We start from the raw sequence: 57,169 nt of genomic DNA on the forward strand, positions 1-57,169 counted from the left end.
GTCACCACGTACACGGACAGCCGCCCGGCCAACCAGACGGTGACCTACCACGTCCGGGCCAAGGACGCGGCCGGCAACCAGTCCGCGAACAGCAACACCGTCACCCGGCAGGGCGACACCGGGGACACGCAGGCGCCGACGGTGCCGGCGAACCTGGCGTTCACCGAGCAGACCTCCGGCCAGGTGAGGCTGGTCTGGGGCGCGTCCTCGGACAACACGGGCGTCACCGGGTACGACCTCTACGCCAACAACACGCTCCTGACCAGCGTGGCGGGCAACGTCACCACGTACACGGACAGCCGCCCGGCCCACCAGACGGTGACCTACCACGTCCGGGCCAAGGACGCGGCCGGCAACCAGTCCGCGAACAGCAACGCCGTCACCCGCAACGGCAGCGGCTCCACGGGCTCCAACCTGGCCGTCGGCAAGCCGATCAGCGCCTCGTCCACGGTCCACAGCTTCGTCGCGGCGAACGCCAACGACAACAACACCAGCACCTACTGGGAGGGCGCGGGCGGCAGCTACCCGAACACCCTCACCGTCAAGCTCGGCTCCAACGCCGACCTCGACCGGCTCGTCCTGAAGCTCGACCCCTCCACCGCCTGGGCCGCGCGCAACCAGACCGTCGAGGTCCTCGGACGCGAGCAGAGCGCCTCCGGCTTCACCAGCCTGGTCGCCGCGAAGAGCTACACCTTCGACCCGGCCGGCGGGAACACCGTGACCGTCCCGGTCACCGCCCGCGTCGCCGACGTCCAGCTCAGGTTCACCGCCAACACCGGCTCCTCGGCGGGCCAGTTGGCCGAGTTCCAGGTGATCGGCGTGCCCGCGCCCAACCCGGATCTGGAGGTGACCGGACTGACCACCACGCCGGCCGCCCCCGTCGAGTCGGACCAGATCACGGTGAGCGCCACCGTCCGCAACAGCGGCCCGGCGGCCGCTCCGGCCAGTGCCGTCGCGCTGCGCCTGGGCGGCACCAAGGTCGCCACCGCCCAGGTCGGCACCCTCGCCCCCGGGGCCCAGGCCACCGTCAGCGCCTCCATCGGCGCGCGTGAGGCGGGCTCGTACGAGCTGAGCGCGGTCGCCGACGAGGCGAACGCGGTCATCGAGCAGAACGAGTCCAACAACACCCACACCAGCCCGACCCCGCTCGTGGTCACGCCGGTCACCAGCCCCGACGTGGTCACCGCCTCGGTCGCGACCACCCCGTCCAGCCCGTCCGCCGGCGACACCGTCTCCTTCCGGGCGACCGTGCGGAACCAGGGCAACCAGGCCACCTCGGCGGGCAGCCACGGCGTCACCCTGAACCTGCTCGACAAGCAGGGCGCCACGGTCAAGACCCTGACCGGCTCCTACAGCGGCAGCCTCGCCGCCGGTGCCTCGACCGTGGTGACCCTCGGCCCGTGGACCGCCGCCAACGGTTCTTACACCGTCCGCACGGTCCTGGCCGACGACTCCGGCGAACTGCCGGTCAAGCGGGCCAACAACACCGCCTCCCAGCCGCTCTTCGTCGGGCGCGGGGCGAACATGCCGTACACCACGTACGAGGCGGAGGACGGCACCGTCGGCGGCGGCGCCACGGTCGTCGGCCCCAACCGCACCGTCGGCGACCTCGCGGGCGAGGCATCCGGCCGCAAGGCCGTCACCCTGGACGCGACCGGCGAGTACGTCGAGTTCACGGCCCGCGCCGCCACCAACACCCTGGTCACCCGCTTCTCCATCCCGGACGCCCCGGGCGGCGGCGGCATCGACTCCACGATCAACGTCTACGTCGACGGCGTCTTCAAGAAGGCGCTCCCGCTGACCTCGAAGTACGCCTGGCTGTACGGCTCCGAGATCGCGCCCGGCAACTCCCCGGGCTCCGGCGCCCCGCGTCACATCTACGACGAGGCGCACCTGCTCCTGGGCGAGACGGTCCAGGCGGGCAGCAGGATCCGGCTTCAGAAGGACGCGGCCAACAGCGCGGCGAACTACGCGATCGACTTCGTCGACCTGGAGCAGGTCGCCCCGGTCGCGAACCCGGACCCGGCCGCGTACACCGTCCCGGCCGGCTTCACCCACCAGGACGTCCAGAACGCCCTCGACCGGGTCCGCATGGACACCACCGGCAAGCTCACCGGCGTCTACCTGCCGCCCGGCGACTACCAGACGTCGAGCAAGTTCCAGGTGTACGGCAAGGCCGTCAAGGTGGTCGGCGCCGGTCCCTGGTACACGAAGTTCCACGCGCCCTCGACCCAGGACAACACCGACGTCGGCTTCCGCGCCGAGGCGGCGGCGAAGGGCTCGCTGTTCAAGGGCTTCGCCTACTTCGGCAACTACACCTCGCGGATCGACGGTCCCGGCAAGGTCTTCGACTTCGCCAACGTCACCGACATCGTGATCGACGACATCTGGAACGAGCACATGGTGTGCCTCTACTGGGGCGCCAACGCGGACCGGATCACGATCAAGAACTCCCGGATCCGCAACATGTTCGCCGACGGCGTCAACATGACCAACGGCTCCACGGACAACCACGTCGTCAACAACGACGCCCGGGCCACCGGCGACGACAGCTTCGCGCTGTTCTCCGCGATCGACGCCGGCGGCGCCGACATGAAGAACAACGTCTACGAGAACCTGACCAGCACGCTCACCTGGCGGGCGGCGGGCCTCGCCGTCTACGGCGGCTACAGCAACACCTTCCGCAACATCCACATCGCCGACACCCTGGTCTACTCCGGCGTCACCGTCTCCTCGCTCGACTTCGGCTACGCCATGAACGGCTTCGGCACCGAGCCGACGACCCTGGAGAACATCTCGATCGTCCGGGCCGGCGGCCACTTCTGGGGCAACCAGACCTTCCCCGGCATCTGGCTGTTCTCCGCCTCCAAGGTGTTCCAGGGCATCCGCGTGAACAGCGTCGACATCGTCGACCCCACCTACAGCGGCATCATGTTCCAGACGAACTACGTCGGTGGACAGCCCCAGTTCCCCATCAAGGACACCATCCTCACCGACATCTCCATCACCGGCGCCCGCAAGAGCGGCGACGCCTGGGACGCCAAGTCCGGCTTCGGTCTCTGGGCCAACGAGATGCCGGAGGCCGGCCAGGGGCCGGCCGTCGGTGAGGTCACCTTCAACGGGCTGACGATGAACGGCAACGCCGTCGACGTCCGCAACAACACCTCCACCTTCAAGATCAACATCAACCCGTAGGCAACACCTCCTCCGGCGCGCCCGGAGGCACCCACCGGCGCAGGACTTCTCCCGAGAAGCCCTGCGCCGGCTTCGTGACAAACGAGACAGGGGCCGTTTCAGATTGCTCTGAAACGGCCCCTGATCTGCGACTTCGAAAAGTCGGGACGACAGGATTTGAACCTGCGACCCCTTGACCCCCAGTCAAGTGCGCTACCAAGCTGCGCCACGTCCCGGTGCGCGTCGGCGGCGGGGATTCCCCGCGTCGGCGTGCAGGAGAACATTACCTCACTCCGGGGGTGGCGATCACATGCCGGGGGGCGGGGGCGGAGAATGGCGGGGTGAGCGATGCATCCGGAGGGACCACGGGCGGCCGGGACCGGGACGCGGAGGGGCGGGCGCGGAACGCGCGGCCGCGGGACGGGCTCGGGCGGCCGTTGCCGTACGGGGTCGCGGGGGTGGAGCGGCAGCCCGAGGGGGTGGTGCGGGCGCCCGGGGAGAGCGTGCGGGAGGCGCAGCGGCTGCTGGACGCGGGGATGCCGTTCCACGCGCACGAGGTCTTCGAGGACGCGTGGAAGTCGGGGCCCGGGGGCGAGCGGGAGCTGTGGCAGGGGCTGGCGCAGCTGGCCGTGGGCCTGACGCATGCCGCCCGGGGGAACGCCACGGGCGGGGCGCGGCTGCTGCGCCGGGGCGCCGGGCGGATCGAGGGGTACGCGGACGGGGGCGGCCCGACGTACGGGGTGGACGTCGCCGGGCTCGTGGCGTGGGCCGGGGAGCTGGCCGCCCGGGTGGAGTCCGGGGCCGAGGGCGGGGCCGCTCCCCCGGACGCCGCGTCGGAGGCACCCCGGCTGACGACCGGCCGCTAGGTCGCCGGGGCCCTCAGTTCCGCCTCCAGGACGGTGGTGTGGCTGGTCTCGGGGTGTTTGGTGGCGGTGAGGAGGGTGATCGTGTCCGTCTTCGCGAGGGTACGGAGGCGGTCCAGGGCGGCCGAGGCGTCGGGGGCCGCGAGTTCGGCCTCGTAGCGGCGGCGGAACTCCTCGTAGTCGCCTTCTCCGGGGCCGTGGTACCAGCGGCGGAGTTCCGTGGACGGGGTGAGGGTCTTCGGCCATTCGTCGATGTGGGCGTCGGCCTTGGCGAGGCCGCGGGGCCAGAGGCGGTCGACGAGGACGCGGACGCCGTCGTCGGGGGCCGGCGGGTCGTAGACGCGGCGGACGCGGACGTCGGGGGTGGTGGCGGGCATGGTTCCAGGGTGCGTGACCCCGGCGCGGGTCACCCGTCGACGCGCAGGACGGGCAGGAGGACGGCGTCGACGAACGCGCGGGCGGCGGAGTCGTCGGGGAAGCGGTCCTCCAGGAGCCGCTCGATGCGGAGCAGGCCCATGAAGCTGGGGGCGACGAAGGCGATGGCCGGGTTGTCGGCGGCGACCTCGCCCCGGTCGACGGCGCGCTGCACGACGGCGTCGATGGCGGCGACCTCGGGGGCGATGACGGTCTCGCGCAGGGCGCTGCGCAGGTCGGGGTGCTGGAGGTACGCCTGGGCGACGGCCTCCATGAGCTCGGTGTCGCGCTCGTGGCGGGCCGAGGCGATGCGGGCGGCCTCGTGCAGGTCGCCGGCGAGGGTGCCGGTGTCGATGCCGGTGAAGATCGCGCAGCGGCGGGAGGCGAGGGCGGCGGTGACGAGCTGCGGCTTGGTGCCCCACTGCCGGTAGAGGGTGGCCTTGCCGCACTTGGTGCGGGCGGCGACACCCTCCATGGTCACCGCGTCGTAGCCGCCTTCGCGCAGGAGGCAGAGCACGGCCTCGTACAGCTCCGCCTCGCGTTCCGGCGTGATCTTGCTGCGGCGGGCGGCGGCGGTGGCGGCCTGCGTGGACATCGGGCCCTCCTACGAGAGTTCTGCACATACGAGAGTAGGGGGTGCACAATCGAGACGCAAACGTATCGAGACGCTTGCGTCTCGATGAAATCGGATCTAGAGTTCCTCCGTTTGTTAGGGATGTTGCGGGTTTGACCGATTGATCGATGGGAAGTGCCGCCATGGCTACCCGGATACGCGGGATACGCGGGCTCCGTCCCGCCTCCCGGGCGGAGGGCGGGCGGCCGCCGCTCCCGCGCGAGCTGCTGCTCGTCACCGGGCTCTTCCTCGTCTACAAGTTCGGCCGGCTCCTCGCGAACGGGCACGAGGCCGACGCCTTCCACAACGCCGACCGGGTGTGGGACGCGGAGCGCGCCCTCCACCTCCCCGGCGAGGGCGTGGTCCAGCAGCTCCTGCTGCACGGAGAGCCGCTGATCCGGGTCGCGAACACCTACTACGCGGCCGTGCACTTCCCGGCCACGATCGCCTTCCTCGCCTGGCTGTACTGGCGCCGCCCCGCGCACTACGTGTGGTCGCGGCGGGTCCTGGCGCTGGTCACCGGCGCGGCGCTGGCGCTGCACATCCTGGTGCCGCTCGCGCCGCCCCGGTTGCTCGCCGCGAGCGGTCTGGTGGACACCGCGCGGGTCTACGGCCCGTCCGTGTACGGCGCCGTCCCCGAGACGGACTCGATGGCGAACCAGTTCGCCGCGATGCCGTCGCTGCACTTCGGCTGGGCGCTGATGGTCGCGATCGGCCTGATCGCCGCGACCCGCTCGCCGCTGCGCATGTGGTGGCTGCTGCACCCGGCGCTGACGCTGCTGGTGATCGTCGGGACGGCCAACCACTACTGGCTGGAAGCGGTCGCCGCCGCGGTCCTGCTGGGCCTCGCGCTGCTCGTCGTACCGGCGCCCGCGCGCCCGGCCCCCTCGTCCGAGACTCCGCCCGCCGTGCCGCGGCAGCGGTCGAGCGCCGGAGCCGTACCCGCCGGGGTGCTGCGATGAGCGGCGCGGCGGGCACCGTGCTCGCGGTGCTCCTCTCCCTCGTCTCCTCCGCCGGGTACGCGCTCGCCGCCGTCGCCCAGGCGCGGCTCGCCGCCTCCCCGTCCGCCCCCTCGGGGCGCGGCGCGCTGCGGGCGCTCCTCGCGCGCGGCCAGTGGTGGTGGGCCGTCGGCCTCAACGCCGCCGGTGCCCTCGCCCATGTCGCCGCCCTCCACTACGGCCCCCTGACGCTGGTGCAGCCGCTCGGCGCGCTGACGCTCGTCGCGGCGCTGCCGCTGGCCGCGTACACGGCCCGGCGGCGGGTGACCCGCACCGAGTGGCGGGGCGCGCTGTGGACCCTGGCGGGGCTGGTCGGCCTGGTCGCGGTGACCGGGCCGGCCGCGCCCGGCGAGTCGCTGAGCCTGAACGAGTCCCTGGTCGTCGCCGCGGCCACGGCGCTGCTGATCGCGGTGCTCGCGGGCGGTCGGCGGGCCGGTGCTTCGGAGGGAGGCGTACGGGCGAACGGGCTCGGGCGCGCCACCGCCTCCGGCATCGCGTCGGGCGTGGCGTCGGCGCTCACCCAGACCCTCACCGCCGCGCTCGCGGTCGGCCTCCCGGGCCGGCAGCCCACCTGGTGGCAGACCGCCCTGCTCGCGGTCCTCATCTCCGCCTTCGCCATGGGCGGCCTGCTCCTCTCCCAGACCGCCTACCGGGGCGGCCTCGCCGCCCCTCTGGCCGTCGTGAACCTCTCGAACCCGGCCTCCGCCGCCGTCATCGGCGTGGCCCTCCTGGGCGAGACGTTCCGAGCGGGCGCCTGGGGCTGGGCGGCGGCAGCGGCGGCGGCCCTGGTGGCGGCCCGAGGCGTCATCCTCCTCACGACGGGCACCCCGATGCCCCCGGAGACCTCCCGCAACCCGGTCACCGCGTCCGCACGGATCACGACGGAGCCCGCCGGGAACCCCACCCCACAACCGCCCGCCGACCCGACACCCGTCACCCTGGCCGAGGCCCTGACCGGAGCCCTCACCCCCACCCCGGAGGCGGAACCCGCCCGCTGACCCGGGGGCCGCTCCCCTCGGGCCCCACCAGCCCCACTCACCCCACCACCCCCTTTATGTCACCTTGACGACAACCGGAACCCGGTTCTATCGTCATGGTGACGACAAGGGGGTTCTCTCATGGCTGACATCACGCGGCGGGTCGGGTGGCGGCATCTGCGGTCCGCGCCCACCGCGCACATCCGGTACCAGCGGGGCGGGCGGGTCGTGCAGGACGGGGTGGGGGTCAGTTTCTGGTTCCGGGCGTTGAGCGCGGCGCTGTCCGAGGTGCCGGTGGACGACCGGGAGCTCGCGGTGGCGTTTCACGCGCGTACCGCGGACTTCCAGGACGTGAGCGTGCAGGCCACGGTCACGTACCGGATCGGGGACCCGGCCACCGCCGCCGCGCGGCTCGACTTCTCCATCGACCCCGACACGGGCGTGTGGCGCGGGAGTCCGCTGGAGCAGATCGCGACCCTGCTGACCGAGACCGCCCAGCAGCACGCGCTCGACGTGCTCGCCCGCACCCCGCTCGCGCGGGCGCTGGTCGACGGTGTGGCGGCGGTACGGGAGCGGATCACGGACGGGCTCGCCGCGGAACCGCGGCTGCCGGCCACCGGGATCGAGGTGGTCGCCGTCCGCGTGGTCGCGCTGCGCCCCGAGCCCGAGGTCGAGCGGGCGCTGCGCACCCCGGCGCGGGAGCAGATCCAGCAGGAGGCCGACCGGGCCACGTACGAGCGGCGCGCGGTCGCGGTCGAGCGCGAGCGGACGATCGCGGAGAACGAGCTGGCCAGCAAGATCGAGCTGGCCCGGCAGGAGGAGCGGCTCGTCGAGCAGCGCGGTACGAACGCGCGGCGCGAGGCGGAGGAGTCCGCCGCCGCCGACGCGGTACGGGCGGAGGCCGAGGCCGTACGCAAGGTGCGCCTGTCGCGGGCCGAGGCGGAGGCGGCGCGCGAGGTCGGCGAGGCCCGGGCCGCCGCGCAGACGGCCTGGCTCCAGGCGCACACCGTCGCCGAACCGGGCGTCCTGCACGCCCTCGCGCTCGCCCGGGCCGCCGAGCAGCTGCCCCGGATCCAGCACCTCACCCTCTCCCCCGACGTCCTCACCGGCCTCCTCGCGAAGCTGGGCGGCAGCGGCAGCGCCGGGGGCGGGGCGGGGGCGTGAGCCTCGCGCCGCGGGCGGTCCTCGTGCACCGCAGGACGGAGTACGAGGAGCTGCTCGCCCGGCACGGGACGCACGGGCAGGCCGCGTTCTTCCTGGCGGCGCGCGGGCGTTCGGCCGACGAGGTCCGCGAGCGGCACGACCGTACGCGGCGGGCGCTCGCCGCCGTCGCCGGGGCCGTACCGCTGGCCTGGCGGCAGACCCGGGTGGAGCGCGCCGATCTGGACAGGTTCCTGTTCGGGCCGGAGGACGTGGTCGTGGTGGTCGGCCAGGACGGTCTTGTCGCCAACACCGCCAAGTACCTCGCCGGTCAGCCCGTCGTCGGCATCGACGCCGATCCGGGCCGCAATCCGGGCGTCCTCGTGCGGCACCGGCCGGCCGACGCGCGCCGGCTGCTGCCGTACGCGGCGGGGCCGGGGGTCGCGGCCGACGAGCTGACCATGGTCGCGGCGGCCACGGACGACGGCCAGCGGCTGCTCGCGCTCAACGAGATCTACGTCGGCCCGCCGGGGCACCAGACCGCCCGCTACACCCTCGACACGGAGGGCGCGGCGCCCGAACCGCAGGCGTCCTCGGGGGTGCTGGCCGGTACGGGCACCGGCGCCACCGGCTGGCTCCGCTCGCTCTGGCAGCAGCGCTCCAGCGCGCTCGCCCTGCCCGGGCCCGCGGAGCCGCGCCTCGCCTGGTTCGTGCGCGAGGCGTGGCCGTCCCCGACGACGGGCACGCGCCGGGTCGAGGGGCTCGTCGGGCCCGGCGAGGGGCTCCGCCTCACCGTCGAGTCCGACCGCCTGGTCGCCTTCGGCGACGGCGTGGAGTCCGACGCCCTCGACCTGACCTGGGGCCAGACCGTCCGCCTCACCGTCGCCGAGACCCGGCTCCGGCTGGTGACCTGAATCGATCGGCGGCGGGCCGGGAGGGGTGCCAGGGGGCGCTAGGGTGGGGCGCTTTGACCGATTTGGTGTGCGGTGACGCACCCCTCGGGCGGGCGCGTCCGTGACGCACGCCGACGCGGCACGGCCACCGCCCACTCCGCCTCGCCCCCACCTTCGCCCCCGTACCGGAAGGCCCCCATGACCGCCTCCTCCTCCCCCGGTCCGCTCGTCGTCGCCCGCGCCACCCGCGCCGAGTGGGAGCTCGTCCGGTCCTGGGCGGCCGAGGAGGGCTGGAACCCCGGCCGGACGGACGGCGACGCGTTCTTCGCGCAGGATCCGCGCGGGTTCTTCCTGGGTCGGCTCGACGGGGAGCCGGTCTCCGCCGTCTCCGTCGTCACGTACGGGGAGGAGTACGCCTTCCTCGGCTTCTACCTCGTCCGTCCCGAACTGCGCGGGCAGGGCCTCGGGCTGGCCACGTGGCGGGCCGGCCTCGCGCACGCGGGCGGGCGGGCGGTGGGGCTCGACGGGGTCCCGGCCCAGCAGGACAACTACCGGCGCTCCGGCTTCGCGCCGGCCTACCGGACCGCCCGATATGTCGGTGAAGTGCCGTCCCCGGAGCGCCCGGTGACCGGAGTCGTACCGGCCGAACGGGTCGATCCGGCGCTCCTCGCCGCGTACGACTCCGCCTGCCACCACGCCGAACGGCCCCGGTTCCTCTCCGCCTGGCTGGCGACCCCGGGGCATCGCGCCCTCGCGAGGGTCGTGGACGGCAGGGTGACCGGCTACGGCGTCGTACGCCCCTGCCAGGACGAGGCGCGGGTGGGGCCGCTGTTCGCGGACGGCCCGGCGGACGCGGCGGCGCTGCTCGACGCGCTGGCGGAGGCGGCCCGGGAGTTCGGCGCGCGCGCGATCGCGGTGGACATGCCGGAGACGAACCCGGCGGCGGCCCGCCTCGCCGAAGCCCGCGGCCTCACCCCCACCTTCGAGACGGCCCGCATGTACACGGCCCCGGTACGCCCGGTGCCTCAGGACCGCGTCTTCGGCGTCACCACCCTCGAACTCGGCTGACCACCCCCCGGATCCAGCCCCCTGACACGCCCGCCCCTCCCTCACCGCGCCCCAAAACCCTCGCCTCCCCTCGGCGCCCCCCTCGCCCACCCCCCGGCGCACTCACGTGCCCGTGAGCGGGTCGGATTCGGCCACTTCGGGTTCGGGGGCGGGGCCGCGGGGGGCTCTCGGACCACCCCTGGGCCGCTCCGTGAGGGGCCGGGCTCGTCGGCTCGGGGGCGCCCCTCCCCCGGGGGTGAGGGGTGACAAGGGTTTTCCCCGTATCGCGTTCACCTTTCCGTTCCCTACTGTCCTCCGCACCGGCGGATATCATCCCCCGCAGCGCATCTGACAGGTGCATGCGGGGAGATCGCCGCCGGTGACGGCCTTGACCCGGGCCGTCGGCGCCGGTGGCGGCGCACGGGCCCCCCAGCCCAGGGACCACGGACGCGACCCCACTTCGCCCCGCGACTCCCGCGCCGCCGCCACTGCTCCGCACCTACGTCGTACTCGAAAGGGCCAATCACTTTGAACGGTTCCAGGCGGAGAGTCATATCCGTGGTCGCCACCGCCGCGATCATCGGTGCCGCTGTCACCACCACCGGGGCATACGCCGCCGCCCCGGCCGCTCCCTCCCCGAAGCCGGCCCCCGCGCCGGCTTCCCAGTCGATGCGGGCGCTGCCCAGCGCACCGGTCGACAAGGTCATCGTCACCTACAAGAGCCGTACCGCCGAGGCCGGTTCCAACTCGGCCGCGAAGACCGACACCGCCGAGAAGGCCGCGAAGACGGGCGAGCAGCTCGCCTTCGAGCGGCGCCTCTCCGGCGGCGGCGCCCTCGTCGACCTGGGCGACTCCGCCACCCCGCAGGACGTGAACGAGGTCATGGCCGCCTTCCGCGCCGACCCGTCCGTCGCCACCGTCGAGCCGGACGTCCGCGCCTACGCCATGGCCGTGACCCCGAACGACACCGACTACGCCAAGCAGTGGGACCTCTTCGAGGCCACCGGTGGCATGAACGTTCCCGCGGCCTGGGACAAGACGACCGGCTCGGGCGTCACCGTCGCCGTCATCGACACCGGCTACGCCGCCCACAGCGACCTCGCCGCCAACACGGTCGCCGGGTACGACTTCATCTCCACCTCCACCGACGCCCGCGACGGCAACGGCCGTGACGCGGACGCCAAGGACGAGGGCGACTGGAACGCCACCGACAACGAGTGCGGCTTCGGCTCGAAGGCGTCGAACTCCTCCTGGCACGGCACCCACGTGGCCGGCACCATCGGCGCCGTCACGAACAACACCAAGGGCATCGCGGGCATCGCGTACGGCTCGAAGGTCCAGCACGTCCGGGTCCTCGGCAAGTGCGGCGGCTCGTCCTCCGACATCGCCGACGCCATCACCTGGGCCTCCGGCGGCACCGTGTCGGGCGTCCCGGCCAACGCCACCCCCGCCAAGGTCATCAACCTGAGCCTGGGCGGCGCCAGCACCACCTGCCCGAGCGTCTACCAGACCGCGATCAACGGCGCCGTCTCGCGCGGTACCACCGTCGTCGTCGCCGCGGGCAACAGCAACGCCAACACCTCCGGCTTCACGCCCGCGAACTGCTCGAACGTCATCACCGTGGCGTCGACCAGCCGCGAGGGCAACCGGTCGTACTACTCCAACTACGGCAACCTGGTGGACGTGTCCGCCCCGGGCGGCGAGACCCGCCGCGCCACCGACACGCCCGGCACCGTGACCACCCCCGAGAACGGCATCTACTCCACGCTGAACTCGGGCGCGACGACCCAGTCGGCCGAGAACTACAAGCCCTACCAGGGCACCTCCATGGCCGCGCCGCACATCGCGGGCCTCGCCGCCCTCCTGGAGTCGGCCAAGAGCACCCTCACCCCGGCCGACATCGAGTCGGCGATCAAGAGCAACGCCCGCCCGCTCCCCGGCACCTGCTCCGGTGGCTGCGGCGCCGGCATCGCCGACGCGGCCAAGACGGTGAACGCGGTCACGGGCACCACCCAGCCCGGCACCCCCTTCACCAACGCCAACAACGTGACGATCTCCGACAACACCACCGTGTCGTCCTCGATCGCCGTCAGCGGCCGCACCGGCAACGCCCCCGCCGCCCTCAAGGTCGGCGTGGACATCAAGCACACCTGGCGCGGGGACCTGGTCGTCGACCTGGTCGCCCCCGACGGCACGGTGCGCAACCTGAAGGCGTCCTCCTCCTCGGACAGCGCCGACAACGTCCTCGCGACGTACACGGTCGACGCCTCCAGCGAGGTCGCCAACGGCACCTGGAAGCTCCAGGTCCGCGATGTGGCCTCGGGTGACACCGGCTACATCGACTCCTGGAGCCTCACCTTCTGACCCACCGCTCCACCGACGCTCCACCACCCCCCACACCAGCATCACCGCTGGTCAGCGACACCCTCGTGGTCTACACCACGAGGGTGTCGCCGGGCTGTTGAAGGGACCCCGCGCGGTGCCGGGTGTCCGTATGCCGGACACGGGCCCTGGACGGACGCGGCGGGCTCCGTATCCTCTGCGCAGGGCTCATGGGCGGGGCCCACGGGCGGAGGTGGCGACCAGGTGACGACGGTTCCGAACGGCCCCCTGCCCGCGCGCACCCCCGGCACGGCCGGGCCTCCGGCCCCGGTGGGCCGCGAGGAGCTGCTCGCCCGCCTCGAATCCGTCCTCCACGCCCGCGGCCGCGCCCTGCTCACGGGACCCGCCGGCGTCGGCAAGACCGAGGTCGCGCTGGCCGCCGCCGCCCGGGCCGAGGCCCGCGGCGAGACCGTGCTGTGGCTCGCCGCCCTCCCCGCCGACCGCGCGATACCCGGCGCCGCCGCGGCCGCCCTGGTCGCCTCGGTGGCCGCCACCGTCAGCCGGCCCGGCCCGCGCGCCGAGCCCGTCCCCACCGGCGAGGACGGCCCGCCCGGCCTCCCCGGCGCCCCCGTCCTCGGCACCCCTGGCGCCCTCCCCTCCGGGGTCTTCGCCTCCGGCGTCTTCGACGACCTGCCCGGCCCGCAGCGCACCGCCGTCGCCATGCTCTGCCGCGAGGCGCCCATCCAGCAGGGCGGCTGGGACCCGATCGCCCTGCGCCTGGGCATCGCCCGCATCCTGCGCGTCCTGACCTCCCGGGGGCCGGTGCTGCTCGTCGTCGACGGCGCCGAGTTCCTCGACCCGGACAGCACCGACCTGCTCCGCTTCGCCCTCCACCTCGCCCCGCCGTCGCTGCGCGTCATCGCGGTCGAGACCCCGGAGCCGTACGGGGACGCCCACCGCACCGACGAGACCGAGCCCGGCACCGGAGCCCCCGGCCACCCGGGCCGGCCGGGCGCCGGGCACTCCGCCCACCTGTGGGTCCCCTCCGAGGCCGACCTGCTGCTTGTGCCGCCGCTGCACGCCGACGAGATCGCCGAACTCCTCATCCACCACCGGCTGCCGTCCCGGATGGCGGGCCGCATCCACCGCGCCAGCGGCGGCAACCCCCGGCTCGCGCTCGCCGTCGGCCGCTCCCTCGCCGACGCCCGCACGCCCGTGCACCACGCCGAGGCGCTCACGCTCTCCGGCCGCGCCCGGGACCTCGCCCGCCAGCTCCTGGGCGCCGCACCCCCGCCGGTCCGGGCCACCCTGCTGCTCGCGGCGCTCGCCCTGCGCCCCTCGGCGACCCTGGTACGCCGGGCCGGGCGGCCCAACGCGGAGGCGGACCTCGCGGCGGCCGAGCGGGCCGGACTGGTGTCGCTCGCCGAGGACGGCTCGCTCGCCTTCACCGCAGGACTCCTGCCGTCCACGCTGGTCCACGACGCCTGCTGGGCCGAGCGCAGCGCCGGGCACGCGGCGCTGGCCGAGGTCGTGGACGACCCGGTGGAGGCGGTACGGCACCGGGCGCTCGCCTCCGACCGGCCGGACGAGGAGCTGGCCGCCGAGGTGGCGGCCGCGGCGGAGACCGCCCGGCGGCGCGGGAACAGCGCGCTCGCCGCCGAACTCGCCCTGCTGGCGGCCGAGTCGACGCCCGGGAGGGACGGGGAGCGGCGGATCGCGCGCCTCGTGGACGCGGCCGAGGAGGCGGCGCGGGCCGCCCGCGCCGACCTGGCGATGCGGGCCACCACGGACCTGCTGGCCCGGGACGCCTCGCCCACCGACCGGGTACGGGCCCGCCTCGCGGTCCTCGACACGGCGGGCCAGGGCCTGACCGACCTCGACGACATGTACGTACACGCCATGGAGGACTCGGAGGGCGAGACCGCGCTCCGGGCCGCCGTGCAGCTGCGCCTGGCGGTCAAGTACGTGCTGGCGGACGGCGATCCGGAGCGCTCCCGGACGGCGTCGATGGAGTCCGCCGCGCTCGCCGCCTCGGTGGGCGACCCGCGCACGGCCGCGCAGGCACTCACCGTGCAGGCCCGGATGGAACGGGCGCTGGGCTCCGCCCAGTCCGAGCCTGTCCTGGCGCGCGCCCGCGAACTGGAGCTGACGGAGCGGCCGTTGGGCATCCACAACGCCGCGCAGATCCTGACGATCCGTCATGCCCTGTTCGACGACCGGCTGACGGACGCCCGCGACGAGCTGAACGCGCTGCTGCCGCTGGTGCAGCGGCGCGGCTCGGTCGAGGACGCCATCGAGCTCTTCCGCACGCTCGCCGAGATCGAGTCGAGGATCGGCGCGTGCGCGGCGGCGCTCGCGCACGCCGGCCAGTCGCTGGCGCTGACCCTGGAGGCGGGCCTGTCCCCGGGACCCGCCTGGTACGCGCTGGCGCTCGCCGAGACCGCCGGCGGCAGCCTGGGCCGGGCGGCGAGCTACGCGCGGCGCAGCGTGCAGGCGTCGGAGGAGGAGGGCGACCGGGTCTTCCTCTCGCGCAGCCGGTACGCCCTCGGGCGCGTCCAGCTCGTCAACGGCGACGTGGCGGCGGCCCTGGAGACGCTGCGCCGGGTGCAGACCGACGAGCGGGCGCAGTCGACGGTCGACCCGTCGATGCTGCGCTGGCACGAGGAGCTGGCGGAGGCGCTGCTCGGGCACGACGCGGTGGAGGACGCGCTGGCGCTGCTCGCGGAGGTCCGGCCGGTGGCCGAACGGCTTGGCCGGTCCACGGTGTTGCTGGGCTGCGACCGGGCGCAGGCGCTGTGTCTGGCGGCGGAGGGGCGGACGGACGAGGCGGCGGAGCTGCTGACCAGGACGGCGGGGCTGTTCGCGGAGGCGGGGCTGCCGCTGGAGCAGGGGCGGGCGCTGATGGCGCTGGCCCGGGTGGAGCGCAAGCGGCGGCGCCGGTCGGCGGCGCAGGCGGCGCTGCACGCGGCGGCCACGGTCTTCGAGCGGGCGGGGGCGGTGCCGTGGCTGGCGCTGGCCACGGAGGCGCCGGCCGGTGAGCTGCCGGGTGCGGCGGCGGGCGGCGACGAGGCCCCGTCGGCGCTGGCGTCGCTGACCGAGGCGGAGCTGCGGCTGGCCCGGCTGGTGGGGCAGGGCGCCTCGAACCAGGAGGCGGCGGCGAAGCTGTTCCTGAGCGTGAAGACGGTGGAGGCGCGGCTGACCCGCATCTACCAGAAGCTGGACGTGCGCTCCCGCGCGCAGTTGGCGACGGCGCTCCGCCCCTGAGGGACGGAGCGCCGTCGTGCGTGTCAGGCGCCGTGGACGGTCACGTACGTCCCGCGTGCCCGGGCGCCGTCGGGGCCCTCGGGGGTCCACTCGGCGGTGACCCGGCCGAGGACGGCGCCGTCGTCGTCCTGCCCGGGTGCGGCGGCGGGCCGCAGGACGCGCCGGACGCGGAGGGTGAGCGGCCCGGCCGCGCCGGACACCCGCACACGGACGTCGGTGCTGTCGCCGCCCTCGGCGGCCTCCAGCGTCTCGGCGTCCCCGGCGAAGACGGCCGCCGTGTCGAGGACGGCGGCGACGGTCGGGTCGGCGGCGTCGCTGACGGACTGCTGCTGCGGCTCGGTGCGGCCGGCGAGCAGGGCGTACAACTGGCCGACGAGCACGGGGTCGTGGGCGCCGTCGTAGATCCAGCGGGTGCCGAGCACCCCGTGCTCGGCGGTGCCGATGAGGGCGTGCTCGGCGCCGTCGAGGGGCGTGCCCCGGTACGTCATCGGCACGAGGTACGTGACGGCGTCCGGGCCCTCTCCGTCGGTGACGGCCATGAACTCGATGCCCACCTCACCCGCGGGGTCGTCGAGCCGGAACCCGCCGGCCCGCGCGGGTCGCGGCGCGTCCGCCCCGCCCGCGTACCACGTGCGGGTCGGCAGCCAGTCGGCGATGAGTTCCAGCTTCGTCGGCCGCAGCGTGGTGCGGTGGATCTGGGCCATGGGCGGGCTCGTTTCCTCTCCTCGGGACCGGAGCCGCCAACGTAACAGAGCCGCAGGTGGGGCGGGTCGGGGCGGGACGGTCAGGCGGAGAGGACGGCGCGGGTGGGGCCTTCGGGGCGGACGGTGAGGCCGTACGCGGTCCGGTCGGGGACGGTGACGAAGCGGGGGACGGGTCCCGGCAGAAGACGTTCGAGGAGGGCGACGGACTCGCGGAGGGCGAACTGGAGGCCCAGGCAGGCGCGGGGGCCGATGCCGAAGGGGAGGTAGGCGCCGGGGTGGGCGGGGCGGCGGCCGGGGGTGAGGAAGCGGTCGGGGTCGAAGTGGCCAGGATCGGGCCAGAGTTCGGGGTCGCGGTGGGTGAGGTACGGGCAGACGAGCAGGTCGGTCCCGGCGGGCAGCGCGTGACCCGCGAGGGTGTCGGGCCCGGCGGCGTGGCGGGGCAGGATCCAGGCCGAGGGGTAGAGGCGGAGCGTCTCGTGGACGAGCGCCTGGACGGCCTGCTGCCGCTCGGGCGAGCCCTCGGGGCCGGCGGCGAGGGTGCGCTCCCGGGCCTCCGGGTGCCGGTCGAGGAGGAGGTAGAGCCAGGTCAGGGTGGTGGCGGTGGTCTCGTGCCCGGCCATGAGCAGGGTGACGAGTTCGTCGCGGATCAGCCGGTCGGTGTACTCGGGGCGGGTCGCGGACGCCTCGACGAGGACGTGCAGGATGCCGGGCCCCTCGGGTCCGGCGCCGCCGTCCCGGGCGGTGCGGACGGCCCGTTCGGCGACGGCGTCGATCCGGGCGACGTCGGCGGCGACGGCCGCCTGGGCGGCGACCTGGTCGGCGGGCAGGCTCGGAAGGGCGGCCACCACCCCGGCGACGGCGGCGAGTTCGCTGGCGGTGCCGGGGTCGAGCGGGTGCCCGGTCAGGGCACGCCAGACGGTGTCGAGGGCGAAGCCGCGCATCTCCTCGCCGAGGTCGAAGACCTCCCCGGTGCGGGCGTACGCCTTCCAGCGCGCGGCGGTCACCTGTGCGGCGGCGGCGATCCGCGCCTCGTACCGGCGCATGCCCCGGCCGGTGAACTGGGACTGGAGGAGGCGCCGTTGGCTCTGCCATGCGTCGCCGGTGGCGGAGAGGACGCCGTCGCCGACGAGGACGCGGGCGCGGTGGGAGCGCTTGACGTACCGCTCGGGGTGGTGGGCGAGGACGTGCCGGACGGCGTCGGGGTCGGTGACGAGCACGGTGGGCGCGGCGCCGGGCGCGGGGCGGAACGCGCCGACGCCGCCGAGCCGTTCGCGGACGAGGGTGAGGAGGTCGACCAGTTCGCCGCCCTCGGCGTGCCACCGGGCCACGAGCTCGGCGTCGAGTTCGGGGACCGGCCGGCCGCCGGAGGGGCCGGTGGTCTCGCGGGCGCCGGGCGGTGCGGGGATGGCCACGGTACGGCTCCTGTTCGGCGTCCGCACGCCCTCGCGTGCGGGGTGGCGCGGTCACCTCGCACTGTAGGGGCGCGGGCGCGTGGGACGACAGCGCGTCACCGGCCGCGCCGCCGGTCGGTGGCCTGAAGCAGGCGCTGTTCGGGGCGCGTTCGAAGCGAGGGCGGAGTGAGGCGGGGCGCGTACGGGTGAGGGCTGGGCGTACGGAGGGAGATGGGGGCGCCACGGGATCCGCCTGTTCCATTGACGTGCCCTCAACAGTAAGGAAAGTTTCCTCTCTACTGACCGCCGCCCGCCAGAAGGAGACGACCCACCATGCGCAGAGCGATTCCGGCCACGGTCGCGACGGCCGTCGCCGGCCTGATCGCCGCGGGGCTCCTGACCCCGTCGGCCCGTGCCGCCGCCGCCCCCGCCCTCACCGCCTCGGTCGTCCAGGCCAGTGTCTGGAGCACCGGCTACGGCGCCGACGTGACCGTCACCAACGGCGGGGACGCCCCGGCGGCCGGCTGGACGGTCGAGTTCGACCTGCCGGAGGGCACCTCGGTCAGCAGCCACTGGTCGGCGACGAAGACGCAGACGGGCCGGCACTACACCTTCACCAACGTCTCCTGGAACGGCTCGGTCGCCCCGGGCGCGACCCAGGGCTTCGGCTTCAACGCGAGCGGACTCGGCCTCCCCCTCAACTGCACGGTCAACGGCACCCCGTGCGACGGCACGACCCCCACACCCACGCCGACCCCCACCCCGACGCCCACCCCCACTCCCTCCCCCACGCCGACCCCGACGCCCACCCCCACTCCCACGTCCACCCCGCCCACCGGCCCCATCGTCGACGTCGCCACGGCGGCGGAGCTCCGTACCGCGCTGGCCTCGGCGGCGCCCGGGCAGACGATCCGGATGGCGCCGGGCGAGTACCGGGGCTCCTTCGTGGCGCAGCGGGCCGGCACGGCGGACCGGCCGATCACGCTGACCGGCCCCCGGACGGCGGTGCTCGTCAACGACGGGCCGTCCGGCAGCGGGCCCTCCTGCCCCGTCCCCACGGCGGGCTGGGACCCGGGTTACGGCCTGTGGCTGTACCAGGCGCCGCACTGGAACCTGGAGGGCTTCACCGTCCGGGACTCCAAGAAGGGCGTGGTCGTCGACGCCTCCCCGCACGTGACGGCGGACGGGCTGTACGTGCACCGCGTCGACGAGGAGGGCGTACACTTCCGCCGCTCCTCGGCGGACGGCGTGCTCCGCGACTCCACGGTCGAGGAGACGGGCCTGGTCCAGCCCGGGTACGGCGAGGGCGTGTACATCGGCTCGGCCGGATCCAACTGGGGCTGCCACGGCAACGAGGGCGGCGCCGACCGCTCGGACCGGGTCCTGGTGGAGAACAACCGGATCGGCCCGAACGTCGCGGCGGAGGCGATCGACGTCAAGGAGGGCACCTTCGGCGGGATCATCCGCGGCAACACCTTCGACGGGCGCGGGATCACCGGGCAGAACTCGGCGGACTCGTGGATCGACGTGAAGGGCGTCGACTACCTGATCGAGGGCAACACCGGCACCTTCACGACGCCCGGCACCTTCGCGAACGGCTACGAGACCCACAACCCGGCCACCACCCCGGCGTTCCCGAACGGCTGCGGCAACGTGTGGCGCGGCAACTCCTCCGACCTGGGCGGGGTGGGCGCGTACGCCATCCGGATCACCTCGACGTCGAAGTGCCCCGGGCGGCTCAACGTGGTGCACGCCTCCAACACGGTACGGGGCGCCACCAGCGGCCTCACCAACATCGCGGTCACTCCGTGAGGCCCGGCTCCCCGTAGGTCCCGGCCGGCCGGTCCCGGACTTCGGTGGACCGGCGGCCGGGCCCCCCGCTCACGCCCCGGTCAGTTCCGCCCGCAGGACGTGCTTGGTGACCTTGCCGGAGGGCGTACGGGGGAGGTGGTCGCGGAGCACGACCTCGCGGGGGATCTTGTAGCGGGCCATCAGGGGCTCCATCCAGGCGCGGACCCCGTCGGTGTCCGGGCGGGCGTCCGCGCGGGGGACCACGAAGGCGACGACGGTCTCGCCCCATTGGGGGTGCGGGCGGCCGACGACGGCGACGTCGGCGATGTCCGGGTGGCCGCGGAGGACGCCTTCGACCTCCTGCGAGGCCACGTTCTCGCCGCCGGTGATGATGACGTCCTTCATCCGGTCGACGACGGTGACGAAGCCGTCCTCGTCGACGCGGCCGAGGTCGCCGCTGCGGTACCAGTCGCCGGCGAAGACCTCGGCGGTGGCCTCCTCGTCGCCGAGGTAGCCGACCATGCGGGTGTCCGAGCGCAGCCAGATCTCGCCCTCCTCGCCGGCCCGGGCGTCGGTGCCGTCCGGGCGCACCACCCTGAGGTCCACGCCGGCCATCCCGCCGCGGCCGATGGCGCCGGCCTTCTCCACCTGCTCGGCGGGTGAGAGCGAGGCGCCGACGGGGCCCATCTCGCTCATGCCGTAGACCTGGTGGAAGGAGTCGGAGCCGTACGCCTTCATCAGGCGCCGGGCGGTGTCGGCGTCGAGGGGGCCCGCGCCGTAGATCCAGGCGCGCACGGAGGACAGGTCGTACGAGGCGAAGTCGTCGACGGCCTGCACGGGTGCGATCAGCGCGATCGGCGCGCCGAAGACGGCGGTGACGCCGTGCCGCTGGACGGCCTCCAGCATGCCGCGCGGGTCGTACTCGCGCTGGAGGACGACGGTGCCGCCCAGCAGGAGGGTGCCGAGGGTCCAGTTGTTGAGCGGGGAGGCGTGCCAGATCGGCATGCAGATCAGGAAGCGCTCGTCCCGGTGGAGGGGGACGGTGGCGGCGGTGTAGGTGGCGGTGAGGGCGATGCCGCGGTGGGTGTGGACGCAGCCCTTGGGGGTGCCGGAGGTGCCCGAGGTGTACAGGACCTGCGCGATCTCGTCGTCGCTCCCGGGCTCGCCGGTCCAGGGCTCGGCGGCGGCGAGGAGGGACTCGAAGGAGTCGGCGGGGCGGCTGCCCGCGTCCGCGTCCGGGTGGCTGACCAGCCAGGCGGCGTCCGTCTCCGCCGAGGTGGCCCGGGAGCCTATCTCGGCGTCGACGACCGCGAGGCGGGCGCCGCAGTGCTCCAGCTGGCGGGCGACCTCGGCGGTCTGGAGCTTGTGGTTGACGGGGACGAGGGTGGCGCCCGCGTACCAGGCGCCGAAGGCGGCGTGGAGGAAGGCCGGGGTGTTGTACGTCATCACCGCCACGCGGTCGCCGGGCCGGACCCCGGCCTCGCGCAGCACGGTCGCGGCACGCCGGGCCGCGGTGGCGAACTCGCCGTAGGTCCAGCGCTGTTCGCCGTAGACGACGGCTTCCTTGGTGCCGGCCGAGCGAACGACGCTGTCCAGCAGGGCGCAGAGGTGCATCACGTTCTCCTGACGTGCCGGGCCGGAAGGGAGCCGACCGTGGCGGGAAACTCTGAATGATGGTTCACTTCTTCCATGGCCTACCGCAAGACCCCAGCCGAAATCCGCCGGCTCGAAGCGGCCCGGGAGCACCTGGTCGCCTGCGCCACCTCGGTCGTCGCCGAGGTGGGCTGGTCCCAGGCGTCCGTGACCGCGGTCGCCGACGCCGCCGGGATCGCGGCCGGCTCCGTCTACCAGCACTTTCCCTCCAAGGCGGCGCTCGCCGTGGAGGTCTTCCGGCGCGCCGCCGGGCGCGAGGTGCAGGTGCTCGGCGAAGTGCTGGCCGAGCCCGGCGACCCGGTCGAGCGGCTCAGCCGCGGCATCCAGGTCTTCGCCCGGCGCGCCCTGGAGAACCGCGGGCTCGCCTACGCGCTGCTCGCCGCCCCGGCCGAGCCCGCCGTGGGCGCCGAGCGGCTGGACTTCCGGCGCCGCTACCGCGCGCTCTTCGCCGAGGTGGTGCGCGAGGGGATCGCGGAGGGGGTGCTGCCGGAGCAGAACGGCGAGATCACCGCCGCCGCGCTCACCGGCGCGATCGGCGAGGTCCTGGTCGACCCGCTCGGCGCGCCCGCCGCGACCACCACCGACGCCCTCCTCGCCGAGCTCACCGCGATGGCGCTGCGCTGCGCGGGCGCGCCGTCGCCGTAACCCGCCGCCCCCGACCCCGGGCCCCGGCCCCGACCCCGGCCTCGGTCCCTGCACCTGGCCCGGCCCGCACCCCGCTCCCTCCGCCCCGCCTCCACCGTCGCCCCGTCCTCACGTCCGACCTCGTCTCCCGGAGCAGCCACCGTGACTCTCACCGACGCCACACCCCAGAGCCGTCCCACCGCCGTGACGCACGCCGTCACCAACCAGACCCCGCCGCTGACCGGCCACGACGCCGCGGACGACCCGGTGCTGCTCGAAGGCGTCGAGCGCGAGGGCGCCGGGTGGCACCTGGCGGACCTGCACCGCTTCGGCCGCGTCGTCACCGGCGAGGAGGCCCAGCACTGGGCGGACCAGGCCAACCGCCACGAGCCCGAGCTGCGCACCCACGACCGGTACGGCAACCGGATCGACGAGGTCGAGTTCCACCCGGCCTACCACCGGCTCATGGACCTGTCCGTGAGCGAGGGCCTCGCCGGCTCCGCCTGGGCCGACGAGCGGCCGGGCGCCCACGTCGCGCGGGCCGGCGGCTTCATGCTCGCCACGATGCTGGAGCAGGGCCACCTGTGCCCGATATCGATGACGTACGCCGTCGTCCCGGCGCTGCGCCACTCCCCCGAGCTGGCGAAGACGTACGTGCCGCTGCTCACCAGCCGCTCGTACGACCCCGGGCTGCGCACCCCGACGGGCAAGCGCGGGCTGCTCGCCGGGATGGGCATGACCGAGAAGCAGGGCGGCAGCGACGTACGCGCCAACACCACCACGGCCACCGAACTCCCGGACGGCACTTGGCGGTTGCGCGGGCACAAGTGGTTCACCAGCGCGCCGATGAACGACGTCTTCCTCGTCCTCGCGCAGGCGCCCGGCGGGCTCTCCTGCTTCCTCGTCCCGCGCGTCCTGCCCGACGGCGGCCGCAACACCTTCCGCATCCAGCGGCTCAAGGACAAGCTCGGCAACCGCTCCAACGCGAGCAGCGAGCCGGAGTTCGACGACACCGTCGCGTGGCTGGTCGGCGCCGAGGGCAAGGGTGTGCGGACCATCATCGACATGGTGACGATGACCCGCCTGGACTGTGTGCTCGGCTCCGCCGCCGGCATCCGCGGCGCCCTCGCCCAGGCCGCCCACCACGCCCGCCACCGCTCGGTCTTCGGTGCCACGCTGATCGACCAGCCGCTGATGCGGAACGTCCTCGCCGACCTGGCCCTGGAGTCGGAGGCGGCCACCACCCTCGGCCTGCGGCTGGCGGGCGCGGCCGACCGCGCCCAGCGCGGCGACGAGGGCGAGCGCGCCTTCCTGCGCCTCGCCACGGCCGTCGGCAAGTACTGGGTCTGCAAGCGGCAGCCGGCCGCCGTCGCCGAGGCCCTGGAATGCCTGGGCGGCAACGGTTATGACGAGGCGTCAGGCATGCCGCGCCTCTACCGCGAGGCCCCCCTCAACAGCATCTGGGAGGGCTCCGGCAACGTCAGCGCCCTGGACCTGCTGCGCGCCCTGGCCCGCGAGCCCGAGGCCCTGGCGGCCTTCCGGGCGGAGGTCGAGGCGGCGTCCGGCGCCGACCGGCGGCTCGACGCGGCCTGGACGGAGCTCCAGGGCGAGCTGCGGCTCACCGAGGACGCCCCGCTGCGCGCCCGCCGGGTCGCCGAGCGGGCCGCGCTCGTCCTCCAGGGCTCGCTCCTGGTCCGGCACGCCCCCGCCGCGGTCGCCGACGCCTTCTGCGCGTCGCGGCTCTCCGGCGACCAGGGCCTCGCCTTCGGCACCCTCCCGCCGTCGACGGACTTCACGGGGCTGCTGAACCGCCTCCCGGTCTGACGGACCTCCCGGGCGCGTCCGACCTACCGGCCCGACACGCCCGCGCCTCCGCCCAAGGTCTCGCGCAGGACGGCCGCCTCCTCGTCGAGGTGGTGCAGGAGCGCGGCGAGGGCGGGGGTACGGGTGCGGTGGGCGGCCTCGGTGACGCCCACCGTCCTTCCCACGGAGGGCAGTTCGACCGGGAGCGCCGCCAGGTGCTCGTCGTCGCGCAGGACCAGCTCCGGCAGGAGCGCGACCATGTCGGTCTGGAGCAGCAGCGCCCGCATGGTCAGGATGGACGTGCACTCCACGCGGTCCGCCGGCAGCGACAGGCCGCGGTCCACGAAGAGCGCGCCCAGCTCGTGGCGGAGGGCGGTCTGCTCGACCGGCAGGATCCACGGGAAGCCGAGGGCGTCCGTGAGCGTGACGTCCCCCTCGGCCAGCAGCGGGTGCCCGGAGCGGACGGCGAGCCGGATCGGCTCGCGGTAGAGCATCCGCTGCCGCACCTTCTCGCCCTCGGCGGGCGCGGCGCCCACCCGGCCGACGATCACGTCGAGTTCGCCGCCGAGCAGCGCCGGGTGGAGCACGTCCGGGGTGCCCTCCCGGACGACGACCGTGAGCCGGGGGCGCTCCCGCTTCAGCCGGGCGACGGCCCGGGGCAGCAGCACGTTGGCGCCCGCCAGCAGCGTGCCCACGGTGACCGTGCCGTCCTGCCCCTGCCGGAGCCCCGTGAGGTGCTCCTCGGCGCGCCGCACCTCCGCGACGACCGCGCGGGCGTGGGCGACGAGGGCCTCGCCGTAGACGGTCGGCCGCATCCCGCGCGGCACGCGCACGAACAGCGGCAGGTCGGCGATGGCCTCCAGCTCCCTGAGCGTCCGGGTCGCCGCGGGCTGGGTGAGGTGCAGGGTCTCGGCCGCCCGCACCACGCTCCCGTGCTCGAACACCGCGAGGAGCAGGGTCAGGTGCCGGAACTTCAGCCGGCCGTCCAGCAGATCCATCGCAACCGTCTCCACCCTCTATACCAAGATCGCTATACCTCTCACACCGATCGGCATTGGATCGGCATAGCTGGGTGGGCGCACTATACCGGCACGCCCCGGGGGCGAGTTTCGGACAGCCCCCGGCCCAGCAACGGAGGTCTGCAAGGTGAGTTCACCCGTGCGGCATTACGTAGGAGGCGGGTTCGACGCGTCCGGCGTGCCGTTCCCGCTCGTCGACCCGGTCACCGGGCGCACCGTCGGCGAGGTGCCCGCGGCCTCGCGGGAGCTCGTCGGCCGGGCGGTGGACGCGGCCCGGGAGGCGCTGCGCGGGCCGTGGGCGCGGTGGAGCCCGGCCGAGCGGTCGCGGGCGCTGCACCGGATCGCGGACGGCATCGAGGAGCGGTTCGACGCGTTCGTCGCCGCCGAGTGCGCGGACACCGGCAAGCCCCGCGAGCTGGCCTCGGCGGTCGACATCCCGAGGGCGGTGGCCAACTTCCGCTCCTACGCGGACCTCCTGGCCGGCCGGAGCGAGCGGTCCTGGCACACCCCGACCCCGGACGGGCGCGGGGCGCTGAACTACACGGTGCGCAAGCCGCTCGGCGTGGTCGCGGTGGTCTCGCCGTGGAACCTGCCGCTGCTGCTGCTCACCTGGAAGGTCGCCCCGGCCCTCGCCATGGGCAACACGGTGGTCGCCAAGCCGTCGGAACTCACGCCGTCCACGGCCTGTCTGCTGGCGGAGGTGATCGACGCTGCCGGGCTTCCGGCGGGCGTCTTCAACCTGGTGCACGGGCAGGGCGCGGACGCGGCCGGGCAGTGGCTCACCGAGCACCCCGGGGTGGACGCGGTCGCCTTCACCGGCGAGTCCCGTACCGGTTCGGCGATCATGCGGGCGGCCGCGGACCGGCTGGCCCCCGTCTCCTTCGAGCTCGGCGGCAAGAACGCGGGCCTCGTCTTCGCCGACGCGGACCTGGAGCGGGCCGTGGAGGGGACCCTGCGGTCGGCGTTCACGCACAGCGGGCAGGTGTGTCTGTGCACCGAGCGGGTGTACGTGGAGCGGCCGGTGTTCGAGGCGTTCGCCGGGGCGCTCGCGGCCGGGGCGAAGGAGGCGGCCGGCTACGGCCCGATGATCTCCGCCGCCCACCGCGACAAGGTCCTCGGCCACCTGGCCAGGGCCGCCGCCGACGGCGAGGTCCTGGCGGGCGGCGGGGTGCCGTCGTTCGGCGACGCGCGGGACGGCGGCTTCTGGGTGGAACCGACCGTGCTGGCCGGGCTGCTGGAGGACCACCCGGCCGTCCGGGAGGAGATCTTCGGCCCCGTCGTGCACCTGGCGCCCTTCGACACCGAGGAGGAGGCGCTGGCCCTGGCCAACGCGGGCCCGTACGGGCTCGCCGCCACGGTGTGGACCGGGGACGTGAGCCGCGCCCACCGCGTCGCCCCCGCCCTCGACGTCGGCATCGCCTGGGTCAACACCTGGAACCTGCGCGACCTCCGCACCCCGTTCGGCGGGGTGAAGGCGTCCGGGATCGGGCGCGAGGGCGGCGACCACTCCCTCGACTTCTTCTCCGAGCCGATGAATGTGTGCGTGAAGCTGTGACTACTCTCCCCGCGACCACGGCCGTGACGGCCGCCGCCGCACGCCTGGAGGAGGCGCACCGCACCGGGGTCCCGTGCGCCCCGGTCCGGGACCTGCTGCCGCCCGGCGACCTGGACGCCGCCTACGCCGTCCAGTCCCTCCTCACCGAACGCCGACTGGCCGCCGGACGGCGGGTCACCGGCTGGAAGATCGGCCTGACCTCCCCTGCCGTGCAGGCGCAGCTCGGCGTCGACACCCCGGACTTCGGCGTGCTCCTCGACGACACGGCCGTGCCGGACGGCGCCGAGATCCCCTGGGGGACGGTGCTCCAGCCGAAGGCCGAGGCCGAGGTGGCCCTGGTCCTGGAGCGCGACCTCGGCCACGAGCGGCACACGGTGGCCGACGTGATCCGGGCGGTCGCGTTCGCGCTGCCGGCCGTCGAGGTGGTCGGCAGCCGGATCCGCGACTGGGACATCACGGCCGTCGACACCGTCGCCGACAACGCCTCCAGCGGCGCCTACGTCCTGGGCACCCGCCCCGTGCCGCTGCGCGCGCTGGACCTGCGCACCGCCGGGATGGTGCTGGAGCGGCGGGGCGAGCCCGTCTCCACCGGCGCGGGCGTCGCCTGCCTCGGGCATCCGCTGCACGCGGCCGTGTGGCTGGCCGACACGCTCGTCCGGCTCGGCCGGCCGCTGCGGGCCGGCGACACCGTGCTGACCGGCGCGCTCGGGCCGATGACGGCCGTGGAGCCCGGGGACGTACTGGAAGCCCGTATCGAGGGACTCGGTTCGGTGCGCGCGGCCTTCGGGCGCGCCGGGACGGAAGGGGACGCCCGATGAGCACGACGGCACTGGCCGAGGCCCTGGACAGGGCCGCGCTGGAGGCGCGCCCGCTGCCCGGCGGCGGGAGCGGTCTCGCGGACGCCGCCGAGGCGTACGCGGTGCAGGAGGCGCTGGTCGCGCGGCGGCTGGCCCGCGGCGAGCGGCCGACGGGCGTGAAGCTGGGGTTCACCAGCCTCGCCAAGATGCGGCAGATGGGGGTGGCCGACCTGATCCACGGGCGGCTGACGGACCGGATGGAGGTCGCGGACGGCGGCCGGTGCGAGGTCGCCGGGCTGATCCATCCGCGGGTCGAGCCGGAGGTCGCCTTCCTCCTCGGCGGCACCCTGGCCCCGGGCGGCGACCCGGCGGCGGCGGTCGCCGCGGTGGCGCCCGCGCTGGAGGTCATCGACTCCCGCTACGACGGCTTCCGCTTCTCGCTCCCCGAGGTCATCGCCGACAACACCTCCGCCGCGGCCTACGCGGTCGGGCCCTGGACGACGCCGGGCGAACTGGGCGGCCTCGGCGCGCTCGGCAACCTCGGGGTGCTCCTGGAGCTCGACGGGCGCCCGGCCGAGACCGGCTCGACCGCCGCGATCCTCGGACATCCGCTGCGCGCGCTGGCCGCCGCGGCCCGGCTCGCCGGTCCGCTGGCCCCCGGCACGGTGATCCTCGCGGGCGCGGCCACCGCCGCCGTACCCCTGCCGCCCGGCACGCACGTGCGGGCCACCGTCGCCCGCCTCGGCTCGGTCGCGCTCACCACCGGGGAGGCGGCGTGATCGTCCCCGGCGCCGCCCCGCCCCGCGGGCGCTTCCCGCACCTCAGGCGCGCGGGCGATCTGGTCTTCGTGTCCGGTACGAGCTCCCGCCGCCCGGACGGCGGCTTCGCCGGGGCGAGCGCCGACCCGATGGGCGTGACGGACCTCGACATCCGCGTCCAGACCCGGGCCGTGCTCGACAACATCGCGAGCCTCCTGGCGGCGGCGGGCGGCGGTCTCGACGACCTCGTGTCGGTGACGGCGTATCTCGTCAGCATGAACGACTTCGGCGGCTACAACGAGGTCTACGCCGAGTACTTCGACGAGACCGGCCCGACCCGCACCACCGTCGCCGTCCACCAACTCCCCCACCCCCACCTGCTGATCGAGATCAGCGCGGTGGCCCACCTTCCCGAGAGCGAGGAACAGAGCCGATGACCCTGCGACCGTTCAACCTCCACGCCTGGATCGACGAGCACCGCCACCTGCTGAAGCCGCCGGTCGGCAACGTCCAGATCTGGCAGGACGCCGACCTGATGGTGACCGTCGTCGGCGGCCCCAACCGCCGCACCGACTTCCACGACGATCCGATCGAGGAGTTCTTCTACCAGCTCAAGGGCGACATGGTGCTGCGCGTCATGGAGGAGGAGGGCCGGCCCCCGCGCGACCTCCACATCCGCGAGGGCGACGTCTTCCTCGCCCCGGCCCATCTGCGCCACTCCCCGCAGCGGCCGGAGGAGGACAGCATCGGGCTCGTCGTCGAGTTCGCCCGCCCGCGCGGTGCCCTCGACGCCTTCGAGTGGTACTGCGTGGAGTGCCACCACCTCGTGCACCGCAGCGAGGTCCAGCTCACCTCCATCGTCGACGACCTCCCGCCCGTCTTCGGCGCCTTCTACGCCGACGACGCCGCCCGCACCTGCGGACACTGCGGCGCGCTCCACCCCGGCCGCGACTGGCCCGAGGAACTGCGCCCGCGCACCCGCCGCGACGAGGCGGGCGGCGCATGACCGTCGTCGACGTCCACGCGCACGTCTTCCCCGAGCTGGACCGCGCCGAGTCCCGGCGGCTCACCGGCTCGGACGACAGCCCCTGGCTGCGCACCACGGACGGCCCGGACGCCGGGATGATGATGGCCGGCTCCACCGAGTACCGGCCGGTGCGGCGCACCCTGTGGGACCCGGCCGCCCGCGTCGCCGACCTCGACCGGCTCGGCGTCGACGTCCAGGTCCTCTCCAGCACCCCGCTGCTCTTCGGCTACGGCCTGGAGGCCGGCCGGGCCGCCGACTGGTGCCGGACCGTCAACGCGCACCTGCTGCGGTACGGGGCGTACGCCCCCGACCGGCTGGCCCCGCTGTGCCAGGTGCCGCTCCAGGACACCGAGGCGGCCTGCGAGGTGCTGAGCGAGGCGATGCGGCAGGGCTTCCACGGCGTCCACATCGGCAACCACCTCGGCGACCGCGACCTCGACGACGGGGCGCTGACCGAGTTCCTCACCCACTGCGCGGAGCAGAACGCGGCCGTCCTCGTCCACCCGTGGGACCTGCCGTCCGGTCCGCGCCACGCGCGGTACATGCTGGCCTGGCTGGCGGGCATGGCGGGCGAGACCCATCTGACGATCCTGTCGCTGATCCTCTCCGGCGCCTTCGAGCGCCTCCCGGCCTCGCTGCGGCTGCTGTTCGCGCACGGCGGCGGCAGCTTCCCGTACCTGCTGGGGCGGGCCGACAACGCCTGGCACCGGCGCGACCTCGTCCGGGCCGACAGCCCGCACCCGCCGTCGCACTACACCGACCGGTTCTCCGTCGACTCGGCCGTCTTCGACCCCGGGGCGCTGCGCCTGCTGGTGGACGTGATGGGCGCGGAGCGGGTGCTGCTCGGCTCCGACCACCCGTTCCCGCTCGGCGAGGAGGAGATCGGCCGGCTGGTGCGCGAGAGCGCCCTCACCCCGCGGGAGCGGGCCGCCGTCCTCGGCGGCAACGCCGTCCGCTTCTTCGGACTGACCACCCCGCTGAAGGAGGCCGTACGGTGAAGGCCGCCGTGATCGGATCGGGCAACATCGGCACCGATCTCCTCATCAAGCTCGTCCGCGGCGCGGGCGTCGTCACGCCCGCCGCGATGATCGGCATCGACCCGGAGTCGGACGGGCTCGCCCGGGCCCGCCGGCTCGGCGTGCCGACCAGCGCGGGCGGGGTGGCCGGGCTGATCGCGCTCGACGGCTTCGACGAGATCGACCTCGTCCTCGACGCGACCTCCGCCGCCGCCCACCACCGCAACGCCGCCGCGCTCGCCCCGTACGGCAAGACGCTCATCGACCTGACCCCGGCGGCGATAGGCCCGTACGTCGTCCCGCCGGTCAACCTCGACCAGCACCTGGACGCGCGGAACGTCAACATGGTCACCTGCGGCGGCCAGGCCACCGTCCCGGTCGTCGCCGCCGTCGCCGCCGTGACACCCGTCCACTACGCGGAGATCGTCGCCTCGATCGCCTCCCGGTCGGCCGGACCCGGCACGCGGGCCAACATCGACGAGTTCACGGAGACCACCGCCCGGGCGCTGGAGCGGGTCGGCGGCGCGGCCCGCGGCAAGGCCATCATCGTGCTCAACCCGGCCGACCCGCCGCTGCTCATGCGGGACACCGTGCACTGCGTCGTCGACGACTGCGACACCGACGAGGTCACGGCGTCCGTGCACGCCATGGCCGCCTCCGTCGCCGCCTACGTGCCCGGCTACCGGCTCAAGCAGGAGCCGCAGTTCCGCGCCCTGGCCGCCGACGACCCGCTGACCCGTCTCGGGGGCGGCGGCCGGCTGCTCGTCTCCGTGTACCTGGAGGTCGAGGGAGCCGCCCACTACCTCCCGGCCTACGCCGGGAACCTCGACATCATGACCTCCGCCGCGCTGCGCACCGCCGAGCGCCTGGCCGAACGGAGCCGCCTCGGATGACCTCGGTCTACGTCCAGGACGTCACCCTGCGGGACGGCATGCACGCCGTCTCCCACCGCTACACCACCGCCCAGGTCCGGGCCATCGCCGCCGCCCTGGAGGCGGCGGGCGTCGACGCCGTCGAGGTCGCCCACGGCGACGGCCTCTCCGGCTCGTCCGTCACCTACGGCCCCGGCGCGCACACCGACTGGGAGTGGCTGGAGGCCGCCGCCGAGGTCCTCCACCGGGCCCGGCTGACCACCCTGCTGCTGCCCGGCATCGGCACCGCGGAGGACCTGCGCCGCGCCCACGCGCTCGGCGTCACCTCGGTCCGCGTCGCCACCCACTGCACCGAGGCCGACATCTCCGCCCAGCACATCGGCCTCGCCCGCGAGCTCGGCATGGACGTGTCGGGCTTCCTGATGATGTCCCACCTCGCCCCGCCGGCCGAACTCGCCGCACAGGCACGCCTGATGGAGTCGTACGGCGCGCACTGCGTGTACGTCACCGACTCAGGCGGCCGGCTGACGATGGACGGCGTACGGGAACGGGTCCGCGCCTACCGCGACGTCCTCGACCCGGCGACCGAGATCGGCATCCACGCCCACCACAACCTGGGGCTCGGCGTGGCCAACAGCGTCACGGCCGTGGAGGCCGGCGCCCGCCGCGTCGACGCCTCGCTCGCCGGGCAGGGCGCGGGCGCGGGGAACGCGCCGCTGGAGCCGACCGTCGCCGTCTTCGACCTCATGGGCTGGGAGCACGGCTGCGCGCTGTTCCCCCTGATGGACGCCGCCGAGGAACTCGTCCGGCCGACGCAGGACCGGCCCGTGCGGATCGACCGGGAGACGCTCACGCTCGGATACGCCGGGGTGTACTCCAGCTTCCTGCGCCACGCCGAGACCACCGCCCTGCGGTACGGCCTCGACACCCGCGACCTGCTCGTCGAGGCGGGCCGCCGCCGGCTGGTCGGCGGGCAGGAGGACCTGCTCACGGACATCGCCCTCGACCTCGCCCGCCCGCCCCGGACCGCCGCCCCCCGCACCACCGTTGGAGAACCCTCATGCTGACCGAGCGCGCCGCCGCGCTGGACGCGGCCGACCCCCTCGCCCCCGTCCGCTCCCGCTTCCTCCTCCCCGAGGGGGTGGTGTACCTGGACGGGAACTCGCTGGGCGCGCTGCCCGCCGCCGTCCCCGCGGCCCTTCAGGACGCCGTGCACCGCCAGTGGGGCACCGACCTGATCCGCTCCTGGAACGCCAACGGCTGGTGGGAGGCGCCGACGCGGACCGGCGACGCCGTCGGACGGCTGATCGGCGCGGCCCCGGGGCAGGTCGTCGCCGGGGACTCCACCAGCGTCCAGCTCTTCAACACCCTCCTCGCGGCCGCGCGGCTGCGGCCCGGACGCCGGCTGCTGCTGACCGACCCCGACCACTTCCCCACCGACCAGTACATCGCCGACTCGGTCGGCCGGCTCCTCGGCCTCGACGTCCGCCGGGTCCCCGCCCGGGAGGCCGCCGCCTTCCTGGCCGCCGAGGGCGCGGACGTGGCCGTCGCCGCGTACGCCCCGGTGGACTACCGCACCGGCGAGCTGTACGACATGGGCGCGCTCACCGCCGCCGCGCACGCCGCCGGAGCCCTGGCGCACTGGGACCTCTGCCACGCGGCGGGCGCGCTCCCCGTCGAACTCGACGCCGTCGGCGCGGACTTCGCGGTCGGCTGCGGATACAAGTACCTGTCCGGCGGGCCGGGCGCCCCGGCCTTCGCGTATGTCGCCGCCCGCCACCAGGACGCCTTCGACCACCCGCTGACCGGCTGGCACGGGCACGCCGACCCCTTCGCTATGTCCGGCAGCTACGCCCCCGGGCCGGGCATCGGCCGGGCCAGGATCGGCACGCCCGCCCTGCTGTCCCTGCTCGCCCTGGAGGCGGCGCTCACCGCCTTCGACGGGGTGGAGATGGCCGAGGTGCGGAAGAAGAGCCTGTCCCTCACCGGCTTCTTCCAGGAGTGCGCCGACGCCCTCCTCGACGGCCTCGGCTTCACCCCCGCCACCCCGCGCGACCCGGCCCGCCGGGGCAGCCAGGTCGCGCTGCGGCACCCGGAGGCGTACCCGCTCGTCGCCGCGCTCACCGCCCGGGGCGTGATCGGCGACATGCGCGCCCCCGACCTGCTCCGCTTCGGCTTCAACGCCCTGTACGTGTCCCACGCCGACGTCCTGCGCGCCGTCGAGGAGCTGAGGGACGTCGTGACCTCCGGCGCCCACCGGGCCCCCGAGTTCCAGCAGCGCCCGACCGTCACCTGAGCCCACCCCTGCCCCTGCCCCTCCGCCCGCGCACGTCCTCGATCCCCGCCCCCCCCGCGTACGTCTTCGAAAGGACCGCCCATGCGCTCCACCCGCAGGAACGCGGCGCTCGCCGCCGGTGTCGCCGCCGCCGCGACGGCCACGCTGCTCGTCCCCGGAGTCTCCGGCGCCACCACCGGGACGGCCGCCGCCGCTGCCGCCGACCCGGACGTCGTCGCCGTCTGCGCCGACCGCCGGCCCGGACCCGCCGACCCCGGCGCGTACGGCATGCAGCTGGACGGCACCTTCCGGCACCCCTCCCTCACCCCGGTCGACGAGGAGTCCGACCACCCGTTCCCGGGCCGCGCGGAGGCGTACGACACCCGGTCGTACATCAAGAACATGAAGGTCGAAGCGGCGTACGAGGGCGCCGACTTCACCCCGGACTACTTCCACACCTGGCAGAACGTCGTCGACTTCGACGGGCGCCGCTACCTCTTCCAGTACGACCGATCCGAGGGCCGCGTCTACGACATCACCGACGTCAAGAAGGTGAAGGTGGTGGAGAAGCTGAGCCGCGAGGACGTCGGCGGCGACGAGACGCGCGCCAACGGCGACTGGGCGGCGCACGACTACTGGGGCGCCTCCACCGTCCAGTGGAGCGAGAAGCTCGGCGCCTACGTGATGGTCCAGAGCTTCGAGAGCAAGCGGCAGATCTCCGAACTCTCCGACCACCCGCCGCTCGACAAGTACAACAACCCCGACGGCGTACGGAAACTGCGCGAGAAGCCCGGCCTCAAGGGCTTCAAGGTCTACCGGCTGGACGGCCCGCGCAAGAAGGACTGGAAGCTGCTGGCCACGGTCTCCACCGACTCCACCCAGGCCGATCCGCTCCGCTCCGACCCGGCGTCCGCGCAGCAGGGCTCCGGCTCGATCGACGTGCCCCACTGGACGGGCGGGCGGTACATGTTCCTCGCCACGGCGCCCGACGACACGTACTCCGGCACCGAGTACCCGACGAACCTGCACTCGGCCGGCTACCAGTCCTGGGACATGTCCGACCCGGCCCGCCCGAAGCTCCTCGACACCTGGCACCTCCCGGGCCAGCGCACCGGCGAGGACGCGGCGTACCGGAAGAACCCGCGCTGCGGGAACCGCACCAGCTGGATGGGCGCCCGGATGCCGCTCTTCCTCCCCAAGCCCGTGGAGAAGGGCGGGCGTTACGCCTTCGCCGCGATGGGCGGATACGGCCTGACGGTCCTCGACGTCTCCGACCCGTCGGACATGCGGACGGTGGCGCATCTGGACCTGCCCGAGTCGGTGGCGGGCACCGAGGGCGACAACATCGACGTCTCCCAGTACGAGAAGACCGGGATGATCTACTACTCGGGCTACCCGCTCACCGAGGACTGTTACGAGCCGTACAAGGACGTCTACCAGATCGACGTCCGCGACCCGGCCCGCCCCCGCGTCGTCGGCGCCCTCCCCCGCCCCGTCCCGCCGCGCACGGCCGGCTTCGACGACTACTGCCAGCGCCGGGGCAGCTTCGGCCCCAAGCGGACCGGCTACTACACCAACCCGGGCCGCCACGACGCCGGTCTCCTCGGATACGGCTTCTACAACGCGGGCGTGCAGTTCTTCGACGTCTCCGACCCGGCGAAGCCCGAGATCTCCGCGTACTTCGTGCCCAAGGCGTACGGCCGGGACACGGCGGAGTACGCGTACGGCAACCAGACCCACGGGGTCTACGTGGAGTGGGACCGCAACATCGCCTGGGCGCTGACCAACCACGGCATCTACGCCCTGTCCTCGAAGGTCCTGGGCAAGCCGGACCTCGACCGCCCCGCGAAGCCGTTCCGCACCAGCGAGTTCTGACCCGCCCCTTCCTCTCCCTTCCGTTCCCCTTCGCTTCGCCCCCCGGTCTCCCTCCCTCCCGTCCCCAGAAGGGTTCCTCCGCCATGCCCGCAACCGGCGAATCCACCGGCCTGGTCCGCTCGCTCACCCACCGGCAGACCACCATGATCGGGCTGGGCTCCGCGCTCGGCACCGGTCTCTTCCTCGGCTCCGGCACGGCGATATCCGTCGCCGGACCCGCCGTGATCGTCTCGTACGTGATCGGCGCGGTGCTGGTCGCCGTCATCGCCGTCCTGCTCGGCGAGATGTCCGCCGCCCACCCCGTGCCGGGCTCGTTCGGCACCGTCGCCCACCGCTACCTCGGCCCGTGGGCCGGATTCCTCAGCCGGTGGCTGTACTGGTTCAGCGCGGTCGTGGTCATCGGCACGGAGGTCGTCGCCTCCGCCCTCTACATCCGCTGGTGGTGGCCCGGGGTGCCGATGTCGCTGGCCATCGTGGCGATCGCCGCGATCGTCCTGGCCGTCAACGTCATCAGCGTGAAGTCCTTCGGCACCACGGAGTTCTGGCTCTCCACCGTCAAGGTCGTGGCGCTGTGCGCCTTCGTGCTCTGCGCCGCGCTGCTCGTCTTCTTCGGCCTGCCCGACACCGAGGCCACCGGCCTCGCCCACCTCACCGACGACGGCGGCTTCCTCCCGCACGGCGCCAAGGCCGTCTGGATCGGCATGTCCGTGGTGATGTTCGCGTACGCCGGCTTCGAGGTCGTCGCCATCGCCTCCGCCGAGGCCACCGACCCGCAGCGCACGATCCGGACCGCGATGCGCCAACTGGCCTGGCGGCTCGCCTTCTTCTACCTCCTCTCCATCACCCTCGTCCTCGCGCTGATCCCGTGGCGCAGACTCGCCGCCGGTGACGGCAGCGTCGAGGCCAGCCCCTTCGTGACGGTCTTCACGGAGATCGGGGTGCCCGCCGCTGCGACCGTCACCAACATGGTCGTCCTCATCGCCGCCATGTCCGCCGCCAACGCCCACCTGTACGGCGCCTCGCGGCTGCTGCACTCGCTCGGCGGCGACGGCCTCGCCCCGGCGCCGATGGCCCGGCTGAGCGGGCGCGGCGTGCCCGCCGTCGCCCTGGCCGCCTCCACCCTCGGCATCGCGGTCGCCGCGCTGCTCGCGTTCTACGACGTCAGCGGGCTCTTCGGGATCCTGATGTCGATCGCCCTCTTCGCCGTCCTGATGGTGTGGCTGCTGATCCTCGCCTCGTACGTGGCCTTCCGCCGCCACCGGAACGCGCACCCGGAGGAGTTCACCGGCTTCAGCATCCCCGGCGGCGACAAGCTCGCGGTCGTGGCCGGTGTCGGCGTCCTGGCCGTCGCCGCGACCGCCGTCGAGGTCCCCGACATGCGGCAGGCGGCCGGCATCGGCCTCGCCTTCACCCTGGTCCTCCTGGTCTGTTACGCCCTGACCGGCGCGCGGCGGGCGAACCGCACCGGAGGAGTGCCCTCCGCCCCGGCCGGCGAACAGTCGTAAAGAAATCCGCGCCGGACGCGAATCCTCTGCGGGCTCCGCCGCCTCTTGTCCGTGTACCGGCCGCACGGGCCGGTACGAGCGGAAGGAGACATCATGCTCATCACCGGCCTCGTCGTCGTCGGAGTCCTGCTCGTCGGAGCGTGCACCTGGCACCTGCTGCGGCGGTACCGGAGCCGGGCCTGAGCCGCGCCCGCCCACGGGAGCCCGCAGAGCACGAGGAAGAGCAGATGAACCGACCCTTCTCCTGGCCGGACGAGCAGCTCGTCAGGGCCGCCCAGGACGGCGACGTCGCCTCGCTGACCACCGTCGTCATGGAATCGCAGCCGCACGTGCGGAAGTTCGCCCTGTCGCTGTGCGCCTCCCCGCAGGACGCGGAGGACGCGGCGCAGGAGGCGCTGATCATCCTCTACCGGAAGATCGGCACCCTGCGGGCGACGGGGGCGCTCGCCTCGTGGATGTTCCGCATCGTGCGCAACGAGTGCCTCCGGCAGGTCCGGGCGCTCGTCGCCCGGACCGAGGAGCCGGTGGCCACCGCTCCGGAGACGGCCGCCGGGCCGTCCGCCGAGGAGGCGGTCCTGCACCGGCTGGAGGCGCGGCGGATCGCCGCCGCCGTCGGGGCCCTGCCCCGGGAGCAGCGGCAGGTCCTGATCATGCGGGACGTGCAGGGGCTGCCCGGCAGGACCGTCGCCCACGCGCTGGGCCTGAGCAACGCGGCGATGAAGTCCCGGCTCCACCGGGCGCGCGCCGCCCTCCGCCACTCCCTGGCGGCGACCGAGGTGGCGCCCGGTCCTCACTCAGAAGAAGGAGACCCGCGATCATGAACCATGTCTCGAACGTCGACGCCGTGAAGCCCACCGACGCCGTGAAGCCCGCTCAGGGGCCGGACTTCGCGAGCAAGTCCGTGCCGCGCCACCTGGCGCGCGGCGCCCTCGGCTTCGGGCTGATCATCGGCTCGATCGCCCTGGTGCCCGTCGCCGGACCCGCCACCCTGCTGGCGGCCCCGCTGGCGCTGATCGCCTTCCGCGGGTGCCCCACCTGCTGGATGGTCGGTCTGGCCCAGACGATCTCCCGGGGCCGGCTGGAGCGCCAGTGCGCGGACGGCGTGTGCACCCTCGCCGTGGCACGGACGTAAATCCCGGGGGTCCGGCGAGGCCGGCTGTTACGCTGGCGGGGACCTTGACCCCTGACGAGGAGCGGCAGACATGGCGGGTGACGACGACATCTCCGGGTGAGATCCGGAGCTGACGGCCCCCGGACGCGCCGATGAGCGCGCCACCGGAGCGGCCTCATGTGTCGTACCCCTTTTCCCTCGTCTGCCCGGGGCGGAGCCGTATCCGTCGCCCGTCCCCCTGTCCTCCCCCGAGGTCACCTCCATGTCTCACGCCACCGTCGTCTGCTCGGACCTGTCCTTCTCCTGGCCCGACGACACCCCCGTCTTCCACGAGCTGTCGTTCAGCCTCGGCAGCGGCAGCACCGGTCTGGTCGCGCCCAACGGCTCCGGGAAGAGCACCCTGCTCCGGCTGATCGCCGGCGAGCTGCGCCCCACCGCGGGCGCGGTCGCCGTCGGCGGCACCCTCGGATATCTGCCGCAGACCCTGCCCCTGACCGCCGCCCTCACCGTCGCCGACGTGCTCGGTGTCGCCGACGTGATCCGCGCGCTGGACGCCGTCGAGTCCGGCGACGTGCGCGAGGAGCACTTCACCACCATCGGCGACGACTGGGACGTGGAGGAGCGCACCCGCGCCCAGCTCGACCGGCTCGGACTCGGCGGGCTCGCCCTGGACCGCGCCCTGGGCACCCTCAGCGGCGGCCAGGTCGTCTCCCTCGGCCTCGCCGCGCAGCTGCTCAAGCGGCCCGACGTGCTGCTGCTCGACGAGCCGACGAACAACCTCGACACGGACGCCCGGCACACGCTGTACGACGCGCTGGCGGACTTCGACGGGCTGCTGCTCGTCGTCGCGCACGACCGGGCGCTGCTGGACCGGATGGACGGGATCGCCGAGCTCGGCGCCTCCCGACTGCGCCTGTACGGCGGGAACTTCAGCGCGTACGAGGAGGCCGTGCGCGGCGAGCAGGAGGTCGCGGAGAAGAACGTACGCAACGCGGAGCAGGAGCTGAAGCGGGAGAAGCGGGAGCTCCAGCAGGCCCGCGAGCGGGCCGACCGGCGGGCGAGCAACGCCGCCCGGAACCTGAAGAGCGCCGGGCTGCCGCGGATCTTCGCCGGGAACATGAAGCGGGGCGCCCAGGAGTCCGCCGGGCGCGCCGGGCAGACGCACGCGCACCGCGTGGGCGAGGCCCGGGCCCGCCTCGACGAGGCGGAGCGGGCCCTCCGGGAGGAGCAGCGCCTCGTCCTGGAGCTGCCCGACACCCAGGTACCGGCCGGACGCGACCTCTTCCTGGGCGAGGCCCTCCAGGTCCGGCACGCCGGTCGGGAGGTGTTCGCCGAGGGCGGTGTCGACCTGTCGGTACGAGGCCCGGAGCGGATCGCCCTGACCGGCCCCAACGGCTCGGGCAAGACGACCCTGATGCGCCTCGTCACCGGTGAACTCACCCCGGACGAGGGCTCGGTCAAGCGCGGCGCCGGCCGCGTCGCCTACCTCTCCCAGCGCCTCGACCTGCTGGATCCGAACCTGACGGTGGCGGAGAACTTCGCCGCGTTCGCCCCCGCTCGCCCCGAAGCGGACCGCATGAACCTCCTCGCCCGCTTCCTCTTCCGCGGCGCCCGCGCCCACCTCCCCGTAGAGGTCCTCTCCGGCGGCGAGCGCCTCCGCGCCACCCTCGCCTGCGTCCTGTGCGCCGAACCGGCGCCCCACCTGCTCCTGCTCGACGAGCCGACCAACAACCTCGACCTGGTAGGCGTAGCCCAGTTGGAGAGTGCCCTCGACGCCTACCGCGGCGCCTTCATGGTCGTCAGCCACGACGAGCGCTTCCTCGCCGCGATCGGGGTGAACCGCCGCCTGCGCCTGGAGAACGGCACACTGCGGACCACGGGAGCTCCCGGGGAGTGACCCCGAGGTGGAGAGCCCCAGCACGCGCGGGGCCAGGAGGCCGGACGGGGGCTCAGGCGTGGAAGCGGTTGTTGAGGTAGGCGAGGACGGCGAGGACGCGGCGGTGGCCGGTGTCGCTCGGTGGGAGGCCGAGCTTGAGGAAGACGTTCCCGATGTGTTTGCTCACGGCGCGTTCGGTGACGACCAGTTGGGCGGCGATGGTGGTGTTGTCCTTGCCCTCCGCCATGAGCTGGAGCACCTCGCGCTCGCGGGGCGTGAGGCGGTCGACGGGGTCGTCCTTGCGGGTGGCGAGGAGTTCGGCCACCACTTCGGGGTCCAGGGCGGTGCCGCCGGCGGCGACCCGCTCCAGGGCGTCGAGGAACTCGTCGACGCGGCCGACCCGGTCCTTGAGGAGGTAGCCGACGCCGCTCGCGCCGCCGCCGAGGAGTTCGGCGGCGTAGGTCTCCTCCACGTACTGGGAGAGCACCAGGATCGGCATGCCGGGGATCTCGGCGCGCGCCGCGAGCGCGGCGCGCAGCCCCTCGTCGCGGAAGCCGGGGGGCATGCGCACGTCCAGGACGGCGACGTCGGGGCGGTGTTCGAGGAGTGCGGGCAGCACCTCGGGTCCGCTGGCGGCGACGGCCGCCACCTCGTGCCCCGCGGAGGTGAGGAGGAGTACGAGTCCCTCCCTCAGCAGCGCGTTGTCCTCGGCGATCACCACACGCACGGAAGCTCCACTTCGATCACGGTCGGCCCCCCGGCGGGGCTGGTCACCTGGACGAGGCCGTCGAGGGCGGCGATCCGGCGCCGCAGGCCGAGCAGCCCGCTGCCGCCCGACTCGTCGGCGCCGCCCCGCCCCTCGTCCCGCACCGAGACTTTCAACGCGCGCGGGGCGCGCGCGAGTTCCACCCGGGCGGTCGGCGAGCCGCTGTGCTTGGCGGCGTTGGTCAGCGATTCCGCCACGGCGAAGTAGGCGGCGGCCTCCACGGCCGCGGGCGGCCTGCGGCCCTCCTCCAGCCCCTCCTCCGTCACCTCGACGTCCAGGCCGCTGCCGGCCGCAAGTGCCCGCACCGCGCCGACCAGGCCCCGGTCGGTCAGGATCGGCGGGTGGATCCCGCGGACCACGTGCCGGAGCTCGGTGAGCGCCTCCTCGACCTGGTCCTGCGCGTCGTCGAGGAGCTTGCGGGTGGCGTCCGGGTTGTTCTCGTACGCCCGCCGGGCCAGGCCGACCCGCATGGAGAGGGCGACCAGCCTGGCCTGGGTGCCGTCGTGCAGGTCGCGCTCGATGCGCCGCAGTTCGGCTCCGTGCGCGGCGACGGCGTCGGCGCGGGTGACGGTCAACTCCTCGACGCGGTCGGCCAGTTCGGCGCTGCGCAGGGCGTCGGCGGAGGGTTCGAGGAGGGTGCGCGACCAGGCGGAGTCCAGGGCGGCGAGCCGGCCGACGGCCGGCAGCACGACGGGCCGGTGCCCCAGGAGCCGGCTCCAGACCCCGTCCACCAGGAAGGCGAAGAGCCACACGATGACCGCCGCGTAAGCCAGCAGCCAGCCGTAGAGGGCGTGCGCGGCGATCCAGCGCAGGTCACGGTAGGTGGCGGGGTCCTTGACCGCGGTGCGGACCCGGACCCGGAGGTCGCCGGCGACGGGCTCGTACAGCTCGGGGATCGCCTCGCCGGTCCACCGCTCGACCTCACGCCGCTTGAAGCCGGCGACCCGGCGGAGCAGCAGGACGGTCTCGGGCACCACCCCGGCGCCGATCCCGGTGAGGGCGACGACAGCGGTGAAGACCAGGACGGGCAGGAACAGCAGGGAGGCCAGCGCCAGCCCGGCGGCTCTCGCCAGCTGTCGCGTGGCGCGCCACTCGATCCACAGCCTCTCGTTCACACCCGTGTTCATACCGATCAGATTAGGTGCCCGGTCCGGAACGGGGAGGTGTGCGCACCACCCGGCGGGGGGTGGAGCGGGCTACACCCCCGATCGGGGACGGCGCACCCTCGTCCGGACGTCGCCGGGGCGGCATGGTGGTGTCAGCGGGGGCCACCGGGCCCCGGCTCACCGCTCCGAGGAAAGGGAACGTCATGAAGGCTCTGCTCTGGGTCCTGCTCGTGGCCGCCGTCGCCGTCAACGTCTCCACCAGCTTCGCCTTCGACGGCGGGAAGCAGGTGGCGATCAGCGTGAGCACCGGTTCGGTGGCGCTGGGCACGGCGGCGGCCCTCTTCCTCACGCGGTCGAAGCGCGCCAAAGCCTGACCCCGGTGCGGTCGGCAACACCCGGGGGGCCGTCTCGGATCGCTCCGTCAGGCGGGAGGGGTTCTCCTGAACCAGCCGCTGAAGCTCTGCGTCCCGGCCTCGGACGCGGTCGCGGATCGCGCGCCCGCGCCATTGCCCGTACCCGTACCCGTACCCGCGCCCGCGCCCGTGCCCGTACCGGGGCCGCGCTTCACCGCTCTGGCCAGGACCCGTTCCGCCTCGGCCTGCCAACTCGCGGAGTCCGCGCGGGGCGGCGGCAGGAACAGGCCCCTCTCCGGTGCGTCCGCCGCCGCTCCGAAGAAGTCTCCGCCCTTGCGTCGCACGTCGTCGGTTCCCCAGGAGCGGCCGGAGCCGCCCGCGGGGACCCTCTGGAGGTGCGGGATGTGTTTGGCGCAGTGGATGTACGCCTCCTCGACGGTGATCACCACCCATACGCGGGCGCGCCGGCCGGGCACCGGGTCGATCGCGAGCGTGGTGTGGGCACGGCGCATGTCCTCGTCGGCCACGATGCCGGCGCGCCCGTTGACGTGGAGTCCGATCCGGTCGCGGAGGAAGTCCAGCATGAGGACGCCGACGTGCGGGTTCTCCTCGATGTTGCCCAGGCTGGCGTGGACGCCGTTGCCCCGGTACTCGGGGTAGGCGAGCGTCGTGTCGTCCAGGACGTGGAGGAAGCCGGGCGGGCCGGCACGGAAGGTGTTGTCGCACGCGCCGTGCCGGTCGGCGGTGGCGAGGAAGAACATCTCCTGCCGGGCCGCGAACTCCCGCATCCGCGGGTTGAGTCGCTCGAGAACCTGCTCGGCGTAGAAGCGGTCGGCCCGCTCCGTGGTACCCATGCGCTGCTGGACGTGGTGTTCGCCGTCACTGCCCGGGCGGGTGGTGCGCAGGGGCGTCGTCTGTGTCCGCAACTGCCCCGCCTCCTCGAAAGTGCTCACTTCGCTGCCCCGACCAGTCCCTCGATGGAGTCGTGCCGTATGCGACGGGAGGGGACACCCATGTCCAGCAGGGTGTCGACGCCGCGTCGGATCATGCCGGGCGGACCGGACAGGTACGCGTCACAGGTGTGCCACGAGCCGTACTCGCGTACCGCCTCGGGGAGTCCGCCGGACAGGCCGACGGGACCGCCGTCGACCACCGGCCGGACCGAGAGCCAGGCGTGCGACTGCTGCAACCGCATCATGGTCTCGAAGTCGTACAGGTCGTCATTGCGGCGTGCGCCGTAGAACACGTCGACGGAACGGTGCCGGCCGTGCCGCGCCACGTCCTCCACCAGGGCCTTGATGGGTGCGATACCGGTGCCGCCGCCGAGGCAGAGCAGCCCGTTGTCGGTGGTGTGGTCGACCGTCATGGACCCGGCGGGGGGACCCAGTCGGAGAACGTCGCCTGGACGGGCGCGGTGGACGAGGGCGTTGGAGACCCAGCCCGCCGGTACGGCCTTGACGTGGAAGGAGAGCAGGCCGTCGGAGCGCGGGGCCGAGGCGAAGGAGTAGTGCCGCCACACCCGCGGCCACCAGGGCGTCTCCAGGGCGGTGTACTGCCCGGCGAGGAAGGGGTACGGCTGGTCGGGCCGGACCGTGACGATCGCGACGTCCTTCGTCCGCGGGTCATGGGCGACCACCTCCGCCTGCCACCAGGCGGGCGCGCGCATCTCGTCCGTGGTCGCCGCGTCGATCATGATCTGGGAGATGGTCGTGTAGGCGCTGACCCAGGCGGCTTCCGTCCTGGGTCCCCAGTTCGACGGCGCGTACCGCGCGAGGGCGCCGATCAGGGCCTCGCCGACGGCCGGATAGTGCTCGGGCCGGGTGCCGTACTTGCGGTGGCCCCGGCCGAGGTGGGTCAGGTACGTGGTCAGGGTGGCGGGGTCGTCCGCGTGCGTGGCGGCCGTGAGCAGCGCGGTGAAGAGCCGGTCGCGCTGGGTGTCCATCGCCGCGGGGAAGAGCGCCCGCAGGGCGGGGTGGCGGAGGAAGAGCAGCGCGTAGAAGTGCGAGGTGACCGTGTCGGCGATGGGCTCGATCTCGGCCATCGTCCGGCGCAGCAGCACACTGTCGGGAGTGTCCGCGCCCACGGCCGACGGCCGCGAGCGGTCCTGCGGCGGCGGTCCAGGGCTTCGCGCGAACCAGCCTCCCCCACCCCCGTTCCCTCCGGTGCGGGCGCCGTCGGCGGAAGCGGTGGCCGGAACGTCCATCGGTCTGCCTCGCCTCGAACATCTGCGGTCGGTCTCGTCCTGGCCCGGGTCGCCACGCGGGGCCCGAAAGAGCTGAGTCGCCCCCTCCACATTCACCCGATCAGGCGAACGCGGCCGACCATACCCCGGCCGAGCGAACACGCAACGAGCGCGGCGCCCCGTCCGACACATCCACGTTTCCGCTGGTCAGACGATGGTTACTGACAAGTCGGAGCGACGCGGCAGCCCCTACGGCCCGAGTCCACGCGCCATACACCGACGGAAGACTCACGGAGTCCCCAAACCTCCTCCACATTTGCCGGGAACTCCGAGGGGGGAGATGCGAGGTCGTGCGCGTGCGCGCACCATGAACAGGGAAACGCCACGCGCCACCTTCCGCACGGGTGCGAGGAGGGCTTCGTCCATGGCAGTACGCCACCAGCTGGTCCACGGACCGCCGCGCGCGGTGTGGGCCGTACTCGCCGATCCGACACGGTACGCGGAGTGGGTGGTGGGTCCCTCCGCGTCCGTGCCACTCGATCACGCCTGGCCCGAGGTCGGATCACGGCTCCGCTACACCGTCCGTCTGGGCCCTTGGTCCGTCGAGGGGGTGACGACCGTACGCCACCGCGAGCCCGGCGAAGAGCTGGAGCTGGAGGCGTCGTTCAAGGCTCTCGGTACGGCGAGGATCTTCCTCCAGCTCCGGCCGTGGGGCGCGGAGACACTCGTCGTCTGCGACGAGCACCCCCTGCGCGGCGTGGGCGGCACCCTCCACAACCCCGCGGTGGAGGTCCTGCTCCAGCTCCGCCACCGGGGCATGCTGGCCCGCCTGGCCGGGCTCGTGGAGCAGGATCAGGCGGGTGTCCGTCCCACCTGAGCCGACGCGCCCTCCCCGCCCCCGCCCCGCTCCCGCTCCCGCACCCCCGCCCCCGCCCCCGCCCCCGCTCAGGCGAGGGCGTTCACCGCGAGGGAGAAGGCGCGGGGAAGCCGGGCGGCGGTCGGTACGATCCGGTCCGCCAGCCGGGGGCGCTGCCGGACGCGCAGCAGACAGTCGGTCAACAGCCGGTGGCGGAGGGTCGCCCGCTGCCAGGCGGTCGCGTACGCGGCGGGTGAGCCGCGACGCAGCTGATCGACGAGAACCCTGGCGCCGGCGAGAGCCAGAGAGACGCCCTCCCCGGTCAGCGCGTCGACGTAACCGGCCGCGTCGCCCACCAGCAGGACCCGCCCGTGGACGCGGGTGCGGACCTTCTGACGGAGGGGGCCCGCCCCCCGTACGGCGCCGATCGCGGCGCCGCCGGGCAGAGCGGCGGCGAGTTCGGGGAAACCGGCCAGCTGGTCGTCGAACGGGGCACGCCGTGAGGTCAGCAGCGCGACGCCCAGCAGCCGCGGCCCGAGCGGGGTCACGTACGCCTCGCCGTGAGGGCCCCAATGGACCTCGACGTACGAAGCCGGCGGGGCGACGGCGTAATGGCGGCGCAGCCCGTACCGCGGGACGCCCTCGCCTGGCATCCCGAGCCCCAGCGAGCGCCGCACCGGCGAGTGCAGCCCGTCCGCGGCGACGAGCCATCGGGCGCGCACACCCGTGCCGCCGTCGAAGACGCCCTCGGCGTCCTGACGCACGTCCCGTACGCGTACCGGCAGGACGGGGACTCCGGCGGCGAGGACGGCCTCGTGCAGGACGGAGTGCAGCACCGTGCGCCGCACGCCGAGACCCTGGCCGTGCCGGAAGTCCGCCTGGGCCCGGTGCGGTCCCTGCCGGTAGCGGATGCCGTCGAGCGGCCGGCCGGGCACGTCCAGCCCCAGCGCGCGCAGTTCCCTGACCGCACCCGGCATCAGCCCCTCTCCGCACGCCTTGTCGACGGGCAGGGCTCGCGGCTCGGCCACGACGACGTCCATCCCCGCCCGCGCCGCGTACAGCGCGGTGGCCAGCCCCGCGGGGCCGCCGCCCGCGATCAGCAGGTCGCGCGTGCGGCTCACGCCACGCCCACCCGGGCCAGGGCGGTGTTCTCGCACCGGACGCGGACGGCGAGCAGCATCCCGTTGGCCACGGTGAAGACGGTCGCGGTCAGCCAGGCGGAGTGCACCAGAGGCAGCGCGACGATCTCCGCCACGACCGCGACGTAGTTCGGGTGACGTGCGAAGCGGTACGGTCCGGCCCGCACGAGACGGGCGCCGGGGACCACGATGACCCGCGTGTTCCAGAACGGGCCCAGGGTCGTGACGCACCACCAGCGCAACGCCTGGGCCAGGACGACGACGGCCGCCATGGTCCAGCCGAGTACGGGCAGGAACGGCCGGTCGGCCGCCCAGACCTCGATCAGGCAGCTCGCGAGCAGAGCCGTGTGCAGGGCCACCATGACCGGGTAGTGACCGCGGCCGTACTCGACCCCGAGACGGGCCAGGGTCCAGGCCGCGTTGCGTCGCGCCACGGCGAGTTCGACGAGGCGTTCCGCGGCGACGGCCGCCAGGAGGAGCGTGTACCAGAACATGATCCGTGGTCCCTCACCAGCGCAGGAGGACGAACTCGACGCAGAAACCGGGGCCCATCGCCATCATCAGGCCCCACGAGTCCGGTGGCGGAGGGGCGTTCGTGGTGACGTCCTCCAGGATCCGCAGGACCGAGGCGGAGGACATGTTCCCCGACGCGGCCAGGGCCCGGTGGGCCGAGTCGAGGGCGCCGTCGGGAAGATCCAGGGCGTGCGCCACCGCCGTGAGGATCCGCGGTCCCCCGGGGTGGCAGACCCAGGTGCCGATGCTGTCCGGAGCCAGGCCGTGGGCGGCGAGGAAGTCCCGGAGGTCCGGGCCGATCCGGGCTCCCACGACATCGGGGATGGCCGCGTCCACCACCGGCCGGAACCCTCCGGCACCGATCGTCCAGCCCAGCAGGTGTTCGGTGTCCGGGTAGAGGAGGCTGCGGGTGGCCACCACCGCCGGGCGCCCGGACCGCGGGTCGTCGGCCCGGGCGGCGTGCGCCACGACCGCCGCCGCACCGTCGCCGAACAGGGCGCCGGCGACGAGGTTGGCCGGCGAGTCGTCGCGCTGCTGGAGGGTGAGTGAGCACAGCTCGACGCTGAGCAGCACGGCGACCTCGTCCTCATGGCCGCGCAGGTAGTCGTGAAGCCGGGCGAGACCGGCCGCTCCCGCCACGCAGCCGAGCCCGAAGACGGGAATCCGCTTCACGTCCGGCCGCATGCCCATGCGCGAGGCGAGCCGGGCGTCGAGCGACGGCGCGGCGATGCCGGTGATGGAGGTGCACACCAGCAGGTCCACCTCCGAGGGCCGCAGCCCGGCGGCTTCGAGCGCGCTTGCCAGAGCCCGTTCCCCGAGTTCCATGCCGGCGGCCATCCACGCCGCGTTAGTCTCGCCGAAGTCCCCCAGAGCCGCGTACCGGTCGAGCGGCAGGGCGAGGTGACGGGTCCGCACCCCCGCGGCCCCGTGCAGCCGGCGCAGCACCGTGCGGTCCGCTCCCGGGGCGAGACAGAGGTCCCCGATCAGCTCGGTGAGCTCGTCCTGGGCGTAGCGGTGCTCCGGCAGGGCGGTACGGACGGCGGCGACGACGCTCTTCCGCCCGTCACGGCCGGGCCGCGCGCCGACGGCATCCCCGGCGTACCCGGTCGGGAGCGTGGCCTGCGGTGTGACGGCGGCGAGCCTGTCGACGGTGGGGACACGCATTCCGGGATGTCTCCTCACGACCGATGGCGCGTTTACCTTGCTCCCGTGTCTCTATACCTCCCTGGTCTTCCGGTGCGGGCGACACACCGGCTCGCCGCGCTGCTCCACTCGTGCCACCCGGAGCCGACGCTCGCGGTGACGGCGTGTGTCACCGCTCTGGCCGCCGCGTCGGGGCGGGGACCGGGGGGTGTCGTGGCGGTCGGAGCGGCCGTGCTCGCCGGTCAGCTCTCGATCGGTTGGTGCAACGACGCGGTGGACGCGGGCCGGGACACCGCCACCGGCCGCCGCGACAAACCGGTCGCGGCCGGGGATCTGCCCCCTCGGGCAGCCGCCGTGGCGGCCGTGGCGGCGCTCGTCGCCTGTGTACCGCTCTCCTTGCTCAGCGGCCTGCCCGCGGCGGCCGTCCACCTCACGGGCGTGCTCGCCGGCGGGTGGGCGTACAACCTGGTCCTCAAGCGGACCCCGCTCTCGCCGCTGCCGTACGCCATCGGCTTCGCGTCCCTGCCGGCCTTCGTGGCGCTCGGCCCGCCGACGCCCGCCTGGCCCGCCTGGTGGGCCGTCCTGACGAGTGCCCTGCTCGGTGTCGGCGCGCACTGGGTGAACGCGCTGCCGGACATCGAGGACGATCTCGCGACAGGGGTGCGGGGGCTGCCTCAGCGCCTCGGTCCGGTGGCCTGCCGCCGGCTCGCGCTGCTCACGATGCTGGCCGCGGTCGCCCTCGTCGCCGTGGGCCCGCCCGGCAGGATGGGAGTGACGGGCTGGGTGTGCGCGACGGCGGCGGGATGCGCCGCGGCCGTCGCCACCGTCCCGAGGTGGCGCGAGGACAGCCGATGGCCCTTCCGCGCGGCGATCGCGGTGGCGGTGCTGGCCGTGGCGCAGCTCCTGTCACGGGGCTCCGTCCTCGCCTGAGGCCGGAGCCGGCGGCGCGTCAGTAGCCGCCGCCGGCGGGAAGGGCGAGGGGGACATGGCCGATGGCGCGGCCGACGGGGTCCAGGAGCCGACCCATGCGTTTCGGGCAGTGGAGCGTGAGGGTGCGGTCCTTGACCTCCAGGTGGGGAAATCGGTCGGCGAGGTGGTTCTCGAAGGTGCTGATGCCGTCGAGGTCGTGCACCCAGACCATGACGAGGAGGTTGTGGGGGCCGCTGACGGAGGCACAGAGGCGGACCTGTTCCATCCGGGCGAGCGCGGCGCCGGTCTGGTCCAGGTGAGGGTGCGGGACCACGGCTCGGTAGAGGGCCACGGCGCGGTATCCCGCCAGGGAGTGGGCGAAGTCGCAGCGCAAGGTGATCTCGCGGTCGCGGAGCATGCGGTGGAGCCGCCGCCGGGCCGTGTACTCGCTCATGCCGATCGCGGCGGCGAGTTCCTTGTAGCCGAGGCGGCCGTCGTGGCCGAGCGCGGCCCGCAGCGCGGCGTCCTGCGGACCGAGCCGGGTCCGCGTGTGGGTGCTGTACGTGTCCCGGGCCTCGTGGGTCCTGATGCCGGATTCCGGCAGCAGGGCCCGGCTCGCGGGCTCCATGGCGCGGGTACGCCAGTTGCTGCCCTCGCCGAAGAGGGTCAGGCCGAGGCAGGTGTGGGTGGCGACGACACCCCGGAGCCGGCCGATGGTGCCGTGGACGGCCTTGCCCAGGGAGTAGAGGTCGGTGGCGGCGACGGAGAGGAACAGATCGAAGTCGCCCGCCGTCTCGTCGACGCCGAAGACCCAGGGGAGCCGGGTGAGCGCCTGACTCACGGACTCGAACTGCCGTGCCCTGCACCGGACTTCGACGTAGGCGACGGTGGCGTGACGAGGGGGCTCGTACGCGGTGACCCAGGCGAGACCCTCGGATCGCAGCCGTTCCCAGCGGCGGGCGACGGTCGTGGCGTCCACCCCGAGGGCCTGGCCGAGTTGGGTCCAGGTGGCGCGTGGCGCGGACTGAAGGGCCTCGACGAGCGCCAGGTCCAGCTCGGAGAAGCCCGCACCGGATTCCCGCACGTCTTCGCGCGCCGCGCTGTTTTCCTGCACTTCCTCGGGCCTTCCGCATCAGAGTCGGAGTATGTGGAGCATTCCCCGCCACGGTCGATTATCGGCCATTCGCCTGAAGGAGTGCCGTGCTCGCTCCCCGCACTCGCGTCTCCCGCGTCGGACGCACCACCCCGCTGAGCGGGACCGCCCGCACCACGGTGGTCCTGCTGTTCGCGGCCTGGTTCATCGACTACGCCGACCGGCTCGTGATCAACCTCGTCCTGCCGTCGATCGGCGACGACTTCGACCTCAGCCGCAGCCAGCAAGGCGTGGTCGTGTCCGTCTTCTTCCTGGCGTACGCGGCGTGCCAGATACCCGGGGGCATGCTGGCCGACCGGATCGGCGGCCGTCGCACAGCCCTGTGGGCACTGGCGGCGTGGACGGTGTTCACCGCGGTGACCGGCCTGGCCTGGTCGTTCGCCGCGCTGCTGGTCCTGCGTGTCCTGTTCGGCATGGCGCAGGGTGTCTTCCCGTCCGCGGCCATGAAGGTACTGGTGGAGCGGACGGACCCCCAGGAGCGGATGCGCGCCAACGGGCTGATCTTCAGCTCCAACGCGCTGGCGTCGGTGTGCATCCCTCTGGCCCTGGCGCCGCTCATCGCGGCGTTCGGCTGGCGCTCGGCGTACTTCTCGGTCGCCGCGCTCGGCATCTTCGTCTATTCCGCGATACGCCTGCGGCTGCCGGCGCCGCTCGCGCACCAGCGGGCGTCGGCCGCCGCCACGCCCAGGACCGGGACGAAGGTCCTGCTGCGGTGGGGGGTGCTGTGGCGGTTCGCCGCGATGATGTTCGGCTACAGCCTCATCATGTGGGGACTGGTCACCTGGGTGCCGACCTACCTCCACGACGAGCGGGACATCGACCTTTCCTCGGCGGGGGCGCTGATGGCCGTCCCCGCACTGGCCGCGGCCCTGGGCACGGTGGTCGGCGGCCGCCTGGTCGACCGGATGGGCGGCCGGCACCGCCGGGTGGTCGTACCGGCCATGGCGTGCGCGGTCGTCGCTCTTCCCGCCATGGCCTACGCCTCCGGTCTGGCGATGTTCCTCGTCCTCGCCACCGCCGCGGTCTTCGCCGTGTCGCTGTGCTACATGCCGATCCTGGCCGTCCCGGTCCGCAGCCTGTCGGCCCAGCAGATCGGCGTGGCCAGCGGAATGGTGATCTTCGGCGGCCAGGTGGCGGGCATCGTCGCCCCCACGGCGATGGGCGTCCTCGCCGATGCCTTCTCCTTCCAGGTCGCCTTCGCCTTCCTGTCCGTGGGAGCGGTGCTCGCCGCGGCTCTCGCCTGGTTCACCCCGCAGGACACCGACTCCTTCCTCGCCACCGCCGACGACCGCATCCGCGCCGGAGCGCTCGCCGCTTCGCCCTCGATGGAAAAGGAGCCGTCATGATGTCCGCCGACCACTCCCTGTGCACCGGCCTGACGGAACTGCTGCCCGACCTGCTCGCCCTGTACGAGGACCTGCACGCCCACCCCGAGCTCTCCTTCCAGGAGAAGCGCACCGCCCAGGTCGTCGCGGCGCGGCTGCGTGCGCGGGGCTGGGAGGTCACCGAGGGAGTGGGCGGCACCGGCGTGGTCGGCGTCCTGCGCAACGGGGCTGGGCCGACGGTCCTGCTGCGCGCGGACATGGACGCCCTCCCGGTCAGGGAGGAGACCGGCCTTCCGTACGCGTCCACCGCCACGGCCGTCGACGCCAACGGGGAGACGGTGCCGGTCATGCACGCCTGCGGGCACGATGTGCACGTCACCTGCCTGCTGGGCGCGACGCGGCTGCTCGCCGCCAACCGGGACGCGTGGCGCGGCACCGTGGTCGCGGTGTTCCAGCCCGCCGAGGAGGTGGGCGGCGCCCCCGCCATGATCGAGGACGGCTTCCTGGAGCGGTTCCCGCGGGCGGAGGTGTGCCTCGGGCAACACGTGGCGCCGATCCCCCTCGGCTACGCCGGAACACGGCACGGCACGGTGATGGCGGCCTCCGACAACCTGCGCGTGCGTCTCTTCGGCACCGGAGGGCACGGCTCGGTTCCCGAGACCACCGTGGACCCGGTGGTGATGGCCGCCGCGGTCGTCATGCGGCTCCAGACGGTGGTGTCCCGGGAGGTCGGCGCGAACCAGATGGCCGTGGTCACCGTGGGTGCCGTGCAGGCCGGGACGAAGGAGAACGTCATCCCGGACACCGCGGACCTGAAGATCAACATCCGGAGTGCGGCCCCGGCGGTCCGCGAGAAGGTCGTCGCCGCGGTGAAGCGCGTCATCCGGGCCGAGGCGATGGCTTCCGCGGCACCGCGCGAGCCGGAGATCACCGAGCTGGCCACCTTCCCGGTGACGGTCAACGACCCGGCCGCCACCGACAAGGTCCTCGCGGCGATGTCCCGGGTCCTGGGCCCGGAGCGGGCCTTCACGCTGCCGGCGCCGGTCACCGGCAGCGAGGACTTCGGGACCTTCGGCGCGGCGCTGGGCGTCCCGTCGGCGTTCTGGTTCTTCGGCGCCCTCGACCCTCAGCTCTTCGACGGCTTCCGCCTGGCGGACCTGGCCGAGGGTGCCCTTCCCGCCGGCGTCCCCGGCAGCCACTCGCCGAGGTTCGCCCCGCTGCCCCGCCCCGCCCTCGACACCGGTGTACGACTCCTGCTGAGCGCCGCGTCCGCATGGCTGTCCACCCCGGCGCGATCCTCACCGGCGGCCCGGCCCTGACCCCGCACCAGGTCGCCGCCGGGACCGGTGCCGTACCACCCGAGAAAGACGAGAGAAGCCGTGAATCAGCCACTCAGCTCTGTGCTGTTCGAGAACGCGCGCGTGTACGACGGCAGGTCCGAGACGCTCACGAAGCCGATGAGCCTGCTCGTCGAGGGGAACCACATCACCCGCGTCGCACCGTCCGTCACCGCGCCCGAGGGCGCCACGGTCGTCGACGCGGGCGGACGGACGCTGTCACCGGGATTCATCGACGCGCACGCACACGTCATGTTCCAGCTCTCCCCCAGCGAGGGCGCGCGGACCGACGCGCTCTACCACGCCCTCCAGGGCGCCGCGATGGCCAGGCTCTACCTCTCCCGCGGCTACACCACCATCCGCGACGCCGCCGGGAACAGCTTCTCCCTGAAACGGGCCATCGACCGGGGCGTCACCGAAGGCCCGCGCATCTACCCCTCGGGCCCGATGTTCTCGCAGACCTCGGGCCACGCCGACCTCAGCGGACCGGCCGAACCCTCCCGCCTGGTCGGCGGGGAGCAGTCGCAGATGGCCAAGATGCAGCACCACATCGTCGTCGACGGCGTCCCCGAGGTACTGCGCGGCGTCCGGCACGCACTGGGGCGCGGGGCCAGCCAGATCAAGATCGCGGTGGGCGGCGGCTGCGGCTCCGAGCGCGACCCGCTCGACGTCACCGAGTTCACCAGCGAGGAGATCGAGGCGGCGGTGCGGGCGGCCGCCGACTGGAACACCTACGTCACCGCCCACGTCTACCACCCCGCCGGCGTGCGCCGGGCGATCGCGGCCGGCGTGCGCTGCATCGAGCACGGCAACCTGCTGGACGAGGACACCCTGCGCGTCATGCGGCAGGCGGGGACCTGGCTGAGCCCGCAGGTCATCGTCTTCACGGAGACCCCGAACGGCTTCACCGACGAACAGGCCGAGAGGCACCGGCAGGCGTTCGAGGGCATCGACAAGATGTTCACCGCCGCGAAGGCGGTCGGCTTCGACCGGATCGGCTTCGGCTCGGACATCGTCACCTCGCCCGAACTCCTCGCCCGGATCAACGAGGAGTTCCTCCACCGCACCCAGTGGTTCACACCCGCCGAGATCCTGCGACAGGCCACCTCCAACAACGCGCAGATCCTTGCCATGTCCGGCCCCCGCAACCCCTACCCGGGCACGCTCGGCGTGATCGAGGAAGGCGCACTCGCCGACCTCCTGCTGATCGACGGCGACCCACTGACGGACCTCTCGATCCTCACCGACCCCGAGAGGAATCTCGCGCTGATCATGAAAGACGGCGTGATCTTCAAGAACACACTGAACCGGAACACACCGCCGGGCCTGCCCCCTCGAACGCACCGAGGGGCCGTTCCAGATCGCTCTGAAACGGCCCCTCGGTGTACGACTCCTTCGAGTCGGGACGACAGGATTTGAACCTGCGACCCCTTGACCCCCAGGAGTGAGGGTCAAGGGAATTTTCTGGATATAGCGGACTTAATCCGGGCGCAAGTTGTGCGTGGAAGCAGGCATCGTGCACCACCGCGCGTAGCGTGTGGTCCCCAACTGGTCCCCAGGATCACCCTCCTGGCGACGAGGCACGCTCTGGCATCTCTGGTCCTGCAGGGTGGAGAGGGCGGATTGACCGGCGGACTGTCAGTGCCTGCGCATAGCCTGCCGACATGTCCTCGACACGCGATGACCTTCGCCACGTCATGCTCGGTTCCCTCTTCACACCTGAGGTTCCCCTGGGACCAGCCCGGGACATACTCATTGCCTGCCACGTCTCGGCAACAAGCAAGGGCAAGCTCCACGGAAGCCCCGAGTGCCGCACGCTACGGTCAGCCGCCTCTGTGAACCAGATCGACGTCCCATTCGGCGAAGCCGTGGGACGGCTCTGCGCGAGCTGTCGGTGGCCTCTGCCCACAGACAGCCCCATCCTCCCGCTTGGCGCCGCAGTGAGCGAGGTGGATTCGCTCGCCATCTGGCTCGATCGGGAGTCCACGGACGAGGAGGATCTCGAGGCCGAGCGTGACGCCGCCATCGCCCTCGCCGCCGGCGAGTACCCGCCCCGCGCCAGCGACTCCAGCGACGACGAGGAGGAAGACGACGAGGTCGGGCGCGACGAGGAACGGGAGCGGTACGACCGTGCCCGCAACTTCCGCTCCCGACGTCACGAGCACTGGCGTCGGCTGCACTCCTACCTGACGCGGAGCAACGAGGCCGTGGCCGAGTACCCCTTCCTCGCCCCCTGGGCCGATGGTCTGCAGAGTCGCCTCGCCACGGTCCTCGACGAGGAGCGTCGGGCTTTCGCGACCCTCGTGCAGCCAGTCCGCCTGCTGGAGGCGGCTGCCGTCCGTGTCCTGCCCAAGCCGCAGTTCTCCGACGATCCCGGCTTCGCCGGGTTGGGAGCGGAGGCGGAGAAGACCTTCCGACGAGCGTGGTACGAGTGGAGTCGGCGAGCCATCTGGTCCTGGCGCCGCCTGGAAGATCAGGATTTCGCGGTCTACACCGTCGTCAGCGACACCTTCGGGCGTCGCCGTAAAGGGAAGCCCGAGGCTCACGCCGAATTCCGCCGGTTGACCGCCGACTGGATCCGCCAGGCACGCGAAGAAGCCGGCCGCCCCGCCAGTACGCAATGGCAGCTGGTGGCGGTAAAGGCGCCCGCCCTCCCCCGTACTCACCACGGCGAGCGGGAACGCGACCCCCTCACCATGTGGGAAGCAGCGGTCATCGCTACCTACCAGGTGGCCTTCAACCGGCAGGCAGGCACCACAGCCCTGCTCGTTCCTCACCTGGTCGCCGAGCAACTGCTCGCAAGCGCCTCCGGCAATATGCCGGTCCAGCGCCTGGCTCCCGACGGCAGCGCGCTGCCCGCAGAGGTGCTGCTCGAACAGTGGGACTACGCGGGGCTCACCCTCTCATGACCGCCTTTCCCGTACTCAGCGGAGCCGAGCAGACGGCCAACCGTGCGGGCCGGCCCGCACGGCTGCGACCACCACGCCCCCGGGACGCGAGAAAGGCCGCCCTCCCACGGATGAGAGCACGGCCTCCGACCTGCGAAAGCATGGTCGAGATGACTGGATTTGAACCTGCGCACCCTTGACCTCCAGCGGGCCCTCTCGGCCCTGAGGCGGTCTCATGGCGAATTCCAGGGGTCGCTGCAACACAAGTGGTCAACTGGCTGCGGCCAGGGACTTAGCGAGGCGCTCGGCTGGGGATCCCCAGCCGAGCGTTTTGCGTGGGCGGCTGTTGAACTCGGCGGCGACCACGTCCAGGTGCTCACGGCCGTGGACGCTCATGCTGTGCTCCAGGTACGAGAGGGGGCAGGACCAGGCGATGAGCCCTCCAGCGGAAGAACGCGAACGAGAGCCCGCGCCCGCTGTGGGAGGGGCCGACGGCATGGAATACGGCGGGCTTGGTCACCGATGCGTCGCTGCGGCGTGAGGTCGCGGGACGACGGCCTCCGGTACCCGCTGTGTCTGCCGTACTGTTCGTCAGCGGGCCCCCGGCGGCGGTAGTGCGCGCTGGTCTCTACGACCTCGCAGCTGAGGCCATCGAGGCGGATCAGTGGGGCCGTGTTGATCTCGCGCAGTGTCGGCATGGTCTCCGCTTGCGCGCGAACCCTTTGAGCCGGGGACGCGTCCACCGCCGGCTCGTCATCGGCGGGTGAACGGGGCGGTGAGGTTGATGCCGCGCCCGTCGCAGTACTCGCGGAGCCCGCCTGTGATCAGGAGGTCGCAGTCGGCGAGGTCTGCCGGTGTGCGGGCGCCGAGGGCGGTCATGAGGGCGGCGATCTGGTCCAGCCAGGACTCGATCTTCTCGGTGAGGCAGGTCGCCCCGCCCTTCCTGACGGCGGCCAGGAATCCGCCCGAGACACCGACGGCTCGTGCCCCGAGGGCGAGGCAGCGCAGCACGTCTAGCGGGTTGCGGATGCCCCCGGAGGCGAGCAGGGGTAGCGCGCAGCCGTGTGCCTCCAGCAGGCAGGCGGGTGTGCTCTGTCCCCAGCCTTCGAGGTAGGTGAGGTCGCGGTGTTCCCGGCGGCCGTTCTCGATGCGGGCGAAGTTCGTCCCGCCGGTGCCGCTCACGTCCGCCATGGAGACGCCGAGTGTGTCCAGGGTCTCGATACTCGGGCGGCTGAGGCCGAACCCGACTTCCTTGACGATGACGGGCACCTCGCTGGCTTTGGCGATCCTCTCGATGTTCGCTTTCCAGGAGCCGAAGGAGCGATCGCCCTCCGGCATGATCGTCTCCTGCATCGAGTTGAGGTGGATCTGGAGCGCGTCGGCCCGCAGCAGGTCGACGGCGCGGAGGGCCTGTTCGGGGCTGGCGGTCGCGTTGATGTTCGCCATGACGAACCCGTCCGGGTTCTCCCGTCGTACGACGGTGAACGTGTCCGCTGTGTCCGGGTCCTTGAAGTAGCGGCTCATGGAGCCGACCGCCATGGCCAGACCGGTCTCGCGTGCCGCGATGGCCAGCTCGCGGTTGATGAGCCCGGTCATCTCGCTGCCCCCGGTCATCGCGTTGATGTAGAGGGGCGTCGGCCAGTCCCAGGAGGCGAGGTGGGCGTCCAGCCACACCTCGCCCCGGTCGATGCCCGCCAGGGCGTGATGTACGAACCTCACGTCGTCGAACTGACTGCGCTGCTGGGCGAAGCCGCTCTGCGCGAGGGCGAGCTCGACGTGCGCGTCCTTGCGATCCGCTGAAACCTTCATCCGAAACTCCCTCGAACGAGTCCGGAGCGGGCGGGCCGGGTGCGTCCCGCCCGTCCCCGAGACAGTGGCTAGTCCTCGAGTGCGATGTACTGCCGCTTGTGGCCGGAGATCCCGGCGAGCCGGTAGAGCCCGCCGGTCTGACGGGGGAACCGGTACTCGCCGCCGTCCTGCGGCAGCGCGTACCTGCGCAGCCTGCGGTAGGTGCTGTAGTCGACGGGGATGCGCTGGGACAGGGCCTCGGCGTGGGCCTCGGTGCGCAGCGCCGCCCGGTAGCCCGCCACGACCGTCGCGCCGAAGAACTCGGCCACGCTGCCCGACCCGTAGCTGAACAGG

Annotated in this window: 49 protein-coding genes and 1 tRNA gene (1 of these 50 cut by a window edge); 33 read left to right on the forward strand and 17 right to left on the reverse strand. The window is 73.6% G+C overall.

Annotated elements, in window-relative coordinates; translation table 11 throughout:
• On the forward strand, positions 1–3,195 hold a 3,195-nt coding region (locus ACFXMG_RS29125), incomplete at its 5' end, for a CARDB domain-containing protein (RefSeq protein ID WP_384902602.1).
• Positions 3,196–3,336: 141 nt separating this feature from the next.
• Here the strand turns inward: ACFXMG_RS29125 and ACFXMG_RS29130 are convergent.
• Positions 3,337–3,410 (reverse strand) — tRNA-Pro (locus ACFXMG_RS29130).
• 105 nt (positions 3,411–3,515) lie between these two features.
• Between ACFXMG_RS29130 and ACFXMG_RS29135 the strand changes: the two genes are divergently transcribed.
• The gene (locus tag ACFXMG_RS29135) at positions 3,516–4,040 is read left to right on the forward strand and encodes a DUF309 domain-containing protein (protein WP_383816661.1); all 525 of its coding nucleotides are present in this window, start codon (positions 3,516–3,518) and stop codon (positions 4,038–4,040) included.
• On the opposite strand, the gene ACFXMG_RS29140 is transcribed toward ACFXMG_RS29135, so the two are convergent.
• Both ACFXMG_RS29140 and ACFXMG_RS29145 read right to left on the reverse strand, forming a co-directional pair.
• The gene (locus tag ACFXMG_RS29140; RefSeq protein WP_383816659.1) at positions 4,037–4,414 is read right to left on the reverse strand and encodes a DUF488 domain-containing protein; all 378 of its coding nucleotides are present in this window, start codon (positions 4,412–4,414) and stop codon (positions 4,037–4,039) included. The two genes, ACFXMG_RS29135 and ACFXMG_RS29140, sit on opposite strands and share 4 nt — an antisense overlap.
• Positions 4,415–4,443: 29 nt before the next feature.
• The gene (locus ACFXMG_RS29145; protein WP_383816656.1) at positions 4,444–5,046 is read right to left on the reverse strand and encodes a TetR/AcrR family transcriptional regulator; all 603 of its coding nucleotides are present in this window, start codon (positions 5,044–5,046) and stop codon (positions 4,444–4,446) included.
• Between the two features lie 161 nt (positions 5,047–5,207).
• Between ACFXMG_RS29145 and ACFXMG_RS29150 the strand changes: the two genes are divergently transcribed.
• The 7 genes from ACFXMG_RS29150 (at position 5,208) to ACFXMG_RS29180 (ending at position 15,705) form a co-directional block, all read left to right on the forward strand.
• Positions 5,208–6,026: a phosphatase PAP2 family protein gene (locus tag ACFXMG_RS29150; RefSeq protein ID WP_383816654.1), complete on the forward strand. Its 819-nt coding sequence runs from the start codon at positions 5,208–5,210 to the stop codon at positions 6,024–6,026.
• On the forward strand, positions 6,023–7,060 hold the full coding sequence (locus tag ACFXMG_RS29155) for a DMT family transporter (RefSeq protein WP_383816652.1): 1,038 nt from the start codon (positions 6,023–6,025) through the stop codon (positions 7,058–7,060). Before ACFXMG_RS29150 ends, ACFXMG_RS29155 begins: the two co-directional genes overlap by 4 nt.
• Before the next feature lie 120 nt (positions 7,061–7,180).
• Positions 7,181–8,203 carry an SPFH domain-containing protein gene (locus tag ACFXMG_RS29160; RefSeq protein WP_383816650.1) on the forward strand — a complete coding sequence of 341 codons (1,023 nt, stop codon included), beginning with the start codon at positions 7,181–7,183 and terminating at the stop codon, positions 8,201–8,203.
• Complete coding sequence (locus ACFXMG_RS29165; RefSeq protein ID WP_383816647.1) at positions 8,200–9,093, forward strand: hypothetical protein; 894 nt, start codon at positions 8,200–8,202, stop codon at positions 9,091–9,093. The genes ACFXMG_RS29160 and ACFXMG_RS29165 overlap by 4 nt, the downstream gene beginning before the upstream one ends.
• A gap of 177 nt (positions 9,094–9,270) precedes the next feature.
• Positions 9,271–10,140, forward strand: coding sequence for a GNAT family N-acetyltransferase (locus ACFXMG_RS29170; protein WP_383816644.1), 870 nt, complete (start codon positions 9,271–9,273; stop codon positions 10,138–10,140).
• A 648-nt stretch (positions 10,141–10,788) separates the two neighbouring features.
• Positions 10,789–12,483, forward strand: coding sequence for a S8 family serine peptidase (locus ACFXMG_RS29175; RefSeq protein WP_383816752.1), 1,695 nt, complete (start codon positions 10,789–10,791; stop codon positions 12,481–12,483).
• Between the two features lie 222 nt (positions 12,484–12,705).
• Positions 12,706–15,705, forward strand: coding sequence for an AAA family ATPase (locus ACFXMG_RS29180; protein WP_383816641.1), 3,000 nt, complete (start codon positions 12,706–12,708; stop codon positions 15,703–15,705).
• 23 nt (positions 15,706–15,728) lie between these two features.
• Here the strand turns inward: ACFXMG_RS29180 and ACFXMG_RS29185 are convergent, their stop codons facing one another.
• Both ACFXMG_RS29185 and ACFXMG_RS29190 read right to left on the reverse strand, forming a co-directional pair.
• The gene (locus ACFXMG_RS29185; RefSeq protein ID WP_383816638.1) at positions 15,729–16,409 is read right to left on the reverse strand and encodes a 1,4-alpha-glucan branching protein; all 681 of its coding nucleotides are present in this window, start codon (positions 16,407–16,409) and stop codon (positions 15,729–15,731) included.
• Between the two features lie 80 nt (positions 16,410–16,489).
• Positions 16,490–17,815 (reverse strand): cytochrome P450, encoded by a 1,326-nt coding sequence (locus ACFXMG_RS29190; RefSeq protein WP_383816750.1) that lies wholly within the window; start codon positions 17,813–17,815, stop codon positions 16,490–16,492.
• A gap of 318 nt (positions 17,816–18,133) precedes the next feature.
• Between ACFXMG_RS29190 and ACFXMG_RS29195 the strand changes: the two genes are divergently transcribed.
• Positions 18,134–19,612: a cellulose binding domain-containing protein gene (locus tag ACFXMG_RS29195; protein ID WP_383816635.1), complete on the forward strand. Its 1,479-nt coding sequence runs from the start codon at positions 18,134–18,136 to the stop codon at positions 19,610–19,612.
• A gap of 69 nt (positions 19,613–19,681) precedes the next feature.
• Here the strand turns inward: ACFXMG_RS29195 and ACFXMG_RS29200 are convergent, their stop codons facing one another.
• On the reverse strand, positions 19,682–21,205 hold the full coding sequence (locus ACFXMG_RS29200; protein ID WP_383816632.1) for a class I adenylate-forming enzyme family protein: 1,524 nt from the start codon (positions 21,203–21,205) through the stop codon (positions 19,682–19,684).
• A 75-nt stretch (positions 21,206–21,280) separates the two neighbouring features.
• Here ACFXMG_RS29200 and ACFXMG_RS29205 point away from each other — a divergent pair, with 75 nt between their 5' ends.
• Together ACFXMG_RS29205 and ACFXMG_RS29210 are read left to right on the forward strand one after the other, a co-directional pair.
• A complete protein-coding gene (locus tag ACFXMG_RS29205) occupies positions 21,281–21,889 on the forward strand; it encodes a TetR/AcrR family transcriptional regulator (protein WP_383816629.1) in 609 nt (202 codons plus the stop codon).
• A 141-nt stretch (positions 21,890–22,030) separates the two neighbouring features.
• Complete coding sequence (locus ACFXMG_RS29210) at positions 22,031–23,692, forward strand: acyl-CoA dehydrogenase family protein (RefSeq protein ID WP_383816626.1); 1,662 nt, start codon at positions 22,031–22,033, stop codon at positions 23,690–23,692.
• 23 nt (positions 23,693–23,715) lie between these two features.
• Here ACFXMG_RS29210 and ACFXMG_RS29215 read toward each other — a convergent pair whose 3' ends face one another.
• Positions 23,716–24,669: a LysR substrate-binding domain-containing protein gene (locus ACFXMG_RS29215; protein WP_383816624.1), complete on the reverse strand. Its 954-nt coding sequence runs from the start codon at positions 24,667–24,669 to the stop codon at positions 23,716–23,718.
• 160 nt (positions 24,670–24,829) lie between these two features.
• Between ACFXMG_RS29215 and ACFXMG_RS29220 the strand changes: the two genes are divergently transcribed.
• The 14 genes from ACFXMG_RS29220 (at position 24,830) to ACFXMG_RS29285 (ending at position 39,378) form a co-directional block, all read left to right on the forward strand.
• Positions 24,830–26,245, forward strand: coding sequence for a 2-hydroxymuconic semialdehyde dehydrogenase (locus ACFXMG_RS29220; protein ID WP_383816621.1), 1,416 nt, complete (start codon positions 24,830–24,832; stop codon positions 26,243–26,245).
• Positions 26,242–27,063 carry a 2-keto-4-pentenoate hydratase gene (locus tag ACFXMG_RS29225; protein WP_383816618.1) on the forward strand — a complete coding sequence of 274 codons (822 nt, stop codon included), beginning with the start codon at positions 26,242–26,244 and terminating at the stop codon, positions 27,061–27,063. Before ACFXMG_RS29220 ends, ACFXMG_RS29225 begins: the two co-directional genes overlap by 4 nt.
• Entirely contained in the window at positions 27,060–27,821 is a 762-nt protein-coding gene (locus tag ACFXMG_RS29230) for a 2-keto-4-pentenoate hydratase (RefSeq protein ID WP_383816617.1), read from the forward strand. Before ACFXMG_RS29225 ends, ACFXMG_RS29230 begins: the two co-directional genes overlap by 4 nt.
• A complete protein-coding gene (locus ACFXMG_RS29235) occupies positions 27,818–28,237 on the forward strand; it encodes a RidA family protein (protein ID WP_383816614.1) in 420 nt (139 codons plus the stop codon). Before ACFXMG_RS29230 ends, ACFXMG_RS29235 begins: the two co-directional genes overlap by 4 nt.
• Positions 28,234–28,806, forward strand: a complete 573-nt coding sequence (locus tag ACFXMG_RS29240; RefSeq protein ID WP_383816611.1) for a 3-hydroxyanthranilate 3,4-dioxygenase — start codon at positions 28,234–28,236, stop codon at positions 28,804–28,806. Before ACFXMG_RS29235 ends, ACFXMG_RS29240 begins: the two co-directional genes overlap by 4 nt.
• On the forward strand, positions 28,803–29,825 hold the full coding sequence (locus tag ACFXMG_RS29245) for an amidohydrolase family protein (RefSeq protein ID WP_383816608.1): 1,023 nt from the start codon (positions 28,803–28,805) through the stop codon (positions 29,823–29,825). The genes ACFXMG_RS29240 and ACFXMG_RS29245 overlap by 4 nt, the downstream gene beginning before the upstream one ends.
• Positions 29,822–30,736 (forward strand): acetaldehyde dehydrogenase (acetylating), encoded by a 915-nt coding sequence (locus ACFXMG_RS29250; protein WP_383816606.1) that lies wholly within the window; start codon positions 29,822–29,824, stop codon positions 30,734–30,736. Before ACFXMG_RS29245 ends, ACFXMG_RS29250 begins: the two co-directional genes overlap by 4 nt.
• Positions 30,733–31,782 (forward strand): 4-hydroxy-2-oxovalerate aldolase, encoded by a 1,050-nt coding sequence (dmpG, locus tag ACFXMG_RS29255; protein WP_383816603.1) that lies wholly within the window; start codon positions 30,733–30,735, stop codon positions 31,780–31,782. The genes ACFXMG_RS29250 and dmpG overlap by 4 nt, the downstream gene beginning before the upstream one ends.
• Positions 31,776–33,011 (forward strand): kynureninase, encoded by a 1,236-nt coding sequence (kynU, locus tag ACFXMG_RS29260; RefSeq protein ID WP_383816600.1) that lies wholly within the window; start codon positions 31,776–31,778, stop codon positions 33,009–33,011. Before dmpG ends, kynU begins: the two co-directional genes overlap by 7 nt.
• Positions 33,012–33,092: 81 nt before the next feature.
• Complete coding sequence (locus ACFXMG_RS29265; protein ID WP_383816597.1) at positions 33,093–34,865, forward strand: hypothetical protein; 1,773 nt, start codon at positions 33,093–33,095, stop codon at positions 34,863–34,865.
• 83 nt (positions 34,866–34,948) lie between these two features.
• Entirely contained in the window at positions 34,949–36,370 is a 1,422-nt protein-coding gene (locus ACFXMG_RS29270) for an amino acid permease (RefSeq protein ID WP_383816595.1), read from the forward strand.
• 227 nt (positions 36,371–36,597) lie between these two features.
• Positions 36,598–37,191 carry an RNA polymerase sigma factor gene (locus ACFXMG_RS29275; protein WP_383816592.1) on the forward strand — a complete coding sequence of 198 codons (594 nt, stop codon included), beginning with the start codon at positions 36,598–36,600 and terminating at the stop codon, positions 37,189–37,191.
• Positions 37,188–37,502, forward strand: coding sequence for a hypothetical protein (locus ACFXMG_RS29280; protein ID WP_383816590.1), 315 nt, complete (start codon positions 37,188–37,190; stop codon positions 37,500–37,502). Before ACFXMG_RS29275 ends, ACFXMG_RS29280 begins: the two co-directional genes overlap by 4 nt.
• Positions 37,503–37,743: 241 nt before the next feature.
• Positions 37,744–39,378 (forward strand): ABC-F family ATP-binding cassette domain-containing protein, encoded by a 1,635-nt coding sequence (locus ACFXMG_RS29285; RefSeq protein ID WP_383816587.1) that lies wholly within the window; start codon positions 37,744–37,746, stop codon positions 39,376–39,378.
• 52 nt (positions 39,379–39,430) lie between these two features.
• On the opposite strand, the gene ACFXMG_RS29290 is transcribed toward ACFXMG_RS29285, so the two are convergent.
• Both ACFXMG_RS29290 and ACFXMG_RS29295 read right to left on the reverse strand, forming a co-directional pair.
• Positions 39,431–40,084, reverse strand: a complete 654-nt coding sequence (locus tag ACFXMG_RS29290) for a LuxR C-terminal-related transcriptional regulator (protein ID WP_383816585.1) — start codon at positions 40,082–40,084, stop codon at positions 39,431–39,433.
• A complete protein-coding gene (locus ACFXMG_RS29295) occupies positions 40,072–41,250 on the reverse strand; it encodes a histidine kinase (RefSeq protein WP_383816582.1) in 1,179 nt (392 codons plus the stop codon). The genes ACFXMG_RS29290 and ACFXMG_RS29295 overlap by 13 nt, the downstream gene beginning before the upstream one ends.
• A 182-nt stretch (positions 41,251–41,432) precedes the next feature.
• Between ACFXMG_RS29295 and ACFXMG_RS29300 the strand changes: the two genes are divergently transcribed.
• Positions 41,433–41,603, forward strand: a complete 171-nt coding sequence (locus tag ACFXMG_RS29300) for a hypothetical protein (protein ID WP_383816579.1) — start codon at positions 41,433–41,435, stop codon at positions 41,601–41,603.
• A gap of 47 nt (positions 41,604–41,650) precedes the next feature.
• On the opposite strand, the gene ACFXMG_RS29305 is transcribed toward ACFXMG_RS29300, so the two are convergent.
• Both ACFXMG_RS29305 and ACFXMG_RS29310 read right to left on the reverse strand, forming a co-directional pair.
• On the reverse strand, positions 41,651–42,535 hold the full coding sequence (locus tag ACFXMG_RS29305; protein ID WP_383816577.1) for a pyridoxamine 5'-phosphate oxidase family protein: 885 nt from the start codon (positions 42,533–42,535) through the stop codon (positions 41,651–41,653).
• Positions 42,532–43,641: a globin domain-containing protein gene (locus ACFXMG_RS29310; RefSeq protein WP_383816575.1), complete on the reverse strand. Its 1,110-nt coding sequence runs from the start codon at positions 43,639–43,641 to the stop codon at positions 42,532–42,534. The genes ACFXMG_RS29305 and ACFXMG_RS29310 overlap by 4 nt, the downstream gene beginning before the upstream one ends.
• A gap of 547 nt (positions 43,642–44,188) precedes the next feature.
• Between ACFXMG_RS29310 and ACFXMG_RS29315 the strand changes: the two genes are divergently transcribed.
• The gene (locus ACFXMG_RS29315) at positions 44,189–44,641 is read left to right on the forward strand and encodes an SRPBCC family protein (protein ID WP_383816572.1); all 453 of its coding nucleotides are present in this window, start codon (positions 44,189–44,191) and stop codon (positions 44,639–44,641) included.
• Positions 44,642–44,709: 68 nt separating this feature from the next.
• On the opposite strand, the gene ACFXMG_RS29320 is transcribed toward ACFXMG_RS29315, so the two are convergent.
• Genes ACFXMG_RS29320 through ACFXMG_RS29330 form a run of 3 tightly spaced genes read right to left on the reverse strand, consistent with a single transcriptional unit; the run spans position 44,710 to position 47,436 of the window.
• Positions 44,710–45,741 (reverse strand): NAD(P)/FAD-dependent oxidoreductase, encoded by a 1,032-nt coding sequence (locus tag ACFXMG_RS29320; RefSeq protein ID WP_383816569.1) that lies wholly within the window; start codon positions 45,739–45,741, stop codon positions 44,710–44,712.
• A complete protein-coding gene (locus ACFXMG_RS29325; protein WP_383816567.1) occupies positions 45,738–46,253 on the reverse strand; it encodes an isoprenylcysteine carboxyl methyltransferase family protein in 516 nt (171 codons plus the stop codon). The genes ACFXMG_RS29320 and ACFXMG_RS29325 overlap by 4 nt, the downstream gene beginning before the upstream one ends.
• 13 nt (positions 46,254–46,266) lie before the next feature.
• The gene (locus ACFXMG_RS29330; protein ID WP_383816565.1) at positions 46,267–47,436 is read right to left on the reverse strand and encodes a type III polyketide synthase; all 1,170 of its coding nucleotides are present in this window, start codon (positions 47,434–47,436) and stop codon (positions 46,267–46,269) included.
• A gap of 6 nt (positions 47,437–47,442) precedes the next feature.
• Between ACFXMG_RS29330 and ACFXMG_RS29335 the strand changes: the two genes are divergently transcribed.
• Positions 47,443–48,345, forward strand: coding sequence for a UbiA family prenyltransferase (locus tag ACFXMG_RS29335; RefSeq protein ID WP_383816562.1), 903 nt, complete (start codon positions 47,443–47,445; stop codon positions 48,343–48,345).
• Between the two features lie 19 nt (positions 48,346–48,364).
• Here ACFXMG_RS29335 and ACFXMG_RS29340 read toward each other — a convergent pair whose 3' ends face one another.
• Positions 48,365–49,438: an Lrp/AsnC family transcriptional regulator gene (locus ACFXMG_RS29340; protein ID WP_383816559.1), complete on the reverse strand. Its 1,074-nt coding sequence runs from the start codon at positions 49,436–49,438 to the stop codon at positions 48,365–48,367.
• Positions 49,439–49,524: 86 nt separating this feature from the next.
• Here ACFXMG_RS29340 and ACFXMG_RS29345 point away from each other — a divergent pair, with 86 nt between their 5' ends.
• From ACFXMG_RS29345 to ACFXMG_RS29360, 4 genes are all read left to right on the forward strand, one after another.
• Positions 49,525–50,823, forward strand: a complete 1,299-nt coding sequence (locus ACFXMG_RS29345) for an MFS transporter (protein ID WP_383816557.1) — start codon at positions 49,525–49,527, stop codon at positions 50,821–50,823.
• Positions 50,820–52,121 carry an amidohydrolase gene (locus ACFXMG_RS29350; protein WP_383816555.1) on the forward strand — a complete coding sequence of 434 codons (1,302 nt, stop codon included), beginning with the start codon at positions 50,820–50,822 and terminating at the stop codon, positions 52,119–52,121. The genes ACFXMG_RS29345 and ACFXMG_RS29350 overlap by 4 nt, the downstream gene beginning before the upstream one ends.
• Before the next feature lie 60 nt (positions 52,122–52,181).
• Positions 52,182–53,558, forward strand: coding sequence for an amidohydrolase family protein (locus ACFXMG_RS29355; protein WP_383816552.1), 1,377 nt, complete (start codon positions 52,182–52,184; stop codon positions 53,556–53,558).
• 521 nt (positions 53,559–54,079) lie between these two features.
• A complete protein-coding gene (locus ACFXMG_RS29360; RefSeq protein ID WP_383816551.1) occupies positions 54,080–55,048 on the forward strand; it encodes a hypothetical protein in 969 nt (322 codons plus the stop codon).
• 732 nt (positions 55,049–55,780) lie between these two features.
• On the opposite strand, the gene fni is transcribed toward ACFXMG_RS29360, so the two are convergent.
• Positions 55,781–56,836 carry a type 2 isopentenyl-diphosphate Delta-isomerase gene (gene fni / locus ACFXMG_RS29365; RefSeq protein ID WP_383816548.1) on the reverse strand — a complete coding sequence of 352 codons (1,056 nt, stop codon included), beginning with the start codon at positions 56,834–56,836 and terminating at the stop codon, positions 55,781–55,783.
• A 68-nt stretch (positions 56,837–56,904) separates the two neighbouring features.
• Positions 56,905–57,169 carry the 3' portion of a hydroxymethylglutaryl-CoA synthase gene (locus ACFXMG_RS29370; protein ID WP_383816546.1) on the reverse strand. It continues 1,001 nt past the right edge of the window, so 265 of the gene's 1,266 nt are visible here — the last part of the coding sequence; its start codon lies off the right edge, out of view; the stop codon is at positions 56,905–56,907.

Source organism: Streptomyces sp. NPDC059201, from assembly GCF_042754585.1.
Lineage (GTDB): Bacteria > Actinomycetota > Actinomycetes > Streptomycetales > Streptomycetaceae > Streptomyces.

Coding starts and splice junctions, on each gene's coding strand:
- dmpG (WP_383816603.1), top strand. CDS start 30,733: ATGACCTCGGTCTACGTCCAGGACGTCACCCTGCGGGACGGCATGCAC.
- ACFXMG_RS29265 (WP_383816597.1), top strand. CDS start 33,093: ATGCGCTCCACCCGCAGGAACGCGGCGCTCGCCGCCGGTGTCGCCGCC.
- ACFXMG_RS29145 (WP_383816656.1), bottom strand. CDS start 5,046: ATGTCCACGCAGGCCGCCACCGCCGCCGCCCGCCGCAGCAAGATCACG.
- ACFXMG_RS29150 (WP_383816654.1), top strand. CDS start 5,208: ATGGCTACCCGGATACGCGGGATACGCGGGCTCCGTCCCGCCTCCCGG.
- ACFXMG_RS29270 (WP_383816595.1), top strand. CDS start 34,949: ATGCCCGCAACCGGCGAATCCACCGGCCTGGTCCGCTCGCTCACCCAC.
- ACFXMG_RS29160 (WP_383816650.1), top strand. CDS start 7,181: ATGGCTGACATCACGCGGCGGGTCGGGTGGCGGCATCTGCGGTCCGCG.
- ACFXMG_RS29170 (WP_383816644.1), top strand. CDS start 9,271: ATGACCGCCTCCTCCTCCCCCGGTCCGCTCGTCGTCGCCCGCGCCACC.
- ACFXMG_RS29155 (WP_383816652.1), top strand. CDS start 6,023: ATGAGCGGCGCGGCGGGCACCGTGCTCGCGGTGCTCCTCTCCCTCGTC.
- ACFXMG_RS29285 (WP_383816587.1), top strand. CDS start 37,744: ATGTCTCACGCCACCGTCGTCTGCTCGGACCTGTCCTTCTCCTGGCCC.
- ACFXMG_RS29295 (WP_383816582.1), bottom strand. CDS start 41,250: ATGAACACGGGTGTGAACGAGAGGCTGTGGATCGAGTGGCGCGCCACG.
- ACFXMG_RS29185 (WP_383816638.1), bottom strand. CDS start 16,409: ATGGCCCAGATCCACCGCACCACGCTGCGGCCGACGAAGCTGGAACTC.
- ACFXMG_RS29230 (WP_383816617.1), top strand. CDS start 27,060: ATGAGCACGACGGCACTGGCCGAGGCCCTGGACAGGGCCGCGCTGGAG.
- ACFXMG_RS29315 (WP_383816572.1), top strand. CDS start 44,189: ATGGCAGTACGCCACCAGCTGGTCCACGGACCGCCGCGCGCGGTGTGG.
- ACFXMG_RS29195 (WP_383816635.1), top strand. CDS start 18,134: ATGCGCAGAGCGATTCCGGCCACGGTCGCGACGGCCGTCGCCGGCCTG.
- ACFXMG_RS29275 (WP_383816592.1), top strand. CDS start 36,598: ATGAACCGACCCTTCTCCTGGCCGGACGAGCAGCTCGTCAGGGCCGCC.
- ACFXMG_RS29140 (WP_383816659.1), bottom strand. CDS start 4,414: ATGCCCGCCACCACCCCCGACGTCCGCGTCCGCCGCGTCTACGACCCG.
- kynU (WP_383816600.1), top strand. CDS start 31,776: ATGCTGACCGAGCGCGCCGCCGCGCTGGACGCGGCCGACCCCCTCGCC.
- ACFXMG_RS29335 (WP_383816562.1), top strand. CDS start 47,443: ATGTCTCCTCACGACCGATGGCGCGTTTACCTTGCTCCCGTGTCTCTA.
- fni (WP_383816548.1), bottom strand. CDS start 56,836: ATGAAGGTTTCAGCGGATCGCAAGGACGCGCACGTCGAGCTCGCCCTC.
- ACFXMG_RS29300 (WP_383816579.1), top strand. CDS start 41,433: ATGAAGGCTCTGCTCTGGGTCCTGCTCGTGGCCGCCGTCGCCGTCAAC.
- ACFXMG_RS29240 (WP_383816611.1), top strand. CDS start 28,234: ATGACCCTGCGACCGTTCAACCTCCACGCCTGGATCGACGAGCACCGC.
- ACFXMG_RS29350 (WP_383816555.1), top strand. CDS start 50,820: ATGATGTCCGCCGACCACTCCCTGTGCACCGGCCTGACGGAACTGCTG.
- ACFXMG_RS29330 (WP_383816565.1), bottom strand. CDS start 47,436: ATGCGTGTCCCCACCGTCGACAGGCTCGCCGCCGTCACACCGCAGGCC.
- ACFXMG_RS29200 (WP_383816632.1), bottom strand. CDS start 21,205: ATGCACCTCTGCGCCCTGCTGGACAGCGTCGTTCGCTCGGCCGGCACC.
- ACFXMG_RS29205 (WP_383816629.1), top strand. CDS start 21,281: ATGGCCTACCGCAAGACCCCAGCCGAAATCCGCCGGCTCGAAGCGGCC.
- ACFXMG_RS29245 (WP_383816608.1), top strand. CDS start 28,803: ATGACCGTCGTCGACGTCCACGCGCACGTCTTCCCCGAGCTGGACCGC.
- ACFXMG_RS29175 (WP_383816752.1), top strand. CDS start 10,789: ATGCGGGCGCTGCCCAGCGCACCGGTCGACAAGGTCATCGTCACCTAC.
- ACFXMG_RS29280 (WP_383816590.1), top strand. CDS start 37,188: ATGAACCATGTCTCGAACGTCGACGCCGTGAAGCCCACCGACGCCGTG.
- ACFXMG_RS29325 (WP_383816567.1), bottom strand. CDS start 46,253: ATGTTCTGGTACACGCTCCTCCTGGCGGCCGTCGCCGCGGAACGCCTC.
- ACFXMG_RS29215 (WP_383816624.1), bottom strand. CDS start 24,669: ATGGATCTGCTGGACGGCCGGCTGAAGTTCCGGCACCTGACCCTGCTC.